The organism is Phaeobacter gallaeciensis DSM 26640 (assembly GCF_000511385.1).
GTDB classification, from domain to species: domain Bacteria; phylum Pseudomonadota; class Alphaproteobacteria; order Rhodobacterales; family Rhodobacteraceae; genus Phaeobacter; species Phaeobacter gallaeciensis.
Map to the genome: position 1 here is coordinate 15,001 of NC_023137.1, position 57,671 is coordinate 72,671.

At 60.8% G+C, this 57,671-nt stretch carries 45 protein-coding genes, 1 tRNA gene and 2 rRNA genes (1 of these 48 running past the window's edge); 25 read left to right on the forward strand and 23 right to left on the reverse strand.

The features are described 5' to 3' along the window. Positions 1 to 347 precede the first annotated feature (347 nt). The 3 genes from GAL_RS00070 (at position 348) to GAL_RS00080 (ending at position 3,584) form a co-directional block, all read left to right on the forward strand. A 23S ribosomal RNA gene (locus GAL_RS00070) occupies positions 348 to 3,175 on the forward strand. Positions 3,176 to 3,293: 118 nt separating this feature from the next. After that, positions 3,294 to 3,408: ribosomal RNA gene (gene rrf, locus GAL_RS00075) — 5S ribosomal RNA — on the forward strand. A gap of 99 nt (positions 3,409 to 3,507) precedes the next feature. Continuing rightward, positions 3,508 to 3,584 (forward strand) — tRNA-Met (locus GAL_RS00080). Positions 3,585 to 4,020: 436 nt separating this feature from the next. Here the strand turns inward: GAL_RS00080 and GAL_RS00085 are convergent. Next, complete coding sequence (locus tag GAL_RS00085; RefSeq protein ID WP_024095573.1) at positions 4,021 to 5,367, reverse strand: aminotransferase class III-fold pyridoxal phosphate-dependent enzyme; 1,347 nt, start codon at positions 5,365 to 5,367, stop codon at positions 4,021 to 4,023. Continuing rightward, positions 5,364 to 6,173, reverse strand: coding sequence for an IclR family transcriptional regulator (locus tag GAL_RS00090; RefSeq protein ID WP_024095574.1), 810 nt, complete (start codon positions 6,171 to 6,173; stop codon positions 5,364 to 5,366). The genes GAL_RS00085 and GAL_RS00090 overlap by 4 nt, the downstream gene beginning before the upstream one ends. Positions 6,174 to 6,290: 117 nt before the next feature. Here GAL_RS00090 and GAL_RS00095 point away from each other — a divergent pair, with 117 nt between their 5' ends. The 10 genes from GAL_RS00095 to hpaH all read left to right on the forward strand — a co-directional run bounded on the left by GAL_RS00095 (position 6,291) and on the right by hpaH (position 16,720). Continuing rightward, positions 6,291 to 7,235: a tripartite tricarboxylate transporter substrate-binding protein gene (locus tag GAL_RS00095; protein WP_024095575.1), complete on the forward strand. Its 945-nt coding sequence runs from the start codon at positions 6,291 to 6,293 to the stop codon at positions 7,233 to 7,235. 63 nt (positions 7,236 to 7,298) lie between these two features. Next, positions 7,299 to 7,838: a tripartite tricarboxylate transporter TctB family protein gene (locus tag GAL_RS00100; protein WP_024095576.1), complete on the forward strand. Its 540-nt coding sequence runs from the start codon at positions 7,299 to 7,301 to the stop codon at positions 7,836 to 7,838. 12 nt (positions 7,839 to 7,850) lie between these two features. Continuing rightward, positions 7,851 to 9,368, forward strand: coding sequence for a tripartite tricarboxylate transporter permease (locus GAL_RS00105; protein WP_024095577.1), 1,518 nt, complete (start codon positions 7,851 to 7,853; stop codon positions 9,366 to 9,368). A gap of 5 nt (positions 9,369 to 9,373) precedes the next feature. Then, positions 9,374 to 10,858: an aldehyde dehydrogenase gene (locus GAL_RS00110; RefSeq protein ID WP_024095578.1), complete on the forward strand. Its 1,485-nt coding sequence runs from the start codon at positions 9,374 to 9,376 to the stop codon at positions 10,856 to 10,858. Positions 10,859 to 10,869: 11 nt separating this feature from the next. Next, positions 10,870 to 12,129 (forward strand): Tm-1-like ATP-binding domain-containing protein, encoded by a 1,260-nt coding sequence (locus GAL_RS00115; protein WP_024095579.1) that lies wholly within the window; start codon positions 10,870 to 10,872, stop codon positions 12,127 to 12,129. 62 nt (positions 12,130 to 12,191) lie between these two features. After that, positions 12,192 to 12,581: a 5-carboxymethyl-2-hydroxymuconate Delta-isomerase gene (locus GAL_RS00120; protein ID WP_024095580.1), complete on the forward strand. Its 390-nt coding sequence runs from the start codon at positions 12,192 to 12,194 to the stop codon at positions 12,579 to 12,581. Further along, complete coding sequence (hpaE, locus tag GAL_RS00125) at positions 12,578 to 14,089, forward strand: 5-carboxymethyl-2-hydroxymuconate semialdehyde dehydrogenase (protein ID WP_024095581.1); 1,512 nt, start codon at positions 12,578 to 12,580, stop codon at positions 14,087 to 14,089. Before GAL_RS00120 ends, hpaE begins: the two co-directional genes overlap by 4 nt. Then, complete coding sequence (hpaD, locus tag GAL_RS00130) at positions 14,089 to 15,072, forward strand: 3,4-dihydroxyphenylacetate 2,3-dioxygenase (protein ID WP_024095582.1); 984 nt, start codon at positions 14,089 to 14,091, stop codon at positions 15,070 to 15,072. Before hpaE ends, hpaD begins: the two co-directional genes overlap by 1 nt. After that, on the forward strand, positions 15,069 to 15,923 hold the full coding sequence (locus GAL_RS00135; protein ID WP_024095583.1) for a fumarylacetoacetate hydrolase family protein: 855 nt from the start codon (positions 15,069 to 15,071) through the stop codon (positions 15,921 to 15,923). The genes hpaD and GAL_RS00135 overlap by 4 nt, the downstream gene beginning before the upstream one ends. Further along, positions 15,920 to 16,720, forward strand: a complete 801-nt coding sequence (gene hpaH, locus GAL_RS00140; protein WP_024095584.1) for a 2-oxo-hept-4-ene-1,7-dioate hydratase — start codon at positions 15,920 to 15,922, stop codon at positions 16,718 to 16,720. The genes GAL_RS00135 and hpaH overlap by 4 nt, the downstream gene beginning before the upstream one ends. 96 nt (positions 16,721 to 16,816) lie before the next feature. On the opposite strand, the gene GAL_RS00145 is transcribed toward hpaH, so the two are convergent. From GAL_RS00145 to trhO, 3 genes are all read right to left on the reverse strand, one after another. Next, positions 16,817 to 17,806 carry a Hint domain-containing protein gene (locus GAL_RS00145; RefSeq protein ID WP_024095585.1) on the reverse strand — a complete coding sequence of 330 codons (990 nt, stop codon included), beginning with the start codon at positions 17,804 to 17,806 and terminating at the stop codon, positions 16,817 to 16,819. A 4-nt stretch (positions 17,807 to 17,810) separates the two neighbouring features. Continuing rightward, entirely contained in the window at positions 17,811 to 18,020 is a 210-nt protein-coding gene (locus GAL_RS00150) for a hypothetical protein (protein WP_024095586.1), read from the reverse strand. Between the two features lie 293 nt (positions 18,021 to 18,313). Next, positions 18,314 to 19,228, reverse strand: a complete 915-nt coding sequence (gene trhO, locus GAL_RS00155; protein WP_024095587.1) for an oxygen-dependent tRNA uridine(34) hydroxylase TrhO — start codon at positions 19,226 to 19,228, stop codon at positions 18,314 to 18,316. Positions 19,229 to 19,349: 121 nt separating this feature from the next. On the opposite strand from trhO, the gene pncA reads away from it, so the two are divergent. The 3 genes from pncA (at position 19,350) to pncB (ending at position 23,634) form a co-directional block, all read left to right on the forward strand. Next, positions 19,350 to 19,955 (forward strand): bifunctional nicotinamidase/pyrazinamidase, encoded by a 606-nt coding sequence (pncA, locus tag GAL_RS00160; protein WP_024095588.1) that lies wholly within the window; start codon positions 19,350 to 19,352, stop codon positions 19,953 to 19,955. A gap of 59 nt (positions 19,956 to 20,014) precedes the next feature. After that, positions 20,015 to 22,279, forward strand: a complete 2,265-nt coding sequence (locus GAL_RS00165) for a PAS domain-containing hybrid sensor histidine kinase/response regulator (protein ID WP_024095589.1) — start codon at positions 20,015 to 20,017, stop codon at positions 22,277 to 22,279. Between the two features lie 65 nt (positions 22,280 to 22,344). Further along, entirely contained in the window at positions 22,345 to 23,634 is a 1,290-nt protein-coding gene (gene pncB, locus GAL_RS00170) for a nicotinate phosphoribosyltransferase (protein WP_024095590.1), read from the forward strand. A 126-nt stretch (positions 23,635 to 23,760) separates the two neighbouring features. Here the strand turns inward: pncB and GAL_RS00175 are convergent, their stop codons facing one another. The 5 genes from GAL_RS00175 to GAL_RS00195 all read right to left on the reverse strand — a co-directional run bounded on the left by GAL_RS00175 (position 23,761) and on the right by GAL_RS00195 (position 29,169). Then, positions 23,761 to 25,218, reverse strand: coding sequence for an aldehyde dehydrogenase family protein (locus tag GAL_RS00175; RefSeq protein WP_024095591.1), 1,458 nt, complete (start codon positions 25,216 to 25,218; stop codon positions 23,761 to 23,763). Next, complete coding sequence (locus GAL_RS00180) at positions 25,211 to 25,684, reverse strand: GNAT family N-acetyltransferase (protein WP_024095592.1); 474 nt, start codon at positions 25,682 to 25,684, stop codon at positions 25,211 to 25,213. Before GAL_RS00180 ends, GAL_RS00175 begins: the two co-directional genes overlap by 8 nt. After that, entirely contained in the window at positions 25,681 to 27,288 is a 1,608-nt protein-coding gene (locus tag GAL_RS00185; RefSeq protein WP_024095593.1) for an ABC transporter ATP-binding protein, read from the reverse strand. The genes GAL_RS00180 and GAL_RS00185 overlap by 4 nt, the downstream gene beginning before the upstream one ends. Next, positions 27,285 to 28,100, reverse strand: a complete 816-nt coding sequence (locus GAL_RS00190; protein ID WP_024095594.1) for an ABC transporter permease — start codon at positions 28,098 to 28,100, stop codon at positions 27,285 to 27,287. The genes GAL_RS00185 and GAL_RS00190 overlap by 4 nt, the downstream gene beginning before the upstream one ends. 121 nt (positions 28,101 to 28,221) lie before the next feature. Beyond that, positions 28,222 to 29,169 carry an ABC transporter permease gene (locus tag GAL_RS00195; protein WP_024095595.1) on the reverse strand — a complete coding sequence of 316 codons (948 nt, stop codon included), beginning with the start codon at positions 29,167 to 29,169 and terminating at the stop codon, positions 28,222 to 28,224. 196 nt (positions 29,170 to 29,365) lie between these two features. On the opposite strand from GAL_RS00195, the gene GAL_RS00200 reads away from it, so the two are divergent. Further along, positions 29,366 to 30,550, forward strand: coding sequence for an acetoin utilization protein AcuC (locus tag GAL_RS00200; RefSeq protein WP_040104294.1), 1,185 nt, complete (start codon positions 29,366 to 29,368; stop codon positions 30,548 to 30,550). Between the two features lie 71 nt (positions 30,551 to 30,621). Here GAL_RS00200 and GAL_RS00205 read toward each other — a convergent pair whose 3' ends face one another. Beyond that, entirely contained in the window at positions 30,622 to 32,100 is a 1,479-nt protein-coding gene (locus GAL_RS00205) for an ABC transporter substrate-binding protein (RefSeq protein WP_024095597.1), read from the reverse strand. 160 nt (positions 32,101 to 32,260) lie between these two features. Here GAL_RS00205 and panB point away from each other — a divergent pair, with 160 nt between their 5' ends. From panB to glpK, 3 genes are all read left to right on the forward strand, one after another. After that, a complete protein-coding gene (panB, locus tag GAL_RS00210; RefSeq protein WP_024095598.1) occupies positions 32,261 to 33,124 on the forward strand; it encodes a 3-methyl-2-oxobutanoate hydroxymethyltransferase in 864 nt (287 codons plus the stop codon). Positions 33,125 to 33,130: 6 nt separating this feature from the next. Further along, entirely contained in the window at positions 33,131 to 33,988 is an 858-nt protein-coding gene (panC, locus tag GAL_RS00215; protein ID WP_024095599.1) for a pantoate--beta-alanine ligase, read from the forward strand. A gap of 67 nt (positions 33,989 to 34,055) precedes the next feature. Next, complete coding sequence (gene glpK, locus GAL_RS00220) at positions 34,056 to 35,540, forward strand: glycerol kinase GlpK (protein WP_024095600.1); 1,485 nt, start codon at positions 34,056 to 34,058, stop codon at positions 35,538 to 35,540. A 112-nt stretch (positions 35,541 to 35,652) separates the two neighbouring features. Here glpK and GAL_RS00225 read toward each other — a convergent pair whose 3' ends face one another. The 11 genes from GAL_RS00225 to GAL_RS00275 all read right to left on the reverse strand — a co-directional run bounded on the left by GAL_RS00225 (position 35,653) and on the right by GAL_RS00275 (position 46,106). Then, positions 35,653 to 36,918 carry a flavin-dependent oxidoreductase gene (locus GAL_RS00225; protein ID WP_024095601.1) on the reverse strand — a complete coding sequence of 422 codons (1,266 nt, stop codon included), beginning with the start codon at positions 36,916 to 36,918 and terminating at the stop codon, positions 35,653 to 35,655. Positions 36,919 to 37,020: 102 nt separating this feature from the next. After that, positions 37,021 to 37,569: an isopentenyl-diphosphate Delta-isomerase gene (gene idi, locus GAL_RS00230; RefSeq protein ID WP_024095602.1), complete on the reverse strand. Its 549-nt coding sequence runs from the start codon at positions 37,567 to 37,569 to the stop codon at positions 37,021 to 37,023. 258 nt (positions 37,570 to 37,827) lie between these two features. Continuing rightward, a complete protein-coding gene (locus GAL_RS00235) occupies positions 37,828 to 38,292 on the reverse strand; it encodes a c-type cytochrome (protein WP_024095603.1) in 465 nt (154 codons plus the stop codon). A 153-nt stretch (positions 38,293 to 38,445) separates the two neighbouring features. Further along, the gene (locus tag GAL_RS00240; protein WP_024095604.1) at positions 38,446 to 39,483 is read right to left on the reverse strand and encodes a P1 family peptidase; all 1,038 of its coding nucleotides are present in this window, start codon (positions 39,481 to 39,483) and stop codon (positions 38,446 to 38,448) included. A gap of 117 nt (positions 39,484 to 39,600) precedes the next feature. After that, the gene (locus tag GAL_RS00245) at positions 39,601 to 40,362 is read right to left on the reverse strand and encodes an SDR family oxidoreductase (RefSeq protein WP_024095605.1); all 762 of its coding nucleotides are present in this window, start codon (positions 40,360 to 40,362) and stop codon (positions 39,601 to 39,603) included. Positions 40,363 to 40,428: 66 nt separating this feature from the next. Next, a complete protein-coding gene (gene arfB, locus GAL_RS00250) occupies positions 40,429 to 40,848 on the reverse strand; it encodes an alternative ribosome rescue aminoacyl-tRNA hydrolase ArfB (RefSeq protein ID WP_040104269.1) in 420 nt (139 codons plus the stop codon). A gap of 366 nt (positions 40,849 to 41,214) precedes the next feature. After that, the gene (locus GAL_RS00255) at positions 41,215 to 41,847 is read right to left on the reverse strand and encodes a queuosine precursor transporter (protein ID WP_024095607.1); all 633 of its coding nucleotides are present in this window, start codon (positions 41,845 to 41,847) and stop codon (positions 41,215 to 41,217) included. Between the two features lie 410 nt (positions 41,848 to 42,257). Then, positions 42,258 to 43,187: an esterase-like activity of phytase family protein gene (locus tag GAL_RS00260; protein WP_024095608.1), complete on the reverse strand. Its 930-nt coding sequence runs from the start codon at positions 43,185 to 43,187 to the stop codon at positions 42,258 to 42,260. Beyond that, positions 43,160 to 44,083 (reverse strand): penicillin-insensitive murein endopeptidase, encoded by a 924-nt coding sequence (gene mepA / locus GAL_RS00265; protein WP_024095609.1) that lies wholly within the window; start codon positions 44,081 to 44,083, stop codon positions 43,160 to 43,162. Before mepA ends, GAL_RS00260 begins: the two co-directional genes overlap by 28 nt. After that, positions 44,080 to 45,444 (reverse strand): MFS transporter, encoded by a 1,365-nt coding sequence (locus GAL_RS00270; RefSeq protein ID WP_024095610.1) that lies wholly within the window; start codon positions 45,442 to 45,444, stop codon positions 44,080 to 44,082. The genes mepA and GAL_RS00270 overlap by 4 nt, the downstream gene beginning before the upstream one ends. Positions 45,445 to 45,518: 74 nt before the next feature. Further along, positions 45,519 to 46,106 carry an acyl-CoA thioesterase gene (locus GAL_RS00275; RefSeq protein WP_024095611.1) on the reverse strand — a complete coding sequence of 196 codons (588 nt, stop codon included), beginning with the start codon at positions 46,104 to 46,106 and terminating at the stop codon, positions 45,519 to 45,521. Positions 46,107 to 46,240: 134 nt separating this feature from the next. Between GAL_RS00275 and GAL_RS00280 the strand changes: the two genes are divergently transcribed. The 3 genes from GAL_RS00280 (at position 46,241) to yaaA (ending at position 49,623) form a co-directional block, all read left to right on the forward strand. Further along, on the forward strand, positions 46,241 to 46,528 hold the full coding sequence (locus GAL_RS00280) for a YggT family protein (protein WP_014873231.1): 288 nt from the start codon (positions 46,241 to 46,243) through the stop codon (positions 46,526 to 46,528). A gap of 201 nt (positions 46,529 to 46,729) precedes the next feature. Further along, positions 46,730 to 48,829, forward strand: coding sequence for a DNA helicase RecQ (recQ, locus tag GAL_RS00285; protein ID WP_024095612.1), 2,100 nt, complete (start codon positions 46,730 to 46,732; stop codon positions 48,827 to 48,829). Positions 48,830 to 48,858: 29 nt separating this feature from the next. Then, complete coding sequence (gene yaaA, locus GAL_RS00290) at positions 48,859 to 49,623, forward strand: peroxide stress protein YaaA (RefSeq protein WP_024095613.1); 765 nt, start codon at positions 48,859 to 48,861, stop codon at positions 49,621 to 49,623. 25 nt (positions 49,624 to 49,648) lie between these two features. On the opposite strand, the gene GAL_RS00295 is transcribed toward yaaA, so the two are convergent. Further along, entirely contained in the window at positions 49,649 to 51,943 is a 2,295-nt protein-coding gene (locus GAL_RS00295) for a response regulator (RefSeq protein WP_024095614.1), read from the reverse strand. A 149-nt stretch (positions 51,944 to 52,092) separates the two neighbouring features. Here GAL_RS00295 and GAL_RS00300 point away from each other — a divergent pair, with 149 nt between their 5' ends. Together GAL_RS00300 and pbpC are read left to right on the forward strand one after the other, a co-directional pair. After that, positions 52,093 to 57,561: an alpha-2-macroglobulin family protein gene (locus tag GAL_RS00300; protein WP_024095615.1), complete on the forward strand. Its 5,469-nt coding sequence runs from the start codon at positions 52,093 to 52,095 to the stop codon at positions 57,559 to 57,561. After that, positions 57,558 to 57,671: the 5' portion of a penicillin-binding protein 1C gene (pbpC, locus tag GAL_RS00305; protein ID WP_024095616.1), read on the forward strand. Its footprint extends 1,965 nt past the window's final position; only the first 114 of its 2,079 coding nucleotides appear in the window; it begins with the start codon at positions 57,558 to 57,560; its stop codon lies off the right edge, out of view. Before GAL_RS00300 ends, pbpC begins: the two co-directional genes overlap by 4 nt.

Sequence of the window (57,671 nt, forward strand, 5' to 3'; positions counted from 1 at the left end):
TTCATCAGAAGAGCAATGGAATTGACATCGTTTAGAGAGATACAATCAACAACACTGTTGGTCACCCGTGTAAGGGATCGACCTCAGTTTGGTGCTGAGGGCCACTTCGGTGGTCTGATGCGAGCCTTTGCATCCGCCCTTTTCCTCGGGCGCGCGAGGGTCTGCCGGATTGAAACCACAGTGTTGTCCAAGTCAAGTACACTAACCCGGTTCATATTCCGCAAGGTTTATGAACCAATGTTCACTTCTTATGAAGTGAGCGGGAAAGTATGCTTTTGGTTCAGAATAAGGCCGCAGTTTCTTACCAGCTTCTGTGGCGTGACAGTTCACTGTCTTTTTCTGGACCAGATCAAGCGCGAGAAGGGCGTTTGGTGGATGCCTTGGCAGTAAGAGGCGATGAAGGACGTGATACTCTGCGATAAGTCATGGGGAGCTGAGAATAGGCTTTGATCCATGAATTTCCGAATGGGGGAACCCACCTGACAGTTCGTTATTGTTAGCTCTGCTATCAATAATGAGCTTAATCAGGTACTTAAGACCTGAATACATAGGGTTTTAAGAGCAAACCCGGGGAACTGAAACATCTAAGTACCCGGAGGAAAGGACATCAATATGATACTCCCCTAGTAGCGGCGAGCGAACGGGGACCAGCCGAGCCTTGAGTGTGAATAGAATGTGTTGGGAAGCACAGCCATAGTGGGTGATAGCCCCGTATATGAAGCATGATAGGACGTATTAAGTAGGGCGGGACACGTGAAATCCTGTCTGAAGATCGGAGGACCACCTTCGAAGGCTAAGTACTCCTTACTGACCGATAGCGAACCAGTACCGTGAGGGAAAGGTGAAAAGCACCCCGACGAGGGGAGTGAAACAGTACCTGAAACCGAACGCCTACAATCAGTTGGAGGCCCCTTGAGGGCTGACAGCGTACCTTTTGTATAATGGGTCATCGACTTGGTCTCACGAGCAAGCTTAAGCCGTTAGGTGTAGGCGCAGCGAAAGCGAGTCTTAATAGGGCGCATGAGTTCGTGGGATCAGACCCGAAACCGAGTGATCTAGGCATGGCCAGGTTGAAGGTGCAGTAACATGCACTGGAGGACCGAACCCACATCTGTTGAAAAAGATCGGGATGAGCTGTGCCTAGGGGTGAAAGGCCAATCAAACTCGGAGATAGCTGGTTCTCTGCGAAATCTATTTAGGTAGAGCGTCATCCGAATACCCCGGGGGGTAGAGCACTGGATGGGTAATGGGGCCCCACAGGCTTACTGATCCTAACCAAACTCCGAATACCCGGGAGTACTAGATGGCAGACACACTGCGGATGCTAACGTCCGTAGTGGAGAGGGAAACAACCCTGACCTACAGCTAAGGCCCCTAATTCATGGCTAAGTGGGAAAGCAGGTGGGATGTCCAAAACAACCAGGAGGTTGGCTTAGAAGCAGCCATCCTTTAAAGATAGCGTAACAGCTCACTGGTCTAATTAAGACGTCCTGCGGCGAAGATGTAACGGGGCTCAAGCCATGAGCCGAAGCTTAGGATGCACATAGTGCATGGTAGCAGAGCGTAGTGTGACATAGTCTCATGTCTCCTTAGTGTCTTCGGACACATTGGAGACAAGAGGCTTTCGATGAAGCGGGCGCGTGAGCGATCCCGTGGAGAGATCACTAGCGAGAATGATGACATGAGTAGCGACAAAGAGTGTGAGAGACACTCTCGCCGAAAGTCCAAGGGTTCCTGCTTAAAGCTAATCTGAGCAGGGTAAGCCGGCCCCTAAGGCGAGGCCGAAAGGCGTAGCCGATGGGAACTAGGTTAATATTCCTAGGCCAGGAGGATGTGACGGATTGTGAAGGTAGTTCATCCTTATCGGATTGAATGGGCTGCTGATCAGTCCCTGGAAATAGCCCTCCATGAGACCGTACCCTAAACCGACACAGGTGGACTGGTAGAGAATACCAAGGCGCTTGAGAGAACGATGTTGAAGGAACTCGGCAAAATACCTCCGTAAGTTCGCGAGAAGGAGGCCCGGTTCCAAGGCAACTTGGAGCTGGGGGCACAAACCAGGGGGTGGCGACTGTTTATTAAAAACACAGGGCTCTGCGAAGTCGCAAGACGACGTATAGGGTCTGACGCCTGCCCGGTGCCTGAAGGTTAAAAGGAGGGGTGAGAGCTCCGAATTGAAGCCCAGGTAAACGGCGGCCGTAACTATAACGGTCCTAAGGTAGCGAAATTCCTTGTCGGGTAAGTTCCGACCTGCACGAATGGCGTAACGACTTCCCCGCTGTCTCCAACATCGACTCAGCGAAATTGAATTGCCTGTCAAGATGCAGGCTTCCCGCGGTTAGACGGAAAGACCCCGTGCACCTTTACTACAGCTTCGCACTGGCATCAGGATTGTGATGTGCAGGATAGGTGGTAGGCATCGAAACCGGAACGCTAGTTCCGGTGGAGCCTCCCTTGAGATACCACCCTTCGCACTCTTGATGTCTAACCGCGGTCCGTTATCCGGATCCGGGACCCTGCGTGGCGGGTAGTTTGACTGGGGCGGTCGCCTCCTAAAGCGTAACGGAGGCGCGCGAAGGTTGGCTCAGAGCGGTCGGAAATCGCTCGTTGAGTGCAATGGCAGAAGCCAGCCTGACTGCGAGACTGACAAGTCGAGCAGAGACGAAAGTCGGCCATAGTGATCCGGTGGTCCCAAGTGGGAGGGCCATCGCTCAACGGATAAAAGGTACGCCGGGGATAACAGGCTGATACTGCCCAAGAGTCCATATCGACGGCAGTGTTTGGCACCTCGATGTCGGCTCATCTCATCCTGGGGCTGGAGCAGGTCCCAAGGGTACGGCTGTTCGCCGTTTAAAGAGGTACGTGAGCTGGGTTTAGAACGTCGTGAGACAGTTCGGTCCCTATCTGCCGTGGGTGTAGGATACTTGAGAGGAGTTGCCCCTAGTACGAGAGGACCGGGGTGAACGATCCACTGGTGGACCTGTTGTTGCGCCAGCAGCAGTGCAGGGTAGCTATGATCGGACAGGATAACCGCTGAAGGCATCTAAGCGGGAAGCCCCCCTCAAAACAAGGTATCCCTGAGGGCCGAGGTAGACCACCTCGTCAATAGGCCGGAGATGTAAGTGCAGCAATGCATTCAGTTGACCGGTACTAATCGCCCGATAGGCTTGATCTGTTCCAGTAACAGGCAGTGACACAATGAACCAAAAGCAAAACTAAAACATGGACTTCATGTCGATTGTATCTCCGCGACGTCTCAAAATAAAAACGTCGCGAATATGGATTTTCCTCGGTTTGGTGGTCATAGCGCAAGTGAAACACCCGGTCCCATCCCGAACCCGGAAGTTAAGCACTGTTGCGCCGATGGTACTGCGTCTTAAGGCGTGGGAGAGTAGGTCACCGCCAAACCTAGTAAAATCCATAAATCTAAACGATCAAAAATACCTTCAGATATCCCAGCTGAAGGGACACCTTCCTAATCACAAAAAACGTGATCTGGAAATATACCGCGGGATGGAGCAGCCCGGTAGCTCGTCAGGCTCATAACCTGAAGGTCGTAGGTTCAAATCCTACTCCCGCAACCAACTTAAGCAAGCAATAACAAATACTTACAGTCGTCTCCGGGCGGCTTTCCGTGTTTGGAACAACGGCGCTGGAAGCAACGGAAACCCCGCGGAAGAAAACGAGGCACTTTGGAGCCGCGGCGTCAGCGACTTCCTTGCTCAGAGTTGCCATGAGCTCCCCAATAGTCCTGCAATAGAATGACGGCACATCGTCGGGCAAGTTGATGGGGGAGGGTATCTTTGGTCCCTGGTTGCCGACAGTTTCTGTCGTTCCTTCTCATCGTAATTCCAAGGCTAATAATCAGATAGCTCTCTATAGCACCCATCAAAAATCGAGATTTTGCTAACAACAGTGTTGATGCTTTGATGGCGCAACCTCCAAAAATAACTCGTGAATTCAATCCGCTGGAGGCATCGCAGAACCCGTGATGCCCCCTGCAAGTTCAAAAAGCAGACTTTAGGCTGCACCAAGACCAACGCGAAGGGCGTCCAGCAAACCGCGTGCATCTGCTTCACTCATGACGAGCGGTGGGGACAGAATCACGTTTGGACCTGAAACCCGGATCAATGCACCGGCTTCGTAGCAGGCCTCTTGAACGGCCAGAGCCCGGCGTCCGTCAAGCGGTGCCTGTGTCTGGCGATCACTCACCAGTTCGAGGGCTGTCATCAGCCCATAGCCGCCCCGGACATCGCCGATGATATCAAAACGTTCCTTCAGGGCGAGACACCCCTCGTACAGCTGGGTGCCGCGCGCCGCTGCTGTTGCGGTCACATTCAGACGTTGCATCTCTGCGAGACAGGCAAGTGCGGCCGCCGCACCGACGGGATGGCCGGAATAGGTATAGCCATGGCCGATCTTGGCGTCAGGGTTCTCCTCAAAGACCTCAATCATCCGGTCACCCATCATGACCGCGCCAAATGGGAAATAGCCGTTTGTGATCGCCTTTGCGGTACACATCATATCGGGCTGGATGCCCCAGAGCCGGGCCCCCGACCAGGCCCCCGTGCGCCCATATGCGGTGATCACCTCATCGGTGATCAGCAGGATGCCGTTGCGATTGCAGATCTCCTGGACCATTGGCGCAAATGACGGATGGGGCGGAATCACCCCACCTGCGCCGAGAATTGGCTCCATGATCATCGCAGCAATGGTATTGGCGCCCTGAAAGGCGATCTCATCCTCCAGCGCCGCAGCACAGAGCTGGGCCAGACGCTCCGGGTCGCTTTCATTGAAGGGGTTGCGATAGGTATAGGGGGCAGGAATATGAAAACAGCCGGGAAGCAGGGGTTCATAAGCATTCCGGAAGTTGGCGTTTCCGTTGACCGAGGCGCCGCCGATATGGGTGCCGTGATAGCCTTTCTTGAGGCTGAGGAATTTGGTTCGGCCACTGTCGCCACGCAGTTTGTGATACTGCCGCGCCAGCCGCAGCGCGGTCTCCACGGAATCCGAGCCGCCGGAGGTGAAAAAGGCTCGGCTGAGGCCATCTGGGGCGAAGAACTGGCTGAGCTCATAAGACAGCTCAATTGCCGCATCATTCGACGTTCCGCGAAATGTTGAGTAATATGGCAGCTTGTCCAGCTGAGCAGCCATTGCGTCCTTAACTGGCTGGCAGGAATAGCCAAGGTTCACATTCCAGAGGCCGCCAACCCCGTCGATGACCCGATGACCGTCGATGTCTGTGATGCATACGCCCTCCGCACTGGTGATGATCTTGGGCGGCTGCGCGACACTGTCCTGCGGGGAGGTCATCGGATGCCACATCAGGCGGCCGTTGTGTTCCTTGAGGAAGTTTGACTCTGTCATGGCGTGGAATCCGTTTCATAGTGCAGACTGGACCCACTGGCCCAGGCAGATGTGACGTTTACCGGGAGCTGTCCGCCCCAGTTACGGGTGATGTCGCGGCTCGCTCTGATCAGTTCTGTTTTGATCAATTGCTCTTGTTCGGGGGAGACACGTGTGGCGACGCTGGCCACCGAAACCGCGCCTGCGAACAGACCGGTCTGGTCATAGAGCGGTGCAGAGAGGCTGTGGATTTCCGCCTCGAAGCTACGGTCTGAACATCCAAAACCGGTTGCGCGCGCGTTGCTGATCAGATCGTGCAAGGCTTCGGCGGTGGTGGCGGTATGCGGTGTGAACCTCTCCATCTGGGAGAGCGCAGCCTCCAGCAAGGTATCAGGGCCAAAAGCCAGTGCGCAGTGGCCAGACGCCGTCGCGTGCAGTGGAAATGTTGTGATGTCGATGACCGCTCGTGTGCCGTGTCGGGGGGATTCGCAAGACGCGAGTGCATAGAGTGTGGTGCCTGACACCACCGAGACATGCGCTGTCTCGCCAGTCACATCAGCGAGCTGGGATAGTGGTAATTGCGCCCCAAGCTTGCGTGGAACAGTGGCTTCCCGCACCTGCGCCAGCTGTAGGATCGCAGGGCCTAGGCGGTAATGCTTTGTAATTGGGTTCTGTTCAACAAATCCAGCCATCTCAAGAGCTTGCAGATGGCGATAGGTGGTTGCCTTGTCACGCCCTGCAATCCTGCACAGCTGCGATAGGCCGATTTCCGGGCGGTCAGCCGAGAAGTGCGACAGAAGTGCCAGCGTTTTGGTTGCAGAGGACATGTCGTCGGTCACCGTTCCTGTGAAGTCAGAAAAAATTTGACACATGATAGATAGCAAGGCAACCTTTTTTACGTAACGTCGGTTTGTTATGTGAACCGACGATAAGGGAGGGTAAATATGTTGAAATTCAAAAACTCTGTTACCGCGCTTGCCTTGGCCACCGCAGCTGCTGCCGGTGCGGTCCATGCCGAATACCCGGAGAAACCCGTGGAATTTGTGGTGCCATGGCCGCCCGGCGATCTGGAGGACGTCCTGACTCGTATGATTGCTGAGGATTTTTCGGCGGCTTATGATGTTCCAACCGCCGTTGTGAACAAACCCGGCGGTGGCGGTGGGCCATTCCCTGGTGCAGTTGCGGTGGCAGAAGCGCCTGCAGATGGCTACACTATCGGCTCTTTCATTATCGCGATCCCGGTGGTTGGTCCGCAGATCGGCATTCCGCAGCTGAGCCCGGATCCATTTGTCCCACTGGGCAATTTTCTGACCTATCCGTTTGTAATCGCCGCCGGCGCTAATGCGCCTTATGATGATATTGCCGGACTGGCGGCTCATGCGGCAGAGAACGATGTGGTGTTGGGTCATTTCGGTGCGCCGCTGGTCCCAACTCAGGTGACTTTGGGCTTGGCCAAGGAAATGGGGTTTTCCTACGCATCGGATGCCGCGTTTGACGCACTGGATTGCAACACATTGGCCTCTGGCGATGTGGATGTGATCAACACTACGCTGCAATTGATCCTGCCTTGCCTCGATGATGTGAAGGTGCTCGCCTCAATCGGTTCAGAGCGGATCCCATTGACGGCCGAGGCGCCAACCGTCGCAGAGCTGGCGCCGGATCTGAACGTGTCGCTCTGGAACGGGCTGTTCGTTCACAAGGAAACGCCGCAGGACGTCCGCGACAAGATTATCGCTGTCGCTCAGGAAACCATGATGTCCGATAGGGCTCAGGCGCTCGCTGCAGAAACGGGCGCGGCGGTCTACTGGCAGCCAGCGGCCGAAGTGGTCACACAGATCCAGTCCGATACCGAGACCATGGCCCGGATTGAGAAAATGCTCTCCGAATAAGCACGACCGGAGAAGCCGGGCGGTGCCACCGCCCGGTCACGGCTATTTACGACGGGGGGACAAATGTCGCGGGTCAAAACGCTTCAAACCTTATTCAAACGCTATCGCAGACCGGGCGATATCGTGTTTGCCTGGATTATCCTCATCGTGGCACTGCTGTTGTTGACGCAGCTTTACGATCAGACCGCTTGGCGCAAGGGTGGGCCGCTGTTTGCCCAACCCCGGTTCTGGCCTGCGGTTTCCCTAACAGGGATGGCTGGTTTTGCGGCGTTTCACCTGCTTGGGTCCGCTCTGTCTGAGCGTATCCATGGACGCTGGCAGGAGGTCTGGCTCTGGCTGTCCTCACTGGAATATGCCGGTTGGTTTATCGCCTACGCGGCCGCCGTGCCCTATGCGGGCTACCTTCCGGCCACGGTTTTTTTCGCGGTCGCTCTTGCGCTGCGTGCCGGCTACCGGCGACCAGCAACGCTTGCCATTACGGCAGCCTCTGCAGGGGTGATCGTGCTGCTGTTTAAAACCCTGCTGAAGGTGAACCTGCCCGCTGGCCGTGTTTATGAGGCGCTGCCGGACGGGTTGCGCCAAATCATGCTGACCTATTTTTGAACGGAACACGCGATGGAAAACCTGCTCGCCGGAGCTGAGATGCTTGCACGCTGGGACGTGCTCGTTGCGCTGTTGGTCGGATCAATCGGCGGCGTCGTGATCGGAGCGATCCCGGGCGTTGGGCCGGCCGTCGCAATCGCGATCCTTTTGCCCGCGACCTTCGCATTCGACCCTATCGTGGGGTTGACGATGCTGCTGGGGATCTACGGATCCTCCATGTATGGCGGTGCCATTCCGGCTGTCCTGATCAACACACCGGGCACAGCGGTCAATGCGCTCACCTCCTACGATGGCCACCCGATGACACAGAAAGGCGACGCCCACCGTGCGCTTTCGCTGGCTTATAGTGCGTCTTTCTGGGGTGGAATATTTGGCATCGGTTGCCTGATCCTCTTGTCGCCGGTGCTGGCGCTGGTGGCTCCGATGTTTGGGTCCAGAGAGATCTTTCTGGCGGCACTTCTTGGGGTTGTTCTGGTGATCCTCGCCCACCGCGGTCAGATATTCGCAGCCGGTGTTTTGGCCATGTTTGGTATCTTTCTGCAAACCATCGGCCTGGACGCGGTGACCTATACCCAGCGTTACACCTTTGGTCTGACCTTTCTCAGCTCGGGCGTGAATCTGATTGTTGTCGTGCTTGGCCTCTTTGCGCTCAGTCAGGCGTTTTTTCTGCTGACGACCCCGGATAGCAGTCCTGACGCCAAACCAGTGACCGGCCGCATGAGCGCCGGCCTGCGTGAGTTGATGCGCCACAAGCGGGTTGCCACGGTGGCTTCCGGCTGTGGTGTGATCCTGGGCATGATCCCCGGCACCGGGGAGTTCACAGCCCAGTTCATGAGCTACACCTATGCTCAGAAAACCTCCAAGACGCCGGATCTCTTTGGCAAAGGCTCTCCCGAAGGGCTGATCGCCTCAGAGGCTGCAAACAATGCCGTCCCGGCGGCCGCCATGATCCCGCTGCTGGCGCTTGGCATTCCGGGCGAGGCTCTGACGGCGATGATGCTGTCGGTGTTCTATGTTCACAATGTCATTCCCGGCCCCCAATTGTTTCAGAACAATATCGATCTGGTCTATGGCCTCTATCTGGCGCTGATCCTGCTGAATGTGATCGTGGTGGCCTTTTTGATGGTGTCCACCAACCTGCTGACCCGGATCATCCGGATCCCGACCCGGTTTCTGGGGGTGCTGATCCTGTTGTTGTCCTTCGTTGGGGTCTATTCGCTGCGAAACTCCCTGACGGACTGCATGATCGCTGCGGGGTTTGGCGTTCTCGGCCTGATCCTCAAGCGCCTGAACCTGCCAATTGTGCCGATTATTCTGGGCATGGTCCTGGGCGGCATCATGGAGGTCAAGCTGCGCTCCGCCCTGCCCAGACTCAAAACACCGCTTGATATGATTGACCGGCCGATTTCCTTCATCCTCTTCGCGCTGATCGTTTTGGTTCTGGCGCTGCATATCCGCGCGTTGATGCGGGAATGGCAGCTGCATCAACCGGATGAAGACCACGATTTGCACGACAGCCAGACAAGGTAACCCCAATGGACCAGACCAAAATTGACACTCTGCGTGCGCAGCCTGTGCCGTGTTTTTCACATCTGATTGACGGGCAGCAGGTTGCCGCCTCCGATGGGGCAACGATGGAAGTGCTCTCGCCCATCGACGGGCAGGTGCTGACCCGGATTGCGCGGGGAACAGCGGCGGATATGGAACGCGCCATCACCTCTGCCCGCGCCGCCTTTGAGGACCGTCGCTGGGCTGGTCAACCCCCGGCTGCGCGCAAGAAGGTTCTGATGAAATGGGCGGAGTTGATTGAGGCTGATGCGCTGAACCTTGCGGTTCTGGGGGTGCGCGACAATGGCACCGAGATCAGCATGGCGCTGAAGGCCGAACCCGGATCCGCCGCCGCGACCATCCGCTACTATGCCGAAGCGCTGGACAAGATCTATGGCGAAATCGCTCCAACCTCCAAGGACATCCTTGGGATGATCCACAAGGAACCGGTCGGTGTTGTCGGCGCGATCATTCCCTGGAATTTCCCGATGATGATCGGCGCCTGGAAGCTGGCGCCAGCACTGGCCATGGGAAACTCCGTGGTTCTGAAGCCGTCTGAGATGGCGTCACTCTCGCTGATGCGTATGGTGGAACTGGCATTGGAGGCCGGGCTGCCGCCGGGCGTTCTGAACGCAGTCACCGGTGAAGGCGCGGTTGTGGGAGAGACGCTGGGGCTCTCCATGGATGTTGACGTTTTGGTCTTCACCGGATCCGGACAAACCGGGCGCCGTCTGATGGACTATGCTGCGCGCTCCAATCTGAAACGTGTGTATCTGGAGCTGGGCGGTAAATCTCCCAATATCGTCTTTGCCGATGCGCCGGATCTGGCAGAGGCGGCGAAGGTCTCCGCCGCTGGTATTTTCCGCAACTCGGGTCAGGTTTGCGTGGCAGGGTCGCGGCTCTTGGTGGAGGCCTCGATTCATGACGCGTTTGTCGAACAGGTGGTGAAGGCAGCGCAGGCCATGCGGGTCGGCGACCCGCTCCGGCTCGACACGCAGATCGGCGCGATCAATTCCGAAGCACAGCTTACCCGGAACCTGCAATGTGTCGCCAAAGCAGAAGCGGAGGGGGGGCAGATCGTCACCGGGGGGCAGCGTCTGCTGTCCGAAACCGGTGGCTCTTACATGGCGCCTACAATTGTCACCGGCGTGACGCCTGATGCAACACTGGCGCAGGAGGAGGTCTTCGGCCCGGTGCTTGCGGTCACGCCATTTGAGACTGACGCCGAAGCCCTGCGGATTGCCAATGCTACGGTCTACGGTCTTGCGGGCGCGGTCTGGACCGCAGGGCTGAGCCGGGCCCATCGCATGGTGCAGGGCGTAAGAGCCGGGATCATGCACGTCAACACCTACGGCGGTGCCGACGGCACGGTGCCTCTTGGCGGGGTCGGGCAATCCGGAAATGGCGCAGATAAATCGCTCCATGCCATCGACAAATACATCAATCTGAAGACCGCATGGATGAAGCTCTGAAGGGGGGTGTCATGACCAATAAAACCATTCTGGTGATCGGCACCTATGATACCAAAGACGATGAGTTGAGTTTCCTCGCGGGGGTTATTCGTGACCAGGGCGGCCAGGTGCTGACCATGGATGTCTCGGTGCTGGGCGATCCCGCGACCCCGACTGATTATTCAAAACATGATGTGGCAACGGCTGGTGACAGTTCTATCCAGGCCGCGATCGAAAGTGGTGATGAAAATACCGCTATGCAGATCATGGCGCGCGGGGCGAGCGTGCTGGCGGCACGGCTGCACAGCGCCGCCGCCTTTGATGGCGTGATTGTTCTGGGTGGGACCATGGGCACCGATCTGGCACTTGATGTTTGTTCCGCACTGCCGCTTGGCGTGCCGAAGTACATCGTCTCAACGGTTGCTTTCTCGCCGCTGATCCCGGCCGAGCGGCTGGCTCCTGATACCCAGATGATCTTATGGGCAGGAGGGCTATATGGTCTTAACTCGGTGTGCAGGGCCTCGCTTAGTCAGGCCGCCGGTGCGGTTCTCGGTGCGGCGCGGGCTGTGCAGATGCCGGATCCGGATAAACCGCTGATCGGGATCATGTCCCTTGGCACCTCTGCGCTGAAATATGTGATACCGCTGAAACCGGCGCTGGAGACGCGCGGTTTTGAGGTCGCCGTATTTCACGCCACAGGCATGGGCGGGCGGGCGTTTGAAAGCCTCGCAAAGCAGCGCGCCTTTGCCTGCGTTTTTGATTTTTGTACGCAGGAACTGGGGAACCAGATCCACGGATCTGCCATTTCTGCCGGAGCGGATCGGCTGACCAATGCGGGTCTTGCAGGGATCCCGCAGATCGTCGCGCCTGGCTGTTATGATCTGGTGGATGTGGTCGGCTGGCAGCCGGTTGCGGAGAAATGGGCCGACCATCCCACCCATGCGCATAATCGCCTGCTGACCTCAGTTGTGCTCAACACCGAGGAACGGCGGCAGGTCGCGCAGGCCCATGCGACGCAGCTGGCAACCGCTATCGGCCCCGTCGCGATGATATTGCCTGAATGCGGGCTGGGCGAATGGGATCGGGAGGGTGCGGATCTCCATGACAGCACCGGTCTGGCGACCTTTCTGGCGGAGCTTGAGGCAAGATTGCCCGCCCATGTCGCCGCCCATCGCATCGACAGCCACATCAACGATGCCGCCTTCGCTGACAAGGTGTTGGAGATTTTTGACAGCTGGTGTGCCGAGGGCATCATTTCGCCGGAACGGCGAATTGGTGGATCACAACATTGACACGGGCGATTTTTTACTTAACTTGATAAGTAATATATGGCCAATAACCTGCAGGATCCGTGATGCCGCATTTCCAGATCGAATATTCTGCCAACCTTGAAGGGGCGCTGGACATGACGGCACTCTGCGAGGCGCTCCGTGCCGAAGCAGCGCAGATTGAGACCTTTCCCACCGCCGGGATCCGCGTTCGCGCCGTTCGGGTGGACCATGTGGCGATAGCAGATGGCAATCCGGCGCACGGGTTCATTGACCTGTCCATCCGCCTGCGCGCCGGGCGCAGTCATGCGGTCAAGAAAGACGCCACTGCGCGCATATTTTCTGTGCTCCGCGATTTTGCCCGCACCGCGATGGAGAGCCACTCCATCGCCCTTTCTGTGGAGATGCGCGACATCGATGCGGAGCTCTCACCCAAATTCGGAAACATCCGCGACCATCTGGAGGACAAGGCATGAGCCAGCTTGACAGCAATATCGGCAAATTGGACGGCTATCTTGCGCGGTTCCGCGACACGGGGATCCGGAATCGGATCGCAGGCGCGGATGTGGCTGGAGGGGCTGGCGTATTCCAGAGCATATCCCCAGTCGACAAAAGCGTGATCTGTGATGTGGCGCATGGAACGGCAGCTGACATTGATGCTGCCGCTCAGGCGGCGCAGCAGGCCTTCGCGGAATGGCGGGATTTGCCTGCGCTTCAGCGCAAGAAAATTCTGATCCGCATTGCCGAGGGCATTGAGGCGCGTGCAGAGGAGATTGCACTCTGTGAATGCTGGGACATCGGCCAAGCCTATAAATTCATGTCCAAGGCCGCCCTGCGCGGTGCCGAGAACTTTCGCTATTTTGCCGATCAGGTGGTGCAGGCCCGGGACGGGCAGCACCTGCAATCCCCGACGCTGATGAATGTGACCACCCGCCTCCCCATCGGCCCGGTTGGGGTGATCACCCCGTGGAACACACCGTTTATGCTCTCAACGTGGAAGATTGCGCCGGCGTTGGCCGCCGGCTGCACGGTTGTTCATAAACCCGCCGAAGCCTCGCCCCTGACAGCCCGCCTTCTTGTCGAAATCGCCGAGGAGGCCGGCCTGCCCCCCGGCGTGCTGAACACGGTCAATGGGTTTGGCGATGAGGCAGGCAAAGCGCTTTGTGAGCACCCAGCGATCAGGGCCATCGCCTTTGTGGGCGAGTCGCGCACTGGCAGTCTGATCACCAAACAGGGCGCGGACACACTGAAACGCAACCATCTCGAACTGGGCGGCAAAAACCCCGTCATCGTTTTTGAGGATGCAGATCTTGAGCGCGCGCTGGATGCGGTGATTTTCATGATCTACTCGATCAACGGGGAACGCTGCACCTCATCGTCACGGTTGCTGATACAAGAGAGCATCAGGGCCGATTTTGAGGCCCGTCTGATCGACCGCGTCAATACCATCAAGGTTGGTCACCCGCTGGACCCCACGACAGAAATCGGCCCGCTTGTCAGCGAAGAGCATTTCAACAAGGTCACCAGCTATTTTGACATCGCGGCAGAAGACGGTGCAACAATTGCGGCCGGCGGTGAAACCGTTGGCGAAGCAGGGTATTTCATAAGGCCGACGCTATTCACGGATGCGCGCAATGACATGCGCATCGCTCAGGAGGAGATCTTCGGCCCGGTGCTGACATCGATCCCGTTTACCACCGAAGAGGAAGCGCTGGCGCTGGCCAATGACACCGCGTACGGGCTGACCGGCTATCTCTGGACCAATGACCTGACCCGAGCCTTACGTTTCACTGACAGGCTGGAAGCAGGCATGATCTGGGTAAACTCCGAAAATGTCCGGCACCTGCCGACCCCGTTTGGTGGCGTAAAGGCATCCGGAATTGGTCGCGACGGCGGCGATTGGTCGTTTGAATTCTACATGGAGCAAAAGCACATCGGTTTCGCCACCGGCTCCCACAAGATTACGAAGTTAGGAGCACTCTAATGCCTGTCCCAGCCCCAAATCTCTATCCCGACTTCAACACCATTCGTCTCAGCCATGTCTGCCTGAACGTCAAAGATCTGGCCGCGTCTCAAAAATTCTATACTGAAATCCTTGGCCTGCAGGTCAGTGATGCGGCTGAAAACCGCATCTATCTGCGCGCGATGGAGGAACGCGGCCACCATTGCGTGATCCTGCAGCAATCGGACCAGCCGGGCACAGTCGAGGTGATGGGGTTCAAGACCTTTGATGAGGAAGATCTGGATCGCGCGGATGCCTATTTCCGTAAGAAGGGGCGGCCAACCGAATGGGTGCAGCGCCCGTATCAGGGGCGTACACTGCTGACCTCGGATAACATGGGTATCCCGCTGGAGTTCTATCACAAAATGGACCGGCTGGCACCGATCCACCAGCAATACGCGCTCTATCGCGGGGTGAAGCCACTGCGGATCGACCATTTCAACTGCTTCAGCCATGACGTAGATGCCTCGGTCGGCTTCTACAGTGATTTCGGCTTTCGGGTGACGGAATACACCGAAGATGAAGAGAGCAAGAAACTCTGGGCGGCCTGGCTGCATCGCAAAGGTGGCGTGCATGACATGGCCTTCACCAATGGCACCGGCCCGCGCATGCACCATGTTGCCTTCTGGGTGCCAAACCCGCTCAATATCATCGACCTGCTCGATCTGATGGCGACCACCGGCTATGTCGACAATATCGAACGTGGGCCGGGGCGGCACGGCATTTCCAACGCCTTCTTCCTCTATATCCTAGATCCCGATGGCCACCGGATCGAAATCTACTGTTCCGATTATCAGACCGTCGATCCTGACCTTGAGCCGATCAAATGGGATCTGAAGGATCCGCAGCGCCAGACGCTCTGGGGAGCGCCCGCCCCGGAAAGCTGGTTCAAACATGGCAGCCGTTTTGTCGGGGTCACGCCGAGGGAGTCGGAGTTGAAAGCCAGCCCGATCATCGCGCCATGAAGTTTGCAAGTTACAGCGCCGATGGGCAGAATTTCTACGGGGCCGCAACCGATGACGGGATGATCGCGCTCAGCCCGGACTTCCCGCAATGGCCGACCCTTCTGGATGTGGTGCGGGATGGTGGGCTGGATCAGCTGACGGTCACAGCCGAGGGCAGATCCGTCACCCATACAGATGTGCAGTTCGACATGGTGCTGCCCAATGCGCGGCGTATTCTCTGCGTCGGGGTGAATTTTCCAGACCGCAACGCCGAATACAAAGACGGCAGTGAGCAGCCGAAATACATGTCGTTGTTTCCCCGCTTCGCCAGCGGCTTCACCGGTCACAACCGCCCTCTTATCCGCCCGCCCGAGAGCCATATGCTCGATTACGAAGGCGAGGTTGCCATCATTATTGGCAAAGGAGGGCGGCGTATCGCGCAGGCCGACGCCTATGACCATATTGCGGCGTTGACCATCTGTAATGAGGGCACCATCCGCGATTGGGTGCGGCACGCAAAATTCAACGTCACTCAGGGCAAGAACTGGGATAACTCGGGTGCCATCGGCCCCTGGCTTGTACCTTTCAATGATCCTGCGCAGTTGGACACCGCACGGATCATTACGCGTGTGAACGGTGATATCCGGCAGGACGATGTCCTGTCGCGTATGATGCACCCGATCCGGCGGGAGATCGAATATATCTCCACCTTTATGACGCTGGAGCCGGGCGATGTCATCGTGACCGGCACGCCGACCGGATCCGGCGCGCGGCTTGATCCGCCTCAGTTCCTGAAGCCCGGCGATGTGGTTGAGGTCGAAGTGACAGGGATCGGTACTCTCAAAAACACGATTGAGGACGAACAGCCATGACACCGCAGGACCACGCGCAGGCCGCTGCGGATTTATTGCAGGCGGAGAAGACCGGCCAGCAGATTGGATTGCTCAGCTTGCGGCACCCGGAGATGGACATGGATGATGCCTATGCGATCCAGTCAGCGATCCATCAGGCCAAGCTGGCCCAGGGGCGCCGGGTCATCGGGTGGAAAATCGGGCTCACGTCGAAGGCGATGCAATATACCCTGAATATCGACATTCCAGACAGCGGTATCCTCTTTGATGATATGCTGTTTGCTGATGGTGGGCGTGTGCCCAACGGACGTTTTATCCAGCCGCGAGTTGAAGCGGAAATCGCCTTTGTCATGAAAACCGCGATTGGCGGCAGCAGTGTCACGCGCGCCGAGGTTTTGACAGCCACCGACTATGTTGCGCCCGCCCTCGAAATTCTTGATACCCGCATCGCGCGCCAGGACCATGCCACCGGCCAAAGCCGGAATGTCTTTGACACCATTAGCGACAACGCCGCCAATGCGGGTGTTGTGTTGGGCGCTCAGCGTCATGATGTTGCGGCCTTTGACTTGCGTTGGGTCGGGGCGATCACCAGCCGGAATGGCGAGGTCGAGGAGACCGGTCTCGGGGCGGGTGTTCTCAACGATCCGGTCGAAAGTGTGGTCTGGCTGGCGCGCCGCATGGCGCAATACGGCCAACGGATTGAACCTGGTCAGATCGTCTTGTCCGGCAGCTTTATCCGCCCTGTCGAATGTCCGTCTGGCACAGAAATCGCTGCGGATTTCGGCCCCTTCGGCACAGTAGAGATCGGTTTTGCATAATAATATCTGACGACCGAAAACGATCCGGCGCACTCTGCTAGCTCAGTTGAATTCTTCCGAGGATACCCCAGCCTGCGATGGCCGGCCGGGCGTAGGTCATAGCGCCGCTGTTGGGATGCCCCCAAGGACGGGTTTGTTGTTCTTCAGATGGCGCGCCACGAGCTGGCGTTGCTGTCTGCCGCTGGGGATCGGGCAGGCAGACCGGGCTGGAGCCTGTGCGGCAAGCAGCTCGGGAAACAGAAGTGTGACTTCCTCATAGGCTTCCGGGGATAGGGTCTTCAGCGCCTCGGCGCCGGTGAATAGGCTCTCGGTCGGGGCGCCTTCGGCGAAGATGACCTCGTGTTGGTCGCATAGCAGGTGGAAATACTCGACCGCCTCTGCGTTCGGCTCGGCAAAAATACCGGGAAGCTCCGTCAGGCGCACCGCAGCCACCAGCACCTCAGGGGCGACAAACATCCGCTCCGAGATTTTCGACGACACCAGCATCCGGTGCTGTCGCGAGACCAGAAGGTCGCGCTCCGGCAATCCGTGCCCCAGCGCTCCGGCGGTGATTCTGACAGGCCTCAGTTTGGGATTGTCCGTCACCTCAGCTGCCGACAGCTTGCGACTCATCACCATGCGCAGAGGCTGGTAGCTGCCGTCCGCGACCCGAACCCGATCCCCGGCAACAAGGGCCTCGACCGCCATCTGGCCACGATCCGTTTCGATCAGCGTGCCACGGACAAAACAGGTGATGTCGGAATAGTTCCAGCCCGTGGTATGGTTCTGATAGCTGCCCAGCGTTGCGCCGACCGTAAACTCTGAGTCCGGTCCGGGTACAAAATACCAATTGCCACCGGTATTGAAGAAATAGAATGTTTCTACATGTGCGGTGCCGCCAGTGTCAGTGAAGGAGACATTGATCGCATAAGGTGAACCCGTAGATCCGTTGAAGGCACCACCGTTGATACTGATGCTTTCACTGCCGTCGCCAGCCCCCTGATAGGCCGCGTCGTCATCGTCCAAGGTGGCAGTGTAGGAGGTGTTGTACTGGGCATTATAGCCCGTCCCGCTCCATCTGAAGGCTGTGACTGTATATTGTGGCATCGCGCTACCCTCGCGGTCCGGTATCGGTGGGGTCACTCCCCGACGGAGATTGGTCTGATAGTGATTTGAACAGTTGGCGCAGACCGGCTGGGGTCAATTTATACTGGATTGCATCCGCTCCCAGATCAGCCTCAACCGGCTGACGCTCCGCCGGATCGACCTCAACCCCGTTGCGGGATTTCAGTTCAGCGCAGAATGCTGCGTTCTTGCTCATCGCCATAAACCTCGGCTCACTCTTCAGGCAGGACTCTCTACCACTTTAGGGCAGTGTACCGTTTCTCCAAACACATTATCGTTTGTACCACTGCCCGCATATCGCACGCATACCGGCTAGCGCTCGGGTGATACCTAACCCTAAGGAATTTAACCGGGGTTTTTCATGGCGACAATGGGGGGCATATGTCCCCGCATGGGACTGTTGCACCCCGGTCTGTTGGCACCCCGGTCTGGTGCCGGGTGTTTATGTTGGGCAGGCACAGAACACTGGCTCCCGCCCTTGCATCAGGATCAGCGCAGCGGCAGATGCCCCAGATGATCCTCACCGCGCTGCCGCGCCAGTTTCATCTGTTTCTGGCGTTCACGAAACCGGGCCTTGTCCGCTTCTGAGGTTTCGTCGATGCAAAGATGGCAGGATACGCCCTGTTCAAAGGCGGGGTTGGCCTTGTCCTCAGGCAGAATGGGACGGCGGCAGCCGTTGCACAGCTCATGCGGGCCTTCCTGCAATCCGTGACCAACAGACACCCGGCTGTCAAAGACGAAACATTCGCCATTCCAACTGCTGTCCTCTTTCGGCATTTCCTCGAGGTAGCGCAGGATGCCACCTTTCAGGTGATAGACATCCTCAACACCCTGACCAATGAGGAAGTTGGTGGATTTCTCACAGCGGATACCGCCGGTGCAGAACATCGCCACGCGTTTGTTGTGGAACCGGTCCTTGTTCTGCTCCCACCAGGCGGGGAACTCGCGAAAACTCTCGGTCTTAGGATCGATGGCACCTTCAAAGCTGCCGATGGCAACTTCGTAGTCATTACGGGTGTCGATCACCACCACATCGTCTGAACGGATCAGATCGTTCCAGTCTTCCGGCTCCACATAGTTGCCGACGCGGGCGCGCGGATCGATGTCCGGTTGGCCCATGGTCACGATCTCTTTTTTCAGGCGCACCTTCATCTTGCCAAAGGGGGGCTTGTCGCTGCTGGCTTCCTTCCAGTCCAGATCGCCGCATCCCGGCAGCGCCCTGATATGCGCGAGCACCGCATCAATCCCGGCCCGCGGGCCGGCAATGGTGCCATTGATCCCTTCCTGAGCCAGCAGCAAGGAGCCTTTTACCTGCTGTGCATCGCAGAGCGTCAGCAGCGCCGGTTTGATGGCGGCAGGATCGTCGAAACGGGTGAAGTGGTAGAGCGCAGCAATCGTATACATGGCGCCGCTTTACACCAAGCAGACAAGCCGCTGCAAGGTCACGGGCCGCGACATCGGTGCAGCTTTGTTGACGGGTGGGTTTGCGACGCGTACCCCTGTTACCAAAGTTGCGGAGACCCTTATGACCAAAGCCTTGATCGTGATTGATGTGCAGATGGATTTTTGCCCGGGCGGCGCTCTGGCGGTGCCGGAGGGGGATCAGGTTGTGGCCCCGATCAATGCGATGATGGCGCAATATGATGCGGTTCTGATGACCCAGGATTGGCATCCAAGCGACCACAGCTCCTTTGCCTCGCAGCATTGCGATTCTGAGGCTTATGATATAGTCGAGATGCCCTATGGCCCGCAGGTTCTGTGGCCGGATCACTGTGTGATCGACAGCGCGGGCGCCCAGTTTCATCCAGATCTGGACCTGCGCGGCGATCTCATCCTGCGCAAAGGCTACCGACGTGAGATCGACAGCTACTCAGCGTTCTTTGAAAATGACCAGAGCACGGCAACCGGCTTGCACGGCTATCTGCAGGAGCGTGGGATTTCGGATCTGACGCTGGTTGGGCTGGCGACGGATTTCTGCGTTGCCTTCTCGGCGCTGGATGCCGCGCGGCTGGGATATGATGTGACGGTTGACCTGACGGCTTGTCGGGCGATTGATCTGGATGGATCGCTGGCGGCTGCTATATCAAAGATGCAGGCGGCTGGCGTGCACCTGCGGCGTGCCCTTGGGTAAGTTGTTAACGAATTGACGATAATTAAGAGACTCGTCGTCATCAGGGACCTAGCAAGCAGATGTCGCAGGCCGATGCGCTCAAAAACGGGCCATTAGATACCTATAACAGGCGATACAGCCAGCGCGGGCTGCTCAACCGGTATGCGGATGGGCGGGCCCAATATTTTGCCTATCGCCAAATGACGATGGCGGGGCTGGCGGCCTTGATCGGGCTGCTGACCTTTCCGCTGGTTGGTCTGCTGGTCTTTCTCGTCGCCTTTTTAGGGGACATGTTGGATACCGTCTACCTCGCTCGGGCCACGCCCATAGGGGAGAATGCGCGCTTTCGGCATGTGCAGGTGATCAGCGCGATCACCGCTGCAATTCAGGCCCTGTCGCTGGCGTTTCTGGCCTGGTCTCCGTCGGTCTTCATGCATTCTGAGGATCACCTGCATCAGGCCCATGCCACGCCGCTTTTCACTGTAGGTATTCTGGTCGGTGCGGCCATCAATGCCACCGTGATCCTGCCCTATAATGTGTCTGCCGGCATCACCCGGCTGGCGATCTACGGTCTGACACCCCTGGCCATGATCGCGCTTGAATCCCACGCCGAAACCGGCGGCGGGATGGAGGAGGTGCACCTGTTCCAGATCGCTGGTCTGGGGGTGCTCTATTTCAGTGTCTTTTTCTTCGTCAGCTTTATCGTCGGACGCTACAACCGCAGCCGCAAAAACACTCTGGCCATGGCGCTGCAGCACAAGCAGCTCGCTCAGATCAACGCCAAGCTGCAGGCTCAGCAGCTGCAATCCCAGCGGCTGGCCTTGGTGGCGGAAAACGCCAATGACAGCGTGTTTCTCATGGATGAGGAGGGGCGGATCAGCTGGGTGAATGAGGCGTTTACCCGGATCACGGGCTTTCGCTATGATGAGGCGATTGGCAAGATGCCGGGCGCGTTGCTCAACGGGGATGACACCGATATGGCGGTGGTCCGCGCGCTGGAAAAGGGGCGTGCCACTGGCAAACCCTTCCGGCTGGAGATCTGCAACCGACGCAAGGATGGCCAGCTTCTGTGGCTGGAAACCAATCAGGTGCCGATGTTGCGTGACGATGGCACGGTGGAAACCATCATTGCCGTTGAACGTGATGTTACTGCCGCCAAGCAGTATGAACAGCAGCTGAAAGATGCCCGGATTGCCGCAGAAGAAGGCGCCAGGGTGAAATCCGAATTCCTTGCCACCATGTCCCATGAAATCCGGACCCCGATGAATGGTGTCATCGGCATGGCGCAGATGCTCGAACGCACCGATCTGGACGACGAACAGAAACTCTATGCCGACACCATCCTCGGCTCGGCGCGCACCCTTCTGTCGTTGATCAACGATGTGCTTGATCTGTCGAAGATGGACGCCGGTGAGGTGATCCTCAGCGAGGTGGACTTTGATCTGCCTGCCTGTTTCCAGCAGACCCTGCAGCTGTTTGAACCGCAGGCACAGGAGAAGGGTATCACCCTTGATCTGGATATTGCGCCCGACGTACCGCGTATCATCAACGGCGATGACCGGCGTCTGCGTCAGGTACTGTTGAACCTGATTGGCAATGCGGTGAAATTCACCGAGGCGGGGGGCGTCGGGGTGGCCGTCACAACCAGCCGGGTGGGCGACCGATTGCGGCTGCGCTTCTCCGTGACCGACACTGGCATCGGCATCGCCAAGGAAAAGCAGGATCAAATCTTCGAACGCTTCTCTCAGGCCGATGCGGCGATCACCCGACGGTTTGGCGGTACTGGCCTGGGTCTCACCATATCGCGCCTGCTGTGCGAGGCGATGGGGGGCGAGATCGATGTCACCTCTGATCCGGGCAAAGGATCCTGTTTTTCGGTGCATCTGCGGATGCAGCCTGCCACCGGATCTGACCTCACCGAGGCCGCCGACGCTGCCCAACACGCGGGACGCTCCCTGCAGGGGATGCGGATCCTGGTGGCAGAGGACAACCGGATCAACCGTCTTCTTGTGGAAAAATACCTTCAGGATGAACCTGTTACGCTTGAATTTGCCGTGGACGGAGCGGAGGCGATGGAGAAAACGCCTGATTTTGACCCCGATGTGATTTTGATGGATATGTCGATGCCGGTGATGAACGGGCTGGATGCCACCCGCAATATTCGTGAGATGGACATTCGTCAGCCGGTGATCGCGGCGCTGACCGCCAACGCCTTCGACTCCGACCGTGAGGCTTGTTTAACAGCCGGCATGGATGATTTCCTGAGTAAGCCGATCAATCGCGATGATCTGCTGGCAGTTCTGCGCAAACACTGTCCGGCACAGGGGCGCCGCGCCACTGGCTGATTTCCTTTGCTCAGGGCTGCGGCCTGTTTTATCAACCATTGAAACACGATGGATGAGGCCCGCCTGTGGACATTGCAACCCGCGTCTATAACCACAAGTGGAAGATCGACCCGATCGTACGATCCCTGATCGATACGGATTTCTACAAACTGCTGATGTGCCAGTCGGTGTTCCGCAATCGTCGTGACACTCATGTGCGGTTTTCGCTGATCAATCGCTCCAAACATATCCCGCTGGCGGATCTGATCGACGAGGGCGAGCTGCGTGAACAGCTGGACCACATCCGCTCCCTGTCGCTGTCGCGCGGCGAAAGCACCTGGCTGCGCGGCAACACCTTCTATGGCAAGCGCCAGATGTTCCGTCCCGATTTTATGGAGTGGTTCGAAGGGCTGCGCCTGCCCCCCTATGAGCTGGAGCGCAAAGGCGACCAATATGAGCTGACGTTTGAGGGCAAATGGCCTGAGGTCATGCTCTGGGAAATTCCGGCGCTCTCGGTGCTGATGGAACTGCGCAGCCGCGCGGTGATCAACAGCATGGGCCGGTTTGAACTCCAGGTTCTTTATGCCCGCGCGATGACCCGCGTCTGGGAAAAAATCGAGCAGCTGCGCGATATTGATGGCCTCAGCATCGCCGATTTTGGCACCCGCCGCCGCCACGGGTTTCTCTGGCAGGATTGGTGCGTGCAGGCCATGATGGAAGGGCTGGGCGACAAATTCACCGGCACCTCCAACTGCCTTATTGCGATGCGCCGCGAGGTGGAGGCCATCGGCACCAATGCCCATGAACTCCCCATGGTCTATTCTGCGCTGGCAGAGGATGATGCGGCCCTTGCACAGGCGCCTTATGACGTGCTGTCCGACTGGCATGATGAACACGAAGGCAATCTGCGCATCATCCTGCCCGACACATATGGCACCAAGGGGTTTCTGGATCGCGCGCCCGACTGGTTGGCGGGGTGGACCGGGATCCGTATCGACAGCGGCGATCCGGCCAGCGGCGCGGAAACCGCCATTCGCTGGTGGCAGGACCGTGGCGAGGACCCTCAGAACAAGCGGGTGATCTTCTCCGATGGGCTGGATGTGGCCAAGATCAAGGAACTGCACGCGCAATTCTCAAATCGCACTAAAGTGTCTTTTGGCTGGGGAACGCTGCTCACCAATGATTTCCGCGGGCTGGTGCCGAACGATGCGCTGGCCCCCTTCTCTCTGGTGTGCAAGGCGGTGTCCGCTGATGGCAACCCCACTGTGAAACTCTCCGACAACCCGGAAAAGGCGATGGGACCGGCGGATGAAATAGACCGCTATAAACGCGTCTTTGGCGTTGGGGAGCAGCAAAGTCAGGCGGTAATTGTCTAGCAATACTTCGCGTATTTTGCGGCCTGTCTGGCAATGTTCCCAATAAGTTGCGGCAACGGATCTGCCCCAATGTTTCGCAGGCGAAACAATTGGGCAGATCCTATGACCTAAACGCCGGGCGTCAGTCTAGCCGTGATACGCCGCGACCGTTTTCAGCTGCGAAAACCCATATAGCGCCTCAAAGCCCTTCTCGCGGCCATGGCCGGATTTTCCAACCCCGCCAAAGGGCAGCTCAACCCCGCCGCCTGCACCGTAGTTGTTCAGGAACACCTGACCCGCGCGCAGGCGTTTGGCCAGCCGCATCTGCCGCGCACCGTCGCGGGTCCAGAGGCCTGCAACCAATCCGTAGTCTGTGCTGTTGGCGATCCTGATCGCCTCGGCCTCATCCTCAAACGGGATCAGCACCTGCACCGGGCCAAAGATCTCCTCCTGCGCCAGCGGATGATCTGACGCGACGTCGGCAAACAGTGTTGGGCACACATAGGCGCCACTGTCGCTGGCCTCCTCGCTCAGCACACCCTGGGCCGCAATCGTCAGGTCCGCACCTTTGGCCAGATAGCCTTCAACGATCTCTTTCTGGCGGGCGGAAATCAGCGGTCCCAGACGCAGATCAGACAGGGCTGGCCCTACGGTCAGCTGGCTGTAGGCCTCGGCCATCGCGGCGCGCAGCTGATCATAGACACCGCGCTGCACCAGAATGCGCGAGGCGGCAGAACAGGTCTGACCGGCATTCTGAATTCCGGCATTCACAAGGAAGGGCAGGGCAGCATCCAGATCGGCATCGTCAAACACCAGCTGCGGGGACTTCCCGCCCAGTTCCAGAGTAACAGGCACCACATTGGCCCCTGCCGCCTGCTGCACCAGCGCGCCGGTGCTGACCGACCCGGTGAAGGAGATATGATCAACACCCGGATGCCCTGCCAGCGCCGCGCCGACCTCGGCACCTATGCCGGGCACCACGTTCAGCGCACCTGCGGGCAACCCGGCTTCAACCGCGATCTGGGCAAAGGCAAGCGCGGTCAGGCAGGCTTCCTCAGCGGGTTTCAGAACGCAGGCATTTCCCATCGCCAGCGCAGCCCCGACCGAGCGGCCAATGATCTGCATCGGATAGTTCCAGGGCACGATATGCCCCGTCACCCCATGCGGTTCGCGCAGGGTGTAGACGGTGTAGCCGGACTGATAGGGAATGGTTTCGCCATGCAGTTTATCCGCCGCACCACCGTAGAATTCCAGATACCGCGCCAGCGCCACCGCATCGGCGCGCGCCTGTGTCAGGGGTTTGCCAACGTCCATCGCCTCCAGCTGGGCAAGGGTCTCGACTCGCTCCAGCACCATCGCACCCATCCGGGTCAGTAGTCGTCCGCGTTCGGTTGCGGTCATCTCTCCCCAATCACCCTCCAGAGCGGCGCGCGCTGCGGTGACAGCAGCATCAATGTCGCGCCTGTCCCCACGCGCGATCTGGCAGAGGGGGCTGCCATCCGACGGGTTTGTCAGCGGTAGCGTGTCGCCCCCGGCAGGCGCGTGCCAGCTGCCACCAATCAGGCAGAGTGCGGGATCGAACCAAAGTGGTGCTGCGTCAGTCATTCTGGTCTCCTGCAATGTAGAAGCTGTAACTCTTGATCTGATGGTCGGTGAACGGGGCGCCATCGCGCAGTTGCTCAACCCCTTTGAGCGCACTCAGACAGGTGCCCCAGAAGGCCACTGCATTGGGGGAGCCTGCGGAAATGCCCATGCGCCAGTAGCCGGGAAATTCGGCAAAGATCAGGCTGGCCGCTGCATGGCCGTAGCCCTGCCTGCGGTAGGTCGGATCAATGGCAAATTCGGACAGTTCACGGCGATCATCGGGCAGGTTCAGCACAATGGCAAATCCGATGCGATCCTCCTCCTGACGGATCCAGAACGCGGTGACATCCTTGCGGTGCAGCATCTGGCCTGCGCGCTCACTCGGGTCGATCCGAAGCTCGGGCGAGATTTCGGAGTAATAGCGGGTCAGCGCCGCCGCAAGCCGCGCGCGTTCGCGGGGCAGGATCAAGGTCAGTCGAAAGCTCATGCCGCCCCCGTTTCCAGATCAGGCAGTACCGGGGCGGCGGCGATCAGGGATTGCGTGTAGGAATGTTGAGGATTGCAAAAGAGGTCTTCGGTATCGCCCTGTTCCACGATCCGGCCCTTTTGCATGACTAGACACCGGTCGGTCATGCTGCGCACCACATGCAGATCGTGGCTGATGAACAGATAGCTGAGCCCATAGGTGCGGCACAGGTCGGCCAGCAGATCAAGGATCTGCGTGCGCACGGAGACATCCAGCGCTGACACCGCCTCGTCAAACAGGATCAGATCAGGCCGGGTGATAAGCGCGCGGGCAATGGCAATGCGCTGGCGCTGACCGCCGGAGAACTGGTGAATATAGCGCCCCGCATCATCGGGGGTGAGGCCAACCGCGCTGAGCGCCTCAGCCACGCGGTCGTCCCGGTCCTGTCCGGTGGGGGCGTCAGGCACCCCATGGAAAGGTTCGGTGATCAGCCTTGCCACGTTGTGGCGGGGGTTGAAGCTGCCGAAGGGGTCCTGAAACACCACCTGCATCTTGCGCCGCTGTTCTGCCGTCAGCCCCTTGCCCGAAAGCAGGGTGCCATCCAGCAGGATCTCCCCGCCTTGCAGCGGCTCCAGCCCCAGAATAGCGCGGGTCAGGGTGGATTTCCCGCAGCCGGATTCCCCGACCAGCCCCAGCCGCTCACCTTGGTGCAGGGCGAAACTGACGTGATCCACCGCGCACATGTGCTCTGCTGGTGCGAACAGGCGTTTGCGGGGCAGAGGATAGTCCCGCACCGCCTCGCGGACCTCCAGCAGCGGCGTTCTGTGCGGATCCGTTGCCGTGGCGGCGGGCAGGTCGGCCTGATGGTTCGATGCGGCAAAGAGCTTCTGGGTATAGGGATGGCGGCGCGTGGCAAGGAGCTGCGCGGTGGTGCCGGTCTCCACCACTTCGCCCTTGCGCATGACCACGATATGATCCGCCAAATCAGCCACAATCGCCAGATCATGGGTGATGATGATCATCCCCATGCCGTAGTCCCGCACCAGATCGCGCAGCAGGTCGAGGATCTGCGCCTGTGTGGTCACATCCAGCGCGGTTGTCGGCTCATCCGCGATGAGCAGGGCGGGGCGCATGGCAATGGCCATGGCAATGACCACCCGTTGACGCTGCCCACCAGACAGCTCATGCGGATACCGGCTGAGCGGGAAGCGCTCCGCTGGTAGGCCAACCCGGTCCAGCAGGCTGCGCGCCTCTGCTTCGGCATCTGCTTTGGTGGCGCTGCTGTGCAGCAGGAGGGTTTCCATCACCTGATCACCGATGCTCTGCACCGGGTTGAGCGCGCTCATCGGTTCCTGAAACACCATGCCGACCTTGCGCCCGCGCAGATCGCACATCTGCTCCTCGCTCAGCGACAGGAGATCCTGCCCCTCAAGGCTGAGATGCCCCGACAGACGCGTGCAATTGGGCAGGAGGCGCAGAATGGTCAGCGCGGTCAGGGATTTCCCGGACCCGCTTTCGCCGGTGATGGCGAGGATCTCACCAGGCTCCACCGACAGGGAAACCTCCCGCAGGATCGGAAAGGCTCCGATGGAGAGTGACAGGTTGGTGATATCAAGAAGGGTCATGCGCGGCCGTCCTGCAATTTGGGATCAAGCCAGTCACGCAGCCCGTCCCCCATCAGGTTCAATCCCAGAACGGTGAGGATGATCGCACAGCCCGGCACCAGCGCCATATGCGGCGCGAGGCTGACCATGGTCTGCGCATCCGCCAGCATCCGTCCCCAGCTGGGCACCGGGGGTTGCGCGCCAAGGCCGACATAGCTGAGGCCGGCTTCGGCCAGAATGCCGAGCGAGAACTGGATGGTGCCTTGTACGATCAGCAGGTTGGCGACATTGGGCAGGATATGTTCGGCTGAAATTCTGGCGGATCCCTTGCCAGCGACACGGGCCGCCAGAATGAACTCCCGCTGCCAGAGCGACAGCGCCGCGCCGCGGGTGACGCGGGCAAAGACGGGGATATTGAAAATGCCGATGGCGATGATTGCATTGATCGCACCGGCGCCAAGGATGGCGGTGATCAGGATGGCGATCACCAGCGAGGGGAAGGCAAAGACCAGATCATTGGCTCGCATGATGCCTTCGTCCAGCCAGGAGCCACGCTTGGCAGCTGCGGCCAGACCAACGGGCACGCCAAGCCCCATGCCGATCCCCACCGCCACCAGCGCCACCGCAATCGAGGTGCGCGCGCCGACCATGATCATCGACAGGATATCGCGACCAAAGTGATCGGTCCCCAGCCAGTGTAGGGCGTTTGGCGCTTGCAGTTTGGCGGGGATGTTCATCGTGGTGTGGTCGTAAGGTGTCCAGATGAACGACAGCAGTGCTGCCAGCACTACGAGTGCGGAGAGGATACCGCCAAGGATGAGGCTCCGGGTCATTGGCGGCCTCGCGTGTCGCGGAGTGGCTTGCGTCCGACCCTGGGTGGGTGCAAAGCGCCCTCCCGGGGGGAGGGTCGGGCGCTGCCCGGCTGTGCCGGGCATAAGGGAGAAATGTGGTTTGTCATCCGCGCCCCCGCAGTCTGGGATCGACCAGCGCATAAGTCAGATCGACAAGGAAATTCACCACGATCACCGCAAACACCAAGAGCATCACGACGCTTTCCACCACGATCAGATCACGGGCGGAAATGGCCTGAAACACCAGCCGCCCCAGACCGGGCAGGTAAAATACCTGCTCAATGATAATCGCGCCTGCGAGGAGGAAGGAAAACTGCAACCCGATGATGGTCAGTACCGGGATCAGCGCATTGCGCAGCCCGTGCCGCCAGAGCGCTTGGCGCTGGCTCAGCCCCTTGGCGCGGGCGGTGCGGATGAAATCCTCGCCCAGAATATCGAGGAGAGCCGAGCGCATGACGCGGGCCAGAATGGCCGCCTGCGGCAGGGCGAGCGCAATGGCAGGCAGGGTGAGGGAGTGCAGCGCGGCCAGCGGCCCTGCCTCCCAACCGACAAATCCCCCGGCGCTGAACCAGCGCAGATTGATGGCAAAGACCAGCACCAGCATCATCGCAAACCAGAAATTGGGCACTGCAACCCCCAGCTGGGTTGCGCCCATCACCGCGATATCACCGGACCTGCCCCGACGGGCGGCGGCATAGATGCCAGCGGGCAGGGCAATCAGCGTCGACAGCGTCAGCGCATAAAGCGCCAGCGGCAGCGACACCCAGAGCCGATCCGCGATCATCTGCGCAACCGGCGTGCGATAGGTGTAGGAGGTGCCGAAATCGCCCTGCAACATACCGGTGAACCAGCTGATGTAGCGGGCGAATTTCCCCTCATCCAATCCCAACTCACTGCGCAGCGCGGCGATGGTATCGGGTTGCGCGTTGATCCCCAGCATGAAGGATGCAGGATCCCCCGGCGCGATTTCAATCACGAAGAAGATCACCCAAGAGGCAATCACAAGGCTGACGATCAGCGACAGCAGGCGTTTGGCGATATAGCGTCCCATTGGCGGCAGGTTAGGGGGGCGCTGGGCGCGGGTCCAGAGCGGCCAAGCCCTGAGCTGGAGAAAACGGCAAAAACATTTATTTCACAGCGTCCTAGCATGATCGTAAAAGGCGAAGATGTGCGGCTATCGCGCGGCGGCTGCTGCTGTTGGATCTGCGGGGTTTGGCGCAGCACTGTTCCGCGCTATCTCTGGGCGCATGACACAAGTCCCTGCTGCTCCCGCTCTGTCTGCCACCGCTGATGCGGTCCCGCCCTCCAGCCCGCTGGAGGCGCCGATTTTTATTGGCTCTGAGATCTATCGTGGGTCCAGCTATAGGCGGATGCACCCGCTTCGGGTGCCGCGCGTGTCCACTGTGATGGATCTGACACGGGCGCTGGGCTGGTTGCCGTCGGCGCAGTATCAGACCTCGCCCCGCGCGAAACCGGCGGCGTTGGAACGCTGGCATAGCGCGGAGTATATCGCCGCGCTTCAGGCGGCGGAGCGGGCGCAGGCGGTGAGTGATGAGGTGAAGGCGCGACATCATATCGGAACGATTTCCAATCCGGTGTTCCCGGAGATTTTCCGCAGGCCGGCCACGGCGGCGGGCGGGTCGATCCTCGCGGGGGAGCGGTTGGCGGCAGGGGGCGTGATCTACAACCCGGCGGGGGGCACTCATCACGGGATGCCGGATCGGGCCAATGGGTTTTGCTATCTCAATGATCCGGTGCTGGCGATGCTGTCGCTGCGCCATCACGGCGCGCAGCGGATTGCCTATGTGGACATCGATGCTCATCATGCGGATGGGGTCGAGCATGGTTTTGTTGGCGATCCCGATGTGCTGATGATTTCAACCCATGAGGAGAACCTCTGGCCCAAGACCGGCCAGCTGGCTGATGATGCGGGCGGTAGCGCGCTGAACCTGCCGGTGCCACGCGGGTTCAACGATAGCGAGATGGCCTATATCCTTGAGGAGCTGATCCTGCCTGCGGTGGCAGATTTTGCGCCGGATGCGGTGGTCCTGCAATGCGGGGCGGATGCGGTTACCGAGGATCCGTTGGCGCATCTGGACCTGTCCAACACGGCACATTGGTCGGTGGTTGCGGCGCTGCGACCACTTGCGCCGCGCTATCTGGTGCTGGGCGGGGGCGGGTATAACCCCTGGTCGGTCGGGCGGCTTTGGACCGGGGTGTGGGCGACCCTGAACGGGCATGAGATCCCCGATCGTCTGCCACCAACGGCTGAAGAGGTCCTGCGCGGGCTTGAGTTCAAGGGGCACCGTCTGGGACGCAACCCACCGGAGCATTGGTTCACAACCTTGCGGGATACGCCCCGCCCCGGCCCTGTGCGGGATCAGATCCGGGAGTCGGTGGCGCTGCTGCGTCGGCGTCGTGGGCTTGGCTGAGAGGTTGCCAATAGACAACAGCGCCCGGTCCGGGCCGCTGTTGTTTCGGCTCTAATACAGGGGGTTTCGGCCTATTTTGCCCAGCTGACTCCGGTCAGGTCAGTGGCCTGTGTCGGGGCATTGGCCCAGAGCCCTTGCAAATCCGCCTTGGCCACGCTGAGTGCGGCGAGCTGGAACAGGAAGACGTTTACATGGTCCTGCGCGATGATCTCCTGCGCCTGTTGCAGCATCTTGGTGCGGGCGTTGGGATCGGTGGTGCCGGTCAGCTCTGCCATCAGATCCTGAAAGGCGGCGTTGTCATACTGGAAGTAGTAGTCGGGCCGGGCGTAAATGCCGATATCCATCGGTTCGGTGTGGCTGACGATAGACAGGCCAAAATTCTTGCCCCGGAACACCGTCTCCAGCCACTGCGCCCATTCCACATTGATGATCTCGGCGGTGATGCCGACCTCGGCCAGTTGCGCGGCGATGATCTCTCCCCCCCGGCGGGCGTAGGACGGCGGCGGCAGGTGCAGCGTGGTGGTGAACCCATCGGCAAAGCCCGCCTCAGCCAGCAGCGCGCGGGCCTTCTCCGGGTCATGGGCGCTGGTGCCAGTTAGATCCACATAGGCCGGGTTGTGGGGGGCGAAATGACTGCCGATCGGGGTGCCGTAGCCAAACATCGCGCCATCAATGATCGCCTGACGGTCAATCGCATGGGCCACGGCGGCGCGAACCTTGGCGTTGTCGAAGGGCGCTTGTTTGTTGTTGATCGACAGAATCGTCTCCCCCTCGGTCGAGCCGATGAGCACCCGAAACCGCGGATCGGCCTCAAACTGCGGCAGGTTCTCTGGTGCAGGGAAGGCGGAGAAGGCATCCACATCCTCGGCCATCATTGCGGCAAAGGCGGCGGTCGGATCGGAGATGAATTTGAAGGTCGCCGCACTCAGCGCCGGGGCCTCGCCCCAGTAGTCCGGGTTGCGGGCAAGGTCGATGCGGTCACCCTGCACCCAGTTGGTGAAGGTGAAGGCACCAGTGCCGACGGGGGCGGTCTTGATCGTGTCGATGCTCTCTGGCGCGACGATGACGGCGTCGCCCCATGCGAGGTTGAACAGAAGGTTGCCGTTGGGCTGTGACAGGGTGAGCTGCACCGTCAGCGGATCAATGACATCGACGCTGGCGATATCGGCAAACAGCGCTTTCTGGGCATTTGTGCTCTCCTCGGCGCGGGCGCGGTCGAGGCTGAATTTCACATCCTCTGCATCCATTGTGGTGCCATCATGGAAGGTCACGCCGTCGTGCAGGGTGAAGGTATAGGTCAGGCCATCCTCAGATATCTCCCAGCTTTCGGCGAGGCCGGGCACAACCGCGCCATCGCTCATGAAGCGGGTCAGCCCCTCAAAGACGTTGGAATAAAGCACCTGATCGATGGCACCGGCGGCGGCGCTGGTGGGATCAAGATGCGGCGGTTCCAGTTGCAGGGCGACGGTGACGGTGTCGCGCGCGGAGGCGGCTCCCGCCAGAATGGCCAGTGCGGAACTGGCGGCAAACAGGAATGGCAGTCGTGTCATCGGTGGTGTCTCCCTACTGTGATGGCCGTCTTTTGTGACCTTTCGGAAAACTGTTCCGCATTTTCCGTCAGGTAATCAAGGTTGACGGGACATTTCGCCCCCTAGAAGCGCGCAGCGTAAATTGCTAGCGGTGCGCAATGCGAACGGAGAGGACAGCATCATGAGTGCAACGGCCCGCAAAATGGCACCCAATGCCGAGGATATTCGCGCCCGCAAAGGCGGCACCCCGCTGGTGAGCCTGACTGCCTATACCACACCGATGGCGCAGTTCATGGATGGTCATTGCGATTTTGTGCTGGTGGGCGACAGTGTCGGCATGGTGCTGCATGGGCTGACGTCCACGCTGGGGGTCACGATGGAGATGATGATCTTGCACGGGCAGGCTGTGGCGCGCGGATTGAAACAGTCGATGATGGTCATCGATATGCCCTTTGCCAGTTATGAGGAAGGCCCCGCGCAGGCGTTTCGCAATGCCGCGCGGCTGATGGCGGAGACGGGCGCCGGCGCGGTGAAGCTGGAGGGTGGCGTGGAGATGGCGGAAACCATCCGCTTCCTTGTCAAACGCGGCATTCCGGTGATGGCGCATATTGGCCTGACGCCGCAGTCGATCAACACGCTTGGCGGTTACAAGGTGCAGGGCCGTGACGCGCAGGCGGAGGCGGTGCTGGCCGACGCCCATGCGGTGGCGGAGGCAGGCGCGTTTTCCGTCGTGTTGGAGAAGGTGCCGCAGGGGCTGGCGGATCGGATCACGGCGGAGGTGGCGATTCCCACCATTGGCATTGGTGCCAGTGCTGGCTGTGATGGTCAGATCTTGGTCGTGGATGACATGCTGGGATTTTTTACCGCCTTCAAGCCGAAGTTCGTGAAACGCTATGCCGATCTCGGCCCCTTGGCAGAGGCGGCCATTTCCGAGTATGCAGCCGAGGTGCGCGCGCGCAGCTTCCCCGCGCCCGAGCATGTGTTTGCAGATCAGGCCCCGGCTGTCGCCAAGACGGCCGCGCCCAAGGCCCCGCAAAAGGACTGACCCATCATGACTGCCCCGATTCTGCGCCGCCTGAGCGATCTGCGCGCGTTGCATTCCGACTGGCGCCGCGAGGGTGCCCGTATTGGCCTGGTGCCCACCATGGGCGCGCTGCACGAGGGGCATCTGTCGCTGGTCACCGCGGCCAAGGCAGCCTGCGACCGGGTCATTGTCACGATTTTTGTGAACCCCAAGCAGTTCAACAATGCCGAGGATCTGGCGAAATATCCCCGTACCGAGATGGCGGATGCGGAAAAGCTGGCCCCCTACGGTGTTGATGCGATCTATGTGCCGGATCCCGATCAGATCTACCCGGAAGGCTATGCGACCACTGTGTCGGTGGCCGGTCTGACCGATGTGCTGGAGGGCGAGTTTCGCCCCGGTCATTTCGACGGGGTGGCAACGGTGGTGGCCAAGCTGTTCCTGCAAAGCGGTGCGGATGCAGCGTTTTTTGGTGAAAAGGACTATCAGCAGCTGATGGTGGTCACCCGCATGGCGCGGGATCTGGACATTCCGATCACCGTGCAGGGCTGCGCCACCGTGCGCGAGGACTCTGGCTTGGCCATGTCGTCGCGCAATTTGCGGCTGTCACCTGGGGCGCTGGGCAAGGCTGGGCAGCTCTATCCGGTGCTGCGGGATCTGGCGAACCAGCTGCACGACGGTGCGGATTTCGGGGATATTGTTGCAGGCGCGCGCACCACGCTTGCGGGGGCCGGATTTGGCGAGATTGAGTATCTGGACCTGCGCTGCGCCGAAACACTGGCGCCGCTGTCCCGTCCGGATCGTCCGGCCCGTCTGCTGGTTGCGGCATGGCTGGATGGCATCAGGTTGATCGACAATATCGCTGTTAATCAACTAAATGATTAGTAGGGGCTGGTAGCGATAGCAGTTTTGCGTCTAATCTCTGCCCCAAACGACCCAGGGGAGGGGCAAGATGACATATATTCTGGCGATCGATCAGGGCACGACCTCGACCAGAGCGATCCTGTTTGATGGTAAGATGCAGGCGCAGGGCTCGGCTCAGCAGGAGTTCACCCAGCATTTCCCGCAGGCGGGCTGGGTGGAGCATGACCCGGAAGACCTGTGGTCCACAACGCTGGATGTCTGCCGCAAGGTAATGGCAGAGCAGGGCGTCACGGCGGAGGAGATTGCCGGGATCGGCATCACCAACCAGCGCGAAACGACGGTGGTCTGGGATCGTCATAGCGGCAAGCCAATCCACAATGCCATTGTCTGGCAGGACCGTCGCACCAGCCCGATCTGCGAAGAGCTGCGGGCCGCCGGGCATGAGGACAGCGTGCGGCAGAAAACCGGCCTGCTGCTGGATCCCTATTTCTCGGGTACCAAGCTGAAATGGATTCTGGACACGGTGCCGGATGCGCGCGCGCGGGCTGAGGCCGGGGATCTGCTGTTCGGGACCGTCGACAGTTTCCTGATCTGGCGCCTTACGGGTGGTGCGTCGCATGTGACTGATGCCACCAATGCCGCGCGGACTCTGATGTATGATATCCGCAAGGGCCGTTGGAGCAGCGAGATCTGTGGCTTCCTCGGTGTGCCGCGTGACATGCTGCCTGAGGTGAAGGACTGCGCCGCTGATTTCGGCACCACCAAGGCAGAGTTTCTGGGCGGCGAGATTGCCATTCTGGGGGTGGCTGGCGATCAGCAGGCCGCCACGATCGGACAGGCCTGTTTCCAGCCGGGGATGATGAAATCGACCTATGGAACGGGATGTTTTGCATTGCTGAACACCGGTGATACGCCGGTTGTGTCGCAAAACCGGATGCTGACCACCATCGCCTATCAGCTGAATGGCGCGCCGACCTATGCGCTGGAGGGTTCGATCTTTATCGCGGGTGCGGCGGTGCAATGGCTGCGGGACGGGCTTGGGATTATCGGCTCGGCGCAGGAAAGCGGTGCCCTGGCGCGCAATGCCGATCCGGGGCAGGACGTCATTCTTGTGCCGGCCTTTACCGGGCTTGGTGCGCCGTATTGGAAACCGGATTGCCGGGGCGGCATGTTTGGTCTGACCCGCAATTCGGGACCGGCGGAATTTGCCCGGGCCGCCTTGCAGAGCGTTGCCTATCAGACCCGCGATCTGTGGGAAGCCATGCGGGCGGATTGGGACGGAGAGAGCCTGGTAACCCTGCGGGTGGATGGCGGCATGAGTGCCAGCAATTGGACCATGCAGAGCCTTGCGGACCTATTGGGCGCTGCGGTGGACCGTCCGGTGATGCAGGAAACCACCGCGCTGGGTGCGGCCTGGCTGGCGGGAATGCGAGCCGGAGTCTATCCGGATCAGGCGGGCTTTGCCGAGACCTGGGCGCTGGATCAGCAGTTCACCCCTGAGATGGATGAGGATCGCCGCAGCGCTGCCTATGCGCGGTGGAAGCGCGCGGTTGAGGCTGTGATCGGGGTCTGAGGCGCTGCCGCAGGCGGGGGCTCCCGCCTGCCCCGCCACAGTCGTGGACTGTGCCTGCACAGTTGGGGGTGGCGCCGCGCGATGCGCGGCGTTCTCGTTGCTGAGAGGCGCGTCAGTCGCCTGAGGTGAGGCGACTGCCTGCGGGTATGGTGCGCGGGCGGGCGTTCAGCTCTTCAATCGAGAAGCCGGCGATGGATTTGTATTTTGCGGCGTGGGCGGCAAGCTCCGCCTGAGGGATTACTTCGCCTATATCGCTGAAGTCCCCACCACAGAGGTCTTCGACCTGTTGCAGCACGCCGTCGGGGCCACCGCCTGCGCGATTGGCCAGAGCGACGGCGGTTGTTACCGGGCGGACCGCCGCCTCATAGGTGCTCAGGGCCTGAGGTGTGACGCCATGGGCCAGCATCTGCGCGCCGATGATACGGGCATCGACGATGGCTTGGCTGGCACCGTTGGAACCTACGGGGTAGGTTGGATGGGCGGCGTCTCCAATCAGGCTGACAGGTCCATCCTGCCAGCGGGGCAGCGGGTCGCGATCCACCATTGGGTATTCGTAGACGATCTCAGCCCCGTTGATCAGCGCCGGGACGTTGATCCAGTCGAATTGCCAGTTGGCAAAATCAGGCAGGAAATCACGGATGTCGGCGGCGCGGTTCCAGCTTTCGCGGTTCCAGTGCGCGGATGGGTCGAACTGTTTTTCCGCGATCCAGTTGATGGTGGTGATGCCTGTATTGTCTGGCGCGCTGATGGGGTAGGCGACAAGGCGCAGCTGGTCGTGACCGATCATCGCCATGGCCGGGCCGCGGTGAAAGGCGGGGGCACGGGTGGTGGCGCGCCAGAGGATACGGCCATTCCAGATCGGCGCGCCCTCATCCGGGTACATCTGAGCGCGGATGGCGGAGTGGATCCCATCGGCGGCGATCAGCAGATCACCACGGGCGGAGCGGTCGCCCTCAAGGTGCAGGCAGGCGCCCTGATCCGAGGTGTCGAAGCCAGTGGCGCGTGCGCCTGTTGTGAGGACGCCATCGCCTGCGCGCGCTAGCAGCGCGTGGTAAAGCATCATCTGCAACGCGCCGCGATGGACGGAAAACTGTGGCCAGCTGTAGCCTGCGGCCTCGCCGCGCGGCTCCTCCCAGATGGTCTTGCCCAGTTTGGAGTAAAATCCCAGCTGGCGGGTGCGCACACCGATGGCGGAGAGCTCGGCCTCAAGCCCCAGATCAAAGAGTTCGCGCACCGCATTGGGTTGCAGATTGATGCCGACGCCCATCGGCTTCAGCGTTTCTGTGGCCTCATAGATGTGAAAGGGCACGCCCAATTCGTGCAGGGTGAGGCCAAGTGTCAGCCCGGCGATCCCTGCGCCTGCAATCATCACCGTCATCTGGCTCTCCCCGTTTCTGCGCGCTTGGCGGCATTAGAACCATGATGCGAGCGACGGAACAAGATGGGGAAATGCCGCGGTTAGAGCCTGATATCTGCGCGTCTACCCGTCCTCATTGCTGCCGAGGCTGAGGTCTGGGCCGAAGATCACGTCGGAGTAGTTGTTGAGATAGATTTTGAGCCAGGGGGTAAAGCGATCCGGGTGGCGCTGCACCTCGGCCAGAAGATCATGATAGTCGACCCAGCGGGTCTCCATCACTTCTTCGGGGTTGGGCGCCAGTTCTGGCGCGCGGTGCGCATGGGCGAGAAAGACATCCACCACCTCATGTTCGATCAGCCCGTTACCGACATCGGCACGGTATTCCAGATGGTGACGGAACTCGGGATAAAGCCCGGTGATGCCCAGTTCCTCTTCCATGCGGCGGACCGCGCAGGCCGAGGAGGCCTCACCCCATTGCGGGTGGGTACAGCAAGTGTTCGCCCAGAGACCGGGGGTATGATATTTGCCGAGCGCGCGGCGTTGCATCAGGATCTCGCCGCCCTTCACCACAAAGACCGAGACGGCCTTGTGCTTCAGCCCCTGTTCATGGGCGGCCAATTTGTCAACTGGCGTCAGGGTGCCATTCACCCAGGCGGGGATCTTGTGGGTCATTGCAGAAACTCGCAAGGATTGAGCAAGGAGGCGGGCGGCCAAGCCATCAGGCCGGGCGCGCGACATCGGGCAGATATGGTGGTCATCAGTCGGAGATCAATCCCACAAACGAGGCTGCCCGGATCGGCGGGTGAGTGGATGCAGGGGCCAAAGGCCCGCGCGGGACGGTCAATATCTCAGAGAAATGTGAAAATCAATTGTGCGAAAAGCCGCGGCCGGGGGCGCGCGGCTTTTGCCAGTTTGTCTGCATACCAAGGATCAGTTGGTTGCGGTCTCTTCCGTGGTTGCTTCTGCCTCTGCTTCGGCGGCATCAGCTGGCCCATGCATTGCGAGGAACGCGTAAATGTCTTCCGCGCCTTTCTTCAGGCGGAAGGACATTTTGGACTTCGCTTTCTTGTCGCCGAGAGTCTCGCGCAAGAAGGCTTTGGGGTCGGCGGTATAGGCAGCGAAGGAGGCTTCGTCCCAAGCCAGGCCTGCTTCGCCGGCGGCAACCATGTCCTTGCCGTATTTGTAGCCCTCATAGGTGCCGGCGGTGCGGCCTACGACGCCCCAGAGGTTCGGGCCGGTTTTGCCGCCCTTGACGATCACGTCACCGCTGTCGGAGACAACCATGTGGCAGGATTTGCATTTGTTGAAGCCCTTTTCGCCCTTGTCGGCATCGCCTTCGGCAAAGGCGGGGGCCGCAATCAGGCCCAGGGCCGCTACAGCAGTCAGAAGTTTCATTTCGCTTGCTCCAAAATTGAGTTGGCTTGGTCAATACGCGCGTGATGCGGCGCAGAGTCAAACGGGCGTATTGCCGCGTCCTTCCTCTGCTATACGCTCAGCCCGTCCAATTGTATCTGATCTGCCTCAGGTCAAGGTGGGATGACCGAGAGATCACGCCGTTTGCCAGCAGGGGAGCAGGTCGCCCGGCTCGGGCCTGGCCAGGGCGGCGGCCCGGGCGATGGCGCGGCTAAGGCAGAGGGCGGCGACGTGGCCGATTTCGCCAAGATCAGCGCCGAGTTCGCCACCTGTGGTGGCCGTACCGGGATCGCCGGTGCTGACAGCAAACACAAGATCGCCGTCGCCGGGAGAATGGGCCGGAACAATGGCCCGCCCGATCCCGTCATGGGCGGCAATGGCAAGACGCTGGCATTGTGATTTCGTCAATGGCGCATCGGTGGCGACGATGGCGATGGTGGTATTGCTGCCCTCAGCCGGAATCGCTGCGTCAGCGGCCAGCTTCTGCATCGAGGCGAGTTTCAAGCTGGGGGCGGGGGTCGTGATGCCTGAGGCGGGATCCACGCCCGCGCCGCCAAATTCACCGTCGATCTCAAAAGGGGCGGCCCAGAAATGATGATCCCCCGGCGTGGTGACAGAGCCAAGCGGATTGGCCGCCACTAAGGCGCCCACCGTGGTGCCATCCGGCAGCACAAAAGAGGCCGACCCAAGCCCGCCCTTCACCCGCGCGGCGAGGGCGCCGGTGCCCACCCCGGCAGTGCCAAGCGCAAAGTGGCGGTCTGCGGCCTCATAGGCGGCGCGGCCAAGGGCAGCATAGGGGTTGGTCTGCCAGTTTTTGTCGCCGCCGTTCAGGAGATCAAAGAGGATGGCGCCCGGCACAATGGGCACCCGCGCTGGCCCCACGGCGAAGCCGCGCCCGGCGGCGTGCAGCCCGGCCACCACGCCGGAGCAGGCATCAAGTCCGAAGGCGGACCCGCCCGACAATACCAGCGCATCAATCTGGGCGACGGATTTGTCCGGCGCCAGCAGATCGGTTTCACGTGTCCCCGGCGCACCGCCCATGACCTGAACCGCGGCGGTGAAGGGCTGATCGGCGGTCAGCACCGTCGTGCCGGATTTCAACTGCCGGTCCTCGGCATTGCCGACCGTCAGGCCGGGCACATCGGTGATCAGGTTCAGGGGGCCGGGTTTCATCGGGGATGTCCTTTCCAGTCGGCTGTCGGGGAGCGGGGCGCGCTTGCGCGCGCGGCCTCCGGGGGGAGTATTTGGGGAAAGATGACGGACGGGCCCGCCCTGCCGCGAGGGCAGTGATCAGATGCAGCGGCCGCCGTCTACTTCCAATGCAACGCCGGTGACCATGCTGGCCTCATCCGAACAGAGGTAGCAGGCGGCGTTTCCCATATCCTCCGGGGTGGAGAAGCGCCCAATGGGGATGGTGGAGAGGAATTTGGCCCGGATCTCCGGCGTGTCCTCCCCCATGAAGGTTTTCAGTAGTGGTGTTTCGCCGGCAACCGGGTTGATGGCATTCACGCGCACCCCTGCGGGGGCGAGTTCCACTGCCATGGTGCGGGTGGCGGTGATCATCCAGCCCTTGGAGGCATTGTACCAGTTGAGGTTGGGACGCGGAGAAATGCCAGCGGTGGACGCCACATTGAGGATCGCGCCGGACTGGCGGGATTTCATATGCGGCACCAGCGCACGGGCAGTGAGGTAGACGGATTTCATATTCACGGCAAAGACTCGGTCGAAGTCGTCTTCGCTAACCTCTTCTAGCGCGGTGGGCAGATGGCTGACACCGGCGTTGTTGACCAGAATGTCGACCTGTCCGAAGTGATTGAGCGCTGCCTGCGCCATCTGATCGACTGAGGCGCGATCAGAAACATCGACGGTCTGGGCGATGGCCTGGTCAGTTCCATAGGTTTCATTGGCATCCGCCGCCGCCGTGGTTGCGGCGTTGCCATTGATATCGGCAATCATCACCCGCGCGCCCTCTGCCAGGAATTTGGTGACGATCCCGGCGCCAAAGCCCGAGGCCCCGCCAGTTACAATGGCGCATTTTCCTGCCAGCCGCATGTGTTCTCTCCCCGATTGACTTGGCGGCAGCTTGGCTGAGCGCGGCGGGCAGTGCAATTGCCTGTGTTAGTCTAGGTCGATCTTACCGCGCGTCGCTTTGACATCACTGCGCTGGCGTTTGGCATCGAGGCGGCGGCGCACGGAGCCGCGTGTGGGTTTGGTGGCGATGCGGCGCTTGGGGGCGACCAGTGCCTGACGGATCAGCTCTGCCAGCCGCTCACGGACCAGATCGCGATTGCGTTGCTGCGAGCGGGTTTCATCGCATTGCAGGATGATGGCGCCCTCTTTGGTCCAGCGGCGCCCGGCCAGTCGTTTCAGGCGGGATTTTATCGCGGGTGTCAGCGCCGGGGAGCGCGCCGCCTCGAATCGCAATTCAACAGCTGAGGAGACCTTGTTCACGTTCTGCCCACCGGGACCGGAGGCGCGCATGAAGCTTTCGGTCAGTTCCCAGTCCTGCAGGGCGATGGTGTCGGTGATACGCAACATGAGAGGGAGCATAAGCCCGCTGTCCCGGGAGGTCCAAGCGAAAGCCGGGGCCGCGTTGGCCACTGTGGGCTCTGCGACACGCAAAAAGGGCCGCCCCTTGCGAGGCGGCCCTTTCCGAAAGTCTGTAAGAGCAAAGGCAGGTTAGGGTCTGCGACCCAGCCGGATGGCTGCTGCCAGAGAGGGCTGCCTCAGAGGCCCGCCGCTCCGGTTGTTGCTACGCCTTGCTCCAATACCTTTCTTGACACTGGATCACCTCCTTTTCTCTTTGTTTCCGTTACCTTTGATGGTGGCACGGAACGGGCGGATCTCCAAATAAAAACTGCAGTGTTCTTATTTATGGTGTCAGTTCAGGTGCCAGCAGAGCGGTCAGTGGGCCGCGGCCTTGGCGCGGGTCAGGCGGGCCACGATCAGGCGGAAGGGCACCAGAGCCAGCAGCGCCAGCGCGACTTTCACGCCCCAGTCGGCCACGGCGAGTGAGACCCAGAGGGGGGCGACGGGACCGGTGCCGAGAATCGGCAACATGTCACCGGCCCAGCTGACGTCATTGCCGGGTTCCAGCCAGACCAGCGCGCCGGAAAAGGCGATGCTGAAGAACAGCGCGGTGTCGACGGAGGCCCCGATCAGGGTGGAGGCCAGCGGCGCCCGCCACCAGGCACCATTGCGCAGGGCGGTAAAGATCGAGACGTCCAGCAGCTGTGCGGTGAGGAACGCGAGACCAGAGGCAATGGCGATGCGCAGGGTCACCAGCGGGCCGAATTCGCCCATGATCTGCGTGCCGATCAGCGAGCAGATGACGCCGACGACAAAACCGGCCAGAACCACCCGGCGGGCGGGGCCGGTGCCATAGACGCGGTTGGTCACATCGGTGACGAGAAAGGCGATGGGGTAGGTGAAGGCGCCCCAGGTTAGCCATTGGCCGAACAGGAATTGCACCAGAATGTTGGAGGCCACAACAACGGCGGCCATGGCAAGGATGCCAGGTAGATAAGAGCGTGTCATTTTGTAGTCCGTTTTTTAGACAAGGTCGCGGAGACTTGTTTCGCTGATGCGAAAGATCAGGCCCAATAGCGGAAAAGTCGCAGTTTGGGCAAGGGTTTTGTCAGGGGGCTCGCCTGTGCTGGTGCCTGCGCGGGGTGTATGAGGAACTAGGGTCAGGACCCATTAATCCTGCACCTCTGGTTTGACTGATTTTGTCTCTGACAAGGAACAGATCTGCAGGAATAGTGGTTCTATTTCAAGGAGATGTGACGCAGCTCAGAGGCAAAATCAGCCAAATCCCCGGACGTGCGAACCGCTGCAAAGCAGCGGCTTTGAACGCTTGGAATTGACACCGCCAGTCCTGGCGCGCTCAAAACCACTGCTTTTTTGCCGTTCGCGCGCCAGCGATGCAGGATTAATGGGTCCTGACCCTAGTCGGGCAGGCGGTATTCTACCAGCTCGGTGCGTTGCAGCGATTTGAAATTGTCGTCGGAGACCATGGTGGCGCGCAGCGCGCCAGTTTGATCACGCCAGATCGACACGCCTTCCAGATTGTCGTGCAGCCCGAGGCCGGTTTCCAGCAATGCAACCTCGCCGCTGATGCCATCCGGGGTGAGATCCCAACGCCGCAGACGGCTGCGAAACCCGATCAGGCCGAAGTTGCGTTCCAAGAGGTAGAAACGCCCGTCAGGCCCGAAATCCGCCCCCACGGGGAGGAAGTTGCCCCGGCTGGGCAGCACGAAAGGGCGGTCCCAGCGGATCCCGTTCCAGCGCCAGACCGGGATATCGCCTGATTTGGTCAGGGCGCGTTCCGGCAGGGTGTAGAGATGGCCCTTGGTGTCGATGGCCAATGCCTCAAGCGCCTTGTTCAGGGGCAGGCGGCGGAAGGCTTTGGGGCGGGGCAGGACCTCGGCACGGCTGTCGCCCTGGCGGTGGCGGGCCACGCGTGACACGCCTTCAAAGGAGATGAACAGGGTGCCGTCGCGCGCCACGGCCAGACCTTCGGCATCGACGATGCGCCCGCGTAGGATCGCGCCGTCTGATGCGCGCAGCCGGTGGGCCTCGGTCGGGGTCACCGCCTTGATCGGTTGCATCGCATCCGGGCTGCGCTCAATCCGGGCGGTGACGATGGTGGCGCGGTCGCTGACCACGGTCATCTGCCGCCCGTCCGCTGACAGGGAGAGCGCCGAGAACCCGCCGAACCATTTAGCAGGGTGGGTCCAGCGATAGGCGGCGATGAACTGCGCCCCGCCGGGCTGGGCAGCGGAGGCGACAGGGCGATAGGCCAGCAGCGCGGTCAGGGCGAGGCCAAGGGCGGTTACGACGCCGAGGCTCAGTTTGATTGCAGAACGGCGGCGCATTGCTGTGGCAGATCCGATAGGGTGTAGTCACGCCGAGGCTTGGGCTTGGGCGCATTGGGGTCGCGGGGTTTTGGGGGTGGCGGGCTCAGGATGTCCTTCACCCATTGGCGGGCATCATCGCAGCCATCACCGCGGGGCGGTGGATCCTGATTGACGCAGCCACGCGCACCATCGGGGCATTTCAGGCGCACATGGAAGTGGTAATGGTGGCCATACCAGGGGCGGATTTTACGCAGCCAATCCCGATTGCCTTTCTCGTCGTTGCACATCTGCACTTTGGCGCCCGGAAAGACGAAGATCCGGGCGACGCGATCATCCTTGGCGGCGGCGCGCAGAATGGCGTGATGCTGAGGGGTCCAGTTGGAATTGGTATAGGCGCCCTTGGCCCGGCGCAGAGAGATTGAGGAGATTTTCTCGCGTTCTGCCACGGAGAGATCAAGGCGCTTGGCGGGCAGCATCCAGATATCGGCATCCATGCCCATCTGATGGCTGCGGTGGCCCGACAGCATCGGCCCGCCGCGTGGCTGGCTGATGTCGCCGACATAAAGCCCGTTCCAGCCGCTCTGGCGGGCGGCCACACGGCTCAGATCCTTGATGAAGTCGATGGTTTCGGGATGGCCCCAGTTGCGATTGCGCGACAGGCGCATGGCCTGCCAGGTGGGGCCGGTCTGGGGCAGCTGTTCCGCGCCTGCAACGCAGCCCTTGGAATATGAGCCATGCGGCGCTGGTTTCTGGGCTGAACCGTTGCGTTTGGCACCGAACAGTTGTTTGGCGGGCACGCCCGTGTCGGCAGAGCGGCTGACCACCGGGTTTACGGTGGGCGAGCGGCTGTCCCCTGCGGGGCCGCAGGCGGTTAACAGGAGGGCGGTGAGGGTGATGTATCGACTGAACTTCAACTCTGGTCTCCTTCTGCATTGACCCAGCGCAGCACGATGAGCCCGATGATGAACAGGAAAATGACGGGCGCAATCCCAAGGCGGGCGCTGCCGGTCAGGGTGGTGGCGATGCCGATCAATGCAGGCGCAAGAAAGGCAGTTGCGCGCCCCGAAAGGCCATAGAGGCCAAAGGCCTCGGTTGCAGTTTCCGGGGTGGTGTGGCGCACCATCAGGCTGCGGCTGGCGGCTTGCAGAATGCCACCAAAGCCGCCGATCAGCACGCCGCAGGCGAAAAACAGGGTGTCGGGCAGGCCAGATCCTTCGGCGAGGGTCACACCAAAGAACTGGTCGCGCGACATGTTCACGACCAGAAAACACACCGCCGTCAGGATCAGGATCGACAGGGTGATAACGGGTTTTGGGCCGAACCGGCGATCTGCGAGACCACCCAGCCAGCTGAACAGCGCCGAGGAGATCACCGCGATAATGCCGAAGATGCCAATGAGGGTGATTTCCCAGCCCAGCACCAGCCGCGCGTAGATCCCGCCAAAGGCATAAAGCCCGTTCAGCGCATCGCGGTAGAGCATCGAAGAAATCAGATAGCCGGTCAGGCTGGCGCGGTGGCGCAGATTGGCGATGGCGCGCCCGACCGAGCGGATGGCATCGCGAAACCGGCCCCGTGTGCCGGTGATGGCTTCATCATGCACCCAGCGGAAATAGGGAATGATGAAGATTGCGAACCAGATCGCCGTCAGGGGACCGGCGGCACGGGTGCCTTCGCGAAGTGCTGCATCCAACCCCAGAATTGGGTCGATGCCGATCAGGGTCTTGCCGTCGGCCTGCTCAACAAACAGCGTCAGCATCAGAAACAGCGCAATCACCCCGCCAAGATATCCAATGGCAAAACCGGTGCCGGAGATGGTGCCAACCTCCTCCTTGCTGCCAAGCGACGGCAGCTGCGCGTTGACGAAGATCAGCGCAAATTCCGCACCGATGAAGCCAAAGCCAAAGCTGATCAGCATCCACCAGAGGTTCGCGCCGCCGGGGTCCATGAACCACAGCCCCCAGGCGCCGGTGATATACATCAGCGAAAAGACCATGATCCACGGCAGCTTGCGCCCGGAAATATCGGCAAGCGCGCCAAGGAACGGCCCGCCAAGACCAATCATCAGCCCGGTGATGGTGAGGCACATCGACCAGACCGTCTGCGCCTGTGCCTTTGCCGCCTCCTCCGCCAGCCCTTGGGTGAGGTAATAATCTGCGGCCACCGCAGCAAAGAAGGGCGCAAAGACAAAGGTCACCAGCAGCGTGTGATAGGGCTGGCTGGCCCAGTCAAAGGCCCACCAGCCCCAGATGCGCTTGCGCATGGAAATCTGCGTCATGCCTCGTGTTCCCTCGCCCGATGCCTGTCGTGGTCTTTTGTCGTTACCTTTCGGTATGACAGGCCGGTGTGGGGTTAGGCAAGCGTGTCCTCAGAAGCCGACACATCAGAAGCCACGGTTTGTGTCGGCATCATCGGTGGCCAGGGGCGCCCTGCGTCGGCCTCGCACCAGGCCTTGATCCAATCTGGCATCTCGGGCGCGGCGCTGTCGGTACGGCCGATGGTTTTCAGCACCTCCTGCGGCGAGACGATCCCCTTGGCATCGGTGATCGCGGTGCGCAGCATCACGTGGCTGGCGCAGTCACCGTTGGACTTCCACATGGATTGTTCCAGGTAGATGAAGCGCTCATCCCAGGCGACCGCGCGGCTGCGCATCTCAAACCGTTCAAACCCGCGAATGCGACGACGGAACCGCACGGTGGTGCCCGCAACGGTCATGCCCCAGCGACGGCTGCGCAAAGCGCCGATCAGGCCGACACGCTGGGCCAGCATGGTGCGCCCCAGATCATAGAGCGTCATCGCACGCCCGTTGTTCAGCTCCATCCAGATGTCCAGATCCCACGGCCAGCAGATATGGCGCGAGACATGGGTTTCGGTGAGATCCAGCGGCGGCATCCGTCTGGCAACCAGAAGATCCTTGATCAGGCGGACGATGGGAAACATGGGCGCGCTCTCCTGTGTGATGTGCCCGTGTTGCCATGTGTTTACAGCACGTCAACCGCAACCTCGCGGCAGTCTTGCGATTTTGCGCGGGCGCGCTTACCTGTGGACAAGCTCCAAAAAGGGAAATCAAAGAGATGCTGTCGCTGTTTCAAATTCTGATGCTGATCCTGGACATCGTCTGGTTCTTCATCATCGCCCATGTGATCATGAGCTGGCTGATCAATTTTCAGGTTCTGAACCTCAATCAGCAATTTGTGGCGCAGGTCTGGTATGGTCTGAACCGCTTGTTAGAGCCGCTCTATGCCCCCGTTCGCCGTATCCTGCCGAATATGCAGGGGCTGGATCTGGCGCCGCTGGTGGTGTTGATCGCGGTTTACGCGCTGCGGATCATTCTGACCAACAACATCGCGATGTTCTACTAGGCCGACAGGCCGTGGCGCCGCTTGTCAGAAAGATCATGGGCGTCTCGATCTACAGTTGGACCGCCACGGCATGGGCCGCTGGCGGCCTTTTTCTCTGTATGCGGCGTTCTGCATAGGGGGTCTGGCACTTGCCGCCTGAATCCGGTTGTGGGATTGTGGCTGTACGACGAGCAGATCACAAAAACGAGGCCACCCGCCCCCATGTCCGCAGTTTCGCCGGAAATGACCGCCCTCAGTGGTGCGACGTCACCTGCCGTGTCAGCAACCGATGCGACACCGCTGTTGCGCGAGATCTTCGGCTTTGACGGGTTTCGGCCCGGTCAGGAAGAGATCGTTGATGCGGTGACGGCTGGCGAAAACGTCTTGGCGATCATGCCGACGGGTGGCGGAAAATCCCTGTGTTTCCAATTGCCCGCACTGCTGCGCGAGGGGGTTACGGTGGTGATTTCGCCATTGATTGCGCTGATGCGGGATCAGGTGCGGGCACTGCAGGAGGTCGGCGTGACCGCCGGGGCGCTCACCTCTGGCAATACGGAGGAGGAGACCGAAGCGGTCTGGCGGTCCATTGAGGAGGGGCGGCTGAAGCTTCTCTATATGGCGCCGGAACGGTTGGCCTCTGGGGCGGCGATGGGCATGTTGCGCCGCATCGGTGTCAGCCTGATCGCGGTGGATGAGGCGCATTGCGTCAGCCAGTGGGGGCATGATTTCCGCCCGGATTACCTGCGCATCGGGGAATTGCGCCGGGTGCTGGACGTGCCTTTGGCAGCCTTCACCGCGACGGCAGATCAGGAAACCCGCGAAGAGATTGTTGAGAAGCTGTTTGATGGCGAGGCGCCGCGCAGTTTTCTGCGGGGCTTTGATCGGCCCAATATCCATCTTGCCTTTGCCACCAAAGACAGTCCGCGCCGACAGATTTTGGAATTTGCGGCCGCGCGAAAAGGCCAGTCCGGAATTGTCTATTGCGGCACCCGCGCCAAGACCGAAGCACTGGCGGCGGGGCTGCGAGAGGCGGGGCACGCGGCCTGTTATTATCATGGGGGTATGGACGCGGAGGATCGACGCGGCGTGGAGACCCGCTTTGCCCGCGAGGATGGGTTGATTGTGGTGGCGACCGTTGCCTTTGGCATGGGGATCGACAAGCCAGACATTCGCTGGGTTGCTCATGCGGATCTGCCCAAATCTATCGAGGCCTATTATCAGGAAATCGGCCGTGGTGGCCGGGATGGCGCGCCTGCTGAGACGCTGACCCTGTTCGGGCCGGAGGATATTCGCCTGCGCCGCAGCCAGATTGACGAAGGGCTGGCGCCTGCGGAGCGGCGCAGCGCCGACCACGCGCGGCTGAATGCGCTGCTGGGGCTGGCGGAGGCGCTGAAATGTCGGCGGCAAACCCTGCTGGCCTATTTCGGCGAGGCGGCTGAGCCTTGTGGCAACTGTGATCTGTGTGACCAGCCGGTGGATGTGTTTGATGGCACCACGGCGGTACGCAAGGCACTGTCGGCGATCCTGCGGACCAATGAGACCTATGGATCAGGGCATCTGATCGACATTCTGGTGGGCAATATCACCGACCGGGTGCGCGACAAGCGGCATGATGACCTGTCGGTTTTCGCCTGTGGCAAGGAATATGGCAAGCGGCAGTGGCAGGCGGTGTTCCGGCAGATGATGGGGCATGATCTGGTGCGCCCGGATCCCGAACGTCACGGTGCCTTGCGGATGACCGAAGCGGCGCTGCCGGTGCTGCGCGGCGAGCAGGAGATTGCGCTGCGCCGCGATACCATCAGTTCGGCCAAGCGCAGCCCTGCGGTGAAGGCGCTGGTGTCGGATGAGGATGCGCCGCTGCTGTCGGCGCTGAAGGCCAAGCGTCGCGCGCTGGCGGAGGCGCAAAAAGTGCCGGCCTATGTCATTTTCCCGGATCGCACCCTGATCGAGATGGCCGAAACGCGCCCAGATACGCTGGACAAGATGGCGCGGATCGGCGGTGTCGGCGCCAAGAAGCTGGAGCGCTATGGCAACGAATTCCTGGCGGTGATCACTGGTGAGAGCGAGGCGCTGCATCCGATGCGGCGCAAGTTGGCCGGGCGCGATGCGGGGTCTCTTTATGATGCGCTGATGGAGACGCAGACACGTCTCGCGCGGGGCAATGACGGCACCGACAAGCCGCTTAGCTGTTCTGCGGCGCAACTGGCGAAACTGGCGCAGATGCGTCCACAGGACGAAATGGTGATCACAAGGCTGTTAGGGGAGCGCCGCGCGGAACGTTTTGCGGCGGCGTTTCTGGACGTCCTGCGCGGCGCGGGCTAGGTCTTGTCCAGAACAAACGGGGGCAGAGTATGCTGGTAGTGACTTCTCCGGCCAAAAAGCTGGACTGGAGCGAACGCGACGCAGATGTGACGTGGCCCGCCATGCATGACGCGGCGGTGGAGCTGGCGTCGGTGGCGCGCGATCTGTCGGTCGCGGATCTGATGAAGCTGATGCATATCAGCGAGGATCTGGCCAAGCTGAACCATGCACGGTTTCAGGATTTCGTTGCTGACCCGGCCGCGGAAGCCACCCGCCCGGCGGCGCTGGCCTTCGCGGGTGATACCTATCAGGGGCTGGAGGCGACATCGCTGGAGCCGGAGGAAATGGGGTGGGCGCAGGATCACTTTCGCATTCTGTCGGGCCTATACGGTCTGTTGCGGCCGCTGGACGCGATGCAGGCTTACCGGCTCGAGATGGGATCCCGCTTGAAGACCGAAAAGGGCAAGAACCTTTACGAATTCTGGGGTGAGCAGATTGCGCAGGCCTTGAATGCGCAGGGCGAGGCCGTGGGCAGCGATGTGCTGGTGAACTGTGCCAGCCAGGAATATTTCGGCGCGGTCGACCGCGACGCGCTGAAGCTGCAGGTGGTGACGCCGGTGTTCATGGAAGACAAGAACGGCACGCCCAAGGTTGTGAGCTTCTACGCCAAGCGGGCGCGGGGCGCGATGGCGCGGTACATCATTCAGAACCGGCTTACCGATCCTGCGGCATTGCTTGATTTTGACAGTGGCGGCTATCGCTACATGCCCGAGTTATCGCAGTCGGATCAGCCAGTGTTCTTGCGCGCGGGCTGATCGCCGCAGGGCACGGGCCATCAGATCAGGCGGCGCCGGTCTGGGTGACCGCCTCGTGCGTCAGCGGCGCGGCTTCCGCCGGGAGATAGGCGTGAATGCGTTCGTGGATCAGCGCCTTGCGCAGGGGTTTGGTCAGGTAGTGATCCAGCCCGGCGGCGAGAATACCATCGGAATCACCGGCCATCGCATGGGCGGTCAGCGCGATGATCGGTACGTAGGTGCCGGAGCCGTGTTCCAGCGCGCGGATTTTTTGGGTTGCTTCCTTGCCATCCATCATCGGCATGGAGATATCCATGAAGATCAGATCGGGTTGGAACGACTGATAAGCCTCCACCGCCTCTATCCCGTTGCTGACAAATTGCAGATCTATGTTCAGATCCTTCACCATCTTGCGGAAGACAAGCTGGTTGGTGCGATTGTCCTCTGCGGCCAGCACCCGCATGAGCCGCTGGGTGGGCCGCGTGCTGACGGCGGTAAGAGGAGGGGGCGCAGTCGGAGCAGGCTGGGGCGGATCGGGATTTGTCGCGACGCTGCTCAGCTCTGGTGGCGTCCCCATGGTTTCAGGAGCGGCGGAGGTACCGGTCGCCGATCCGCCGCTGGGCAGATCAACCAGCCTCTGGAACAGCTCATCCCGCTGGATTGGTTTCAGAAGCACGCTGTCGGTCACCGATTGTACATCTGAATTGCTGGATGCAGTGGGATCGCTGCTAAGCATCAGGATCGGCACCTGCGCAAAAGGTCCGGAGCGCAGTTTCTGTGCCAGTTCGATCCCATTTTGATCTGGCAGTTGTTCGTCGCAGACCACCAGATCAACATCGTCTGGCATGCCGGCAATCGCAGCGGCGCCGTTGTCGAACACGGTGACCTCCAGCCCCAGCATGGCCAATTGTTTGCTGAGCACATCGCGCATCACCGATTGCGAATCGATGACGGCGATCTGGCACAGCCCCTTGGGCAGGGTCGGAATGCTGGTGGAGGCGCCTTCCGCCAGCGGCAGTTCCATGCGGAAGCCGAAGCAGGATCCCTTGCCCTCCTGACTTTCGACCCAGATCTCACCATCCATCAGCTCAATCAGGCGTTTGGAGATCGCGAGACCAAGGCCAGTGCCCTCAAACTGGCGATTACGCTCGTCTTCGACCTGATTGAACTCGCCAAAGATGTCTTGGACTTTCTCCTCCGGGATACCGATGCCGGTATCTTCGATCGTGACATGAATCGAGCAGATCTTATCATCTGCGTTGGAGATGCCGGTGATTTGCAGCGCGACATGCCCCTCAGAGGTGAATTTCACAGCATTGCCAACGAGATTGGTGAGCACCTGGCGAATGCGCCCGGGATCTCCAACAAAGCTGGTTGGCAGGAACAGGTCGTAGTCCAGCAGCAGTGTCAGCCCCTTGTCCCGCGCGGTGGGCTGCAACAGCATCAGCACCTCATGGACGCTGCGTTCCAGATCAAAGGGTTCGGGGTGCAGTTGCAGTTTCTGCGCTTCGATTTTGGAATAGTCGAGCACGTCATTGATGATGACCAGCAGCGCCTCTCCGGAATTCTTGATCGTGTTGGCGTAGAGCTGTTGTTCCTCGCTCAGGTTGGTGTCGCTGAGCAGCTCCGCCATGCCGACAACCCCGTTCATCGGGGTGCGAATCTCGTGGGACATATTGGCAAGGAAAGCGGATTTCGCCCGGTTTGCAGCCTCGGCCCGTTCACGGGCGGCCTGCAACTCTTCCTCATATTGAACGGTGGACGTGATATCGAGCGCGAGGCTGACCATATCGCCACCGTGACCACGTTGATCCAGGAGCCGCAGGTAGCGATCATCCCACATCCGCACGACCACCGGTTCCGGAGAGGGGGACAACCAGCGTTCCGACATCTGCGCGCGCCAATGGTCCGGGTCTTGTTCGCCGGTGTTGACCAGCCCCTCATCGGTGAGGATCTGCAGGATCCGCATGTAGGAGACGCCCGGCGTCACCTCCTCCAGACCGTCGAACAAATCGAGATAAGCGGTATTGGCGCCAATCAATTTGCTGTCCGCATCAAAAAAGGCGAACCCGTCCTGAAAGGCCTGGATCGAATGCCAGAGGCGCTGCTCGGCGCGCTCAACCTTCTCGTTGGCGGTGGAGAGATCCGATTTCACCTTGGCGTTTTCATCGCGGACGGTGGCCACCTCGGCCTGGGTGGCGCCAATCTGGCGGGTCAGGGCCAGCGCATGACGCCCGAGTTTGCGGTTGGCTGCCGAAAGCTCCGCCTGCTTCAGTTCAAGCAGGCGCTCCGCCGCGAGACGCGCGCGTCGTTCTTCCGTCAATTTGTCAGCAAGGTTCATCCCTGCAAACTCCACTAAAAACCAACACGACTGATCTGCCCCAGTCTAGAGGAGCAGAGATTAAATTGAGATTAGCCCATCTGTTACGTTGCGATACCTTGCTATGGCGTTAACCCCGTGCCAGCCTCTGGGCAGGTTTGGAGGGTTCCATGGCGCGTGTTCTTGTTTCATTTATTGTACTTTTGTGCGGATTGATTGTTCAACCATTAGTTGTTTTTGCTGATTCAATTTTTCCTGAAAGCCGATATGTCATCCAGCGAGATACGGATCATTTCGGCGCTGACCTCGGGCCGCTGTTTGAAACCGACATGCGCAGTTGTGCGCGAGCCTGTTCAGCGCAACCTGACTGTGCAGGTTTCGCGTTCAACAGCCGCTCCAACGCCTGTTTTCCAAAATCTGCGATGGATCAACCGTCTCCCTATGAGGGTGCGTTTTCAGCCCTTAAACTGACCAGTAGTCGCGCACAGAGGCAGGTGGCCGATGCGCGCGCCGCCGCTTTGCAGGGGGTGCAGGAGGACGATCTGGCACAGGCGGCAAAACAGGCCCAGAATCTTGGGTTGCGCTTTCCCACCGGGGGTGCCAGCGTTGATGATCTGGTTGCAGCAGCACAGAGCGCGTCGCCTGCGACAGGTCTGCGTTGGATCGCGGAAGCCGTGGTGCTGAGTGACCGGAGCGATCTGTGGCTGGACTATGCCCGGAGGCTTTTGCGGCAGGAGACGCAGGGATCGGCGCAGCGGCGCGCTCGTGAGGAGGCGTTAGCAGCGGCGCTCAACAGTTATCTGCGTGGCCCTTCTGATGCCGCTGAGGCGCAGGCTCTGGCCACTGCGGCCAAGGCATTGGAACAGCTGGGGCGCGGTCGCGCTGCCTTGGGGGTTCTGCGGCTCGCGGCAGAGCGGGACAACAGCCCGAAACTGGCGGCCCGTCTGGATGACGCAATTGCCAAATATGGATTTCGGGTCACTGGAAGCCGGGTAGAAAGCGATAGCGCCTCGCCCCGTATATGTGTCGAATTTTCGGAAGATTTGGCACGTAGCGGAGTCGAATACGATGATTTCATCAAGCTGGCTGATCCGCGCTTGGTGGCTGAGTCTGCGGGGCGGGAGCTTTGCGTGGATGGGGTTGATCACGGCACCCGCTACCGGCTGACGCTGCGTCGCGGGCTGCCTGCGAGCACCGGTGAGACATTGGCCAAGGATGTGACGCTGACCCACTACGTGCGGGATCGAGGCCCGAGTGTTCGCTTCTCCGGCCGGTCATACGTATTGCCCAAGGGCGATCAGGTGGCGGTGCCAGTGGAGACGGTGAATGCCACCACATTGGACCTGCGCCTGCGCCGTGTCAGTGACCGCAATCTGCTGCGGAGTTTGCAGGAGGACTACTTTGCCCGACCGCTGTCGCAATGGCAGGAGGAACAGTTCGCCAGCGATATCGCCGAGGAGATCTGGAGTGGCACCGCCGAGGTCTCGCAGACATTGAACCAAGCGGTGACCACGCGACTGCCGCTGGATCAGGCGCTGGCGGATCAACCGGTGGGGATCTACGCGCTGAGTGCGCAGTTGCCCGGCGCCGATCCTTACGAGAGCCCGGCCGCGACTCAATGGTTTGTGCTGACCGATCTGGGGCTGAGTACGATGCTGGGCAGTGACGGGCTGCATGTACAGGTGCAGGGGCTTTCCGATGCAGCGCCGCGTGCTGGTGTGCGGGTAGAGTTGATCTCCAACGCCAACGCCGTATTGGGAACTTCGGTGAGTGATGCCGAGGGCTATGCGCATTTTGATGCGGGTCTGACACGTGGACAGGGCGCGTCTGCCCCGGCTGTCCTGATGGCGCAGACGGGTGAGGCGGGGGAGGCAGCCGCTGACTTTGCCTTTCTTTCGCTGCGAGATGCCGCCTTTGACCTGTCGGATCGGGGCGTTGAAGGGCGCGTGGCGCCCGGGCCTATTGATGTGTTTTTGACCACGGATCGCGGTGCCTATCGCGCCGGAGAGGTGATCCATGCCACAGTCCTTGCCCGTGATGCGACGGCGCAGGCGATCGCGGGCCTGCCGTTGATCGCGGTTCTGAACCGGCCCGATGGGGTCGAATATGCTCGGCTGATTTCGGATCAGGGGGTGGCTGGGGGGCATGTCTTTGCGCTGCCGGTGGGAGAGACCGCGCCGCGTGGCACCTGGCGGTTGTCGATCCTGTCTGATCCCAAAGCGCCGCCCCTGGCCAGCCGGCAGATTCTGGTTGAGGATTTTCTGCCTGAGCGCATTGATTTTATCCAACGCCTGACGGCAGCGACCGGGCAGGCACTGCGCCCCGGCACCAGCAGCCCCTTGCGGATTGAGGCACGGTATCTGTTTGGTGCGCCGGGTCGGGATCTCAGTATCGACGGCGAGGTTACGCTGCGCCCGGCGGATCAGGTGGCGGGCTGGGACGGCTACCGCTTTGGCCGCTACGACGATGTGGTATCCCCACAAAGCCGCCATTTCGGCGGCGCGCGGACGGATGCCGAGGGGATCGGGACGCTTTCGGTGGCACTGCCCGAGGTTGAAGCGCTGGGGCAGCCGCTTGTCGCGGAGGTGACCACCCGTCTGAGTGATGGCAGCGCACGCCCGGTTGAACGGCAGCTGAGTGTCCCCTTGCAGCCGGACGGGCCGGTGATTGGCATCAAGCCGTTGTTTGAGGATGTTGTCGCAGAGGGCGATGCGGCGCGGTTTTCCATTATCGCGCTGGCTCCGGATGGCAGTCCGCAGGATATGTCGGTGACATGGACGCTGAACCGGGTGGAAACGCGCTACCAGTGGTATCAGCTCTACGGCAACTGGAACTGGGAACCAACGACCCGCCGCAGCCGTGTTGCAACTGGCGAGGCGCAGGTGAATGCCACCACGCCACTGGTGCTGGAACAGCCCGTCGATTGGGGCAGATATGAGTTGGTGGTGGAGCATCAGGGCGTGCCTTATGTCGCGGCGTCCAGTGATTTCTATGCAGGCTGGTACGTCCCGGACGAGGGGGCGGATACGCCGGACCAGCTGGAGGTGTCATTGGATCGTGACAGCTATGAGCCGGGGGATATTGCACGCCTGCGCGTGGTGAGCCGTGCGGCCGGAACCGCGCAGGTGTCGGTGATTTCGAACCGGTTGATCAGCCGCCAGATGGTGGAGGTGCCTGCGGGGGCAACCGTGATCCCGCTGAACGTCACCGCTGATTGGGGGAGTGGCGCCTATGTTTCTGCCATGGTGGTACAGCCACTGGCGGGCAAGGCGGATCAAAGTCCGACCCGGGCGCTGGGGCTGGCGCATGCAACGGTCAATCGCCCCGGACAGGAACTGCAGGTGGCGCTCGACCTGCCCGAGGTCGCCCGACCACGCAGGACCGAGTTGGCGAAGGTCGAGGTGCGCGGCGCCGCCCCCGGCGAAGAGGTCTGGCTGACACTGGCGGCGGTTGATCTGGGGATCCTCAATCTGACCGGATTTCAGAGCCCGGATCCATCGGCACATTACTATGGCCAGCGGCGGCTGGGGATGGAGTTGCGCGATTTATACGGACGGTTGATTGAAACTGGCACCGGCGCGCTCGGCCGGGTGCGTTCGGGCGGGGATGCGGGCGCGGGCATGCGGTTGCAGTCACCACCGCCGACGCAGGATCTGATGGCGGTGTTTTCCGGCCCGGTGAAGCTTGACGCGGAGGGGCACGCTGAGGTGCCGATCGCGCTGCCGCCCTTTAACGGGACGGTACGGGTGATGGCTGTGGCTTGGTCGCAGGGTGCGGTTGGTCAGGCCGCCGAAGACATGCTGGTCCGGGATCCGATTGTGGTCAGTGCGACCGCACCGCGTTTCCTGGCGCCGGGCGATAGCAGCCGGGTGCAGATCGAGGTCACCCATGCGGATGGCCCTGCTGGTCGGCTGGAGCTCGCGGCCCGCGCCCTTGGAACGGGGTTGGAACTCGGGGCGCTGCCTCAATCGCTTGAACTGGCACCGGGCGGCAGCGAGACCGTGATCCTGCCCATTGCGGCGCTGTCCGTTGGCGACCCGGAGATAGAGCTGACGCTGACCACGGCTGAGGGGGAGACCCTGATCCAGACCCTGCGCCTGCCGGTGCGGGCCAATGATCCGCTGGTTGCGACCACCCGCCGTTTTCAGTTGGCGGCGGGGAACAGTTTCCTGTTCTCCTCTGACGTCTTTACCGGATTGCGACCGGAGGGCGCGCGGGCGGTGATGTCTGCGGGGCCACTGGCGCGGTTTGATGTGCCGGGGCTGCTCAACGGGTTGGACCTCTACCCCTATGGCTGCACGGAACAGGTGACCTCGCGCGCATTGCCGCTGTTGTATCTGTCATCGGTGGCGGAGGCAGCGGGGCTGGGTGACAGGCCTGAGGTCACCGCAAAGATTGACAGCGCCATCCGGCAGGTGCTGGCGCGACAGGCCAGCAACGGTGGCTTTGGTCTGTGGCGCGCCGAAAGTGGCGATTTCTGGCTGGATGCCTATGCCAGCGATTTCCTGAGCCGCGCGCGGGCGCAAGGCTATCAGGTCGCCGACACCCGGTTCCGTCAGGCGCTGGACAATCTGCGCAACCGGGTCAACTACGCGCCCGATTTTGACATAGGCGGCGAGGATATCGCCTATGCGCTGTTGGTTCTGGCCCGCGAGGGTGAGGCGGCAATGGGGGATCTGCGCTACTATGCAGATGTGAAGGCGGGCGATTTCGCCACGCCGCTTGCGGTGGCGCAGGTGGGGGCGGCTCTGGCGACCTATGGCGACCAGCGTCGCGCAGATCAGATGTTTGCCCGTGCCGCTGCGATGCTGCAAGGCGCTGATCCCGATCCGACACTATGGCGGGCCGATTATGGTAGTCAGCGTCGCGATCAGGCCGGGGTTCTGGCCCTTGCCAGTGAGGTCGGTTCCGAAGCGGTGGACCGTCGCGCGCTGAGTGCGGGGTTGGTCGGGGATGGTCGGGGGCTCTCCACACAGGAAAGCGCCTGGACGCTGATGGCGGCCCATGCGCTGATCGGTGGGGATGGCGGATCCGGGCTGCTGATCAATGGGCAAGCCGCAGATGGTCCCATGGTTGAGGTGCTGGACGGTGGCCAGGATCAGGACCCGCTGGCGTTGACCGCTGCCTCCGGTAGGGATGTGGACATCACGCTGACCACGCTGGGTGTGCCACTGGTTGCGGCACCTGCGGGCGGAACCGGCTACAGTATTGAACGCAGTTACTATTCAATGGAAGGTGAGGCGCTGGGACCCGAGCAGTTCACCGTTGGTGACCGGTTTGTCACGGTGTTGCGGGTGGTTCCGTTTGAGCCGGTTGGCGCGCGACTGATGATCAATGATCCGCTGCCTGCGGGGCTGGAGATCGACAACCCGAGCCTGCTGCGGTCCGGTGATGTGCGGGATCTCGACTGGCTCACGCTGAGCGAGGCCCGCCATACCGAGTTCCGTGCGGATCGGTTTCTGGCGGCGGTCGACCTGCGGCGTGGGCGCGGTGGAGAGGCGGGCTCGCCTGTGACGCTGGCCTATGTGGCGCGCGCAGTGACGCCGGGTCTGTTCCATCACCCGGCGGCTTCGGTTGAGGATATGTACCGGCCTGCCTATCGCGCCCGCACCGCGACGGGCCGCGTCCAGGTCCGGTGATCCGCCTGTCGGCTCCGGTCTTGCGCCAATGGCGTTGGGCCACGGCGTTTGTTGTTCTATGCGCAGTCGTGCTGATCGGCGGTGTGGCCTTTAGCCATTGGGTCGAGAAG

Coding starts and splice junctions, on each gene's coding strand:
- GAL_RS00085 (WP_024095573.1), bottom strand. CDS start 5,367: ATGACAGAGTCAAACTTCCTCAAGGAACACAACGGCCGCCTGATGTGG.
- GAL_RS00090 (WP_024095574.1), bottom strand. CDS start 6,173: ATGTCCTCTGCAACCAAAACGCTGGCACTTCTGTCGCACTTCTCGGCT.
- GAL_RS00095 (WP_024095575.1), top strand. CDS start 6,291: ATGTTGAAATTCAAAAACTCTGTTACCGCGCTTGCCTTGGCCACCGCA.
- GAL_RS00100 (WP_024095576.1), top strand. CDS start 7,299: ATGTCGCGGGTCAAAACGCTTCAAACCTTATTCAAACGCTATCGCAGA.
- GAL_RS00105 (WP_024095577.1), top strand. CDS start 7,851: ATGGAAAACCTGCTCGCCGGAGCTGAGATGCTTGCACGCTGGGACGTG.
- GAL_RS00110 (WP_024095578.1), top strand. CDS start 9,374: ATGGACCAGACCAAAATTGACACTCTGCGTGCGCAGCCTGTGCCGTGT.
- GAL_RS00115 (WP_024095579.1), top strand. CDS start 10,870: ATGACCAATAAAACCATTCTGGTGATCGGCACCTATGATACCAAAGAC.
- GAL_RS00120 (WP_024095580.1), top strand. CDS start 12,192: ATGCCGCATTTCCAGATCGAATATTCTGCCAACCTTGAAGGGGCGCTG.
- hpaE (WP_024095581.1), top strand. CDS start 12,578: ATGAGCCAGCTTGACAGCAATATCGGCAAATTGGACGGCTATCTTGCG.
- hpaD (WP_024095582.1), top strand. CDS start 14,089: ATGCCTGTCCCAGCCCCAAATCTCTATCCCGACTTCAACACCATTCGT.
- GAL_RS00135 (WP_024095583.1), top strand. CDS start 15,069: ATGAAGTTTGCAAGTTACAGCGCCGATGGGCAGAATTTCTACGGGGCC.
- hpaH (WP_024095584.1), top strand. CDS start 15,920: ATGACACCGCAGGACCACGCGCAGGCCGCTGCGGATTTATTGCAGGCG.
- GAL_RS00145 (WP_024095585.1), bottom strand. CDS start 17,806: ATGCCACAATATACAGTCACAGCCTTCAGATGGAGCGGGACGGGCTAT.
- GAL_RS00150 (WP_024095586.1), bottom strand. CDS start 18,020: ATGAGCAAGAACGCAGCATTCTGCGCTGAACTGAAATCCCGCAACGGG.
- trhO (WP_024095587.1), bottom strand. CDS start 19,228: ATGTATACGATTGCTGCGCTCTACCACTTCACCCGTTTCGACGATCCT.
- pncA (WP_024095588.1), top strand. CDS start 19,350: ATGACCAAAGCCTTGATCGTGATTGATGTGCAGATGGATTTTTGCCCG.
- GAL_RS00165 (WP_024095589.1), top strand. CDS start 20,015: ATGTCGCAGGCCGATGCGCTCAAAAACGGGCCATTAGATACCTATAAC.
- GAL_RS00175 (WP_024095591.1), bottom strand. CDS start 25,218: ATGACTGACGCAGCACCACTTTGGTTCGATCCCGCACTCTGCCTGATT.
- GAL_RS00180 (WP_024095592.1), bottom strand. CDS start 25,684: ATGAGCTTTCGACTGACCTTGATCCTGCCCCGCGAACGCGCGCGGCTT.
- GAL_RS00185 (WP_024095593.1), bottom strand. CDS start 27,288: ATGACCCTTCTTGATATCACCAACCTGTCACTCTCCATCGGAGCCTTT.
- GAL_RS00190 (WP_024095594.1), bottom strand. CDS start 28,100: ATGACCCGGAGCCTCATCCTTGGCGGTATCCTCTCCGCACTCGTAGTG.
- GAL_RS00195 (WP_024095595.1), bottom strand. CDS start 29,169: ATGGGACGCTATATCGCCAAACGCCTGCTGTCGCTGATCGTCAGCCTT.
- GAL_RS00200 (WP_040104294.1), top strand. CDS start 29,366: ATGACACAAGTCCCTGCTGCTCCCGCTCTGTCTGCCACCGCTGATGCG.
- GAL_RS00205 (WP_024095597.1), bottom strand. CDS start 32,100: ATGACACGACTGCCATTCCTGTTTGCCGCCAGTTCCGCACTGGCCATT.
- panB (WP_024095598.1), top strand. CDS start 32,261: ATGAGTGCAACGGCCCGCAAAATGGCACCCAATGCCGAGGATATTCGC.
- panC (WP_024095599.1), top strand. CDS start 33,131: ATGACTGCCCCGATTCTGCGCCGCCTGAGCGATCTGCGCGCGTTGCAT.
- glpK (WP_024095600.1), top strand. CDS start 34,056: ATGACATATATTCTGGCGATCGATCAGGGCACGACCTCGACCAGAGCG.
- GAL_RS00225 (WP_024095601.1), bottom strand. CDS start 36,918: ATGACGGTGATGATTGCAGGCGCAGGGATCGCCGGGCTGACACTTGGC.
- idi (WP_024095602.1), bottom strand. CDS start 37,569: ATGACCCACAAGATCCCCGCCTGGGTGAATGGCACCCTGACGCCAGTT.
- GAL_RS00235 (WP_024095603.1), bottom strand. CDS start 38,292: ATGAAACTTCTGACTGCTGTAGCGGCCCTGGGCCTGATTGCGGCCCCC.
- GAL_RS00240 (WP_024095604.1), bottom strand. CDS start 39,483: ATGAAACCCGGCCCCCTGAACCTGATCACCGATGTGCCCGGCCTGACG.
- GAL_RS00245 (WP_024095605.1), bottom strand. CDS start 40,362: ATGCGGCTGGCAGGAAAATGCGCCATTGTAACTGGCGGGGCCTCGGGC.
- arfB (WP_040104269.1), bottom strand. CDS start 40,848: ATGTTGCGTATCACCGACACCATCGCCCTGCAGGACTGGGAACTGACC.
- GAL_RS00255 (WP_024095607.1), bottom strand. CDS start 41,847: ATGACACGCTCTTATCTACCTGGCATCCTTGCCATGGCCGCCGTTGTT.
- GAL_RS00260 (WP_024095608.1), bottom strand. CDS start 43,187: ATGCGCCGCCGTTCTGCAATCAAACTGAGCCTCGGCGTCGTAACCGCC.
- GAL_RS00270 (WP_024095610.1), bottom strand. CDS start 45,444: ATGACGCAGATTTCCATGCGCAAGCGCATCTGGGGCTGGTGGGCCTTT.
- GAL_RS00275 (WP_024095611.1), bottom strand. CDS start 46,106: ATGTTTCCCATCGTCCGCCTGATCAAGGATCTTCTGGTTGCCAGACGG.
- GAL_RS00280 (WP_014873231.1), top strand. CDS start 46,241: ATGCTGTCGCTGTTTCAAATTCTGATGCTGATCCTGGACATCGTCTGG.
- recQ (WP_024095612.1), top strand. CDS start 46,730: ATGTCCGCAGTTTCGCCGGAAATGACCGCCCTCAGTGGTGCGACGTCA.
- yaaA (WP_024095613.1), top strand. CDS start 48,859: ATGCTGGTAGTGACTTCTCCGGCCAAAAAGCTGGACTGGAGCGAACGC.
- GAL_RS00295 (WP_024095614.1), bottom strand. CDS start 51,943: ATGAACCTTGCTGACAAATTGACGGAAGAACGACGCGCGCGTCTCGCG.
- GAL_RS00300 (WP_024095615.1), top strand. CDS start 52,093: ATGGCGCGTGTTCTTGTTTCATTTATTGTACTTTTGTGCGGATTGATT.